The 55,541-nt window shown below is 69.8% G+C and carries 57 protein-coding genes and 1 tRNA gene (2 of these 58 running past the window's edge); 32 read left to right on the top strand and 26 right to left on the bottom strand.

All coding sequences use genetic code 11. The features are described from left to right. The 4 genes from ACWDU4_RS07890 to ACWDU4_RS07905 form a co-directional block, all read right to left on the bottom strand. On the bottom strand, positions 1 to 164 hold the beginning of the coding sequence (locus ACWDU4_RS07890) for a wax ester/triacylglycerol synthase family O-acyltransferase (protein ID WP_450113316.1). It extends 1,243 nt beyond the left edge of the window; the window shows 164 of its 1,407 coding nt (coding positions 1-164); it begins with the start codon at positions 162 to 164; its stop codon lies off the left edge, out of view. A gap of 24 nt (positions 165 to 188) precedes the next feature. Continuing rightward, entirely contained in the window at positions 189 to 563 is a 375-nt protein-coding gene (locus ACWDU4_RS07895) for a putative quinol monooxygenase (RefSeq protein WP_450113317.1), read from the bottom strand. Between the two features lie 189 nt (positions 564 to 752). After that, positions 753 to 1,937 (bottom strand): MFS transporter, encoded by a 1,185-nt coding sequence (locus tag ACWDU4_RS07900; protein WP_450113387.1) that lies wholly within the window; start codon positions 1,935 to 1,937, stop codon positions 753 to 755. Beyond that, a complete protein-coding gene (locus tag ACWDU4_RS07905) occupies positions 1,937 to 3,169 on the bottom strand; it encodes a cytochrome P450 (protein ID WP_450113318.1) in 1,233 nt (410 codons plus the stop codon). The genes ACWDU4_RS07900 and ACWDU4_RS07905 overlap by 1 nt, the downstream gene beginning before the upstream one ends. 757 nt (positions 3,170 to 3,926) lie before the next feature. On the opposite strand from ACWDU4_RS07905, the gene pgi reads away from it, so the two are divergent. Continuing rightward, complete coding sequence (gene pgi / locus ACWDU4_RS07910; protein WP_450113319.1) at positions 3,927 to 5,576, top strand: glucose-6-phosphate isomerase; 1,650 nt, start codon at positions 3,927 to 3,929, stop codon at positions 5,574 to 5,576. A gap of 6 nt (positions 5,577 to 5,582) precedes the next feature. On the opposite strand, the gene ACWDU4_RS07915 is transcribed toward pgi, so the two are convergent. Next, entirely contained in the window at positions 5,583 to 6,407 is an 825-nt protein-coding gene (locus tag ACWDU4_RS07915) for an FAD:protein FMN transferase (RefSeq protein WP_450113320.1), read from the bottom strand. 124 nt (positions 6,408 to 6,531) lie between these two features. Between ACWDU4_RS07915 and ACWDU4_RS07920 the strand changes: the two genes are divergently transcribed. The 5 genes from ACWDU4_RS07920 (at position 6,532) to ACWDU4_RS07940 (ending at position 11,407) form a co-directional block, all read left to right on the top strand. Beyond that, the gene (locus ACWDU4_RS07920; protein WP_450113321.1) at positions 6,532 to 7,830 is read left to right on the top strand and encodes a hypothetical protein; all 1,299 of its coding nucleotides are present in this window, start codon (positions 6,532 to 6,534) and stop codon (positions 7,828 to 7,830) included. 45 nt (positions 7,831 to 7,875) lie between these two features. Next, on the top strand, positions 7,876 to 8,121 hold the full coding sequence (locus ACWDU4_RS07925; protein ID WP_450113322.1) for a DUF2630 family protein: 246 nt from the start codon (positions 7,876 to 7,878) through the stop codon (positions 8,119 to 8,121). 89 nt (positions 8,122 to 8,210) lie between these two features. Further along, positions 8,211 to 9,662, top strand: a complete 1,452-nt coding sequence (locus tag ACWDU4_RS07930) for a dihydrolipoyl dehydrogenase family protein (protein WP_450113323.1) — start codon at positions 8,211 to 8,213, stop codon at positions 9,660 to 9,662. Continuing rightward, positions 9,655 to 11,142, top strand: a complete 1,488-nt coding sequence (locus tag ACWDU4_RS07935) for a carboxylesterase/lipase family protein (RefSeq protein ID WP_450113324.1) — start codon at positions 9,655 to 9,657, stop codon at positions 11,140 to 11,142. The genes ACWDU4_RS07930 and ACWDU4_RS07935 overlap by 8 nt, the downstream gene beginning before the upstream one ends. Before the next feature lie 136 nt (positions 11,143 to 11,278). Next, a complete protein-coding gene (locus ACWDU4_RS07940; protein ID WP_450113325.1) occupies positions 11,279 to 11,407 on the top strand; it encodes a hypothetical protein in 129 nt (42 codons plus the stop codon). 68 nt (positions 11,408 to 11,475) lie between these two features. Here ACWDU4_RS07940 and ACWDU4_RS07945 read toward each other — a convergent pair whose 3' ends face one another. Further along, positions 11,476 to 12,351, bottom strand: a complete 876-nt coding sequence (locus ACWDU4_RS07945) for an Fpg/Nei family DNA glycosylase (RefSeq protein ID WP_450113326.1) — start codon at positions 12,349 to 12,351, stop codon at positions 11,476 to 11,478. A gap of 76 nt (positions 12,352 to 12,427) precedes the next feature. Further along, the gene (cobF, locus tag ACWDU4_RS07950; RefSeq protein WP_450113327.1) at positions 12,428 to 13,168 is read right to left on the bottom strand and encodes a precorrin-6A synthase (deacetylating); all 741 of its coding nucleotides are present in this window, start codon (positions 13,166 to 13,168) and stop codon (positions 12,428 to 12,430) included. 97 nt (positions 13,169 to 13,265) lie between these two features. Between cobF and ACWDU4_RS07955 the strand changes: the two genes are divergently transcribed. The 7 genes from ACWDU4_RS07955 to ACWDU4_RS07985 all read left to right on the top strand — a co-directional run bounded on the left by ACWDU4_RS07955 (position 13,266) and on the right by ACWDU4_RS07985 (position 18,644). Next, a complete protein-coding gene (locus ACWDU4_RS07955) occupies positions 13,266 to 14,024 on the top strand; it encodes a thymidylate synthase (RefSeq protein ID WP_450113328.1) in 759 nt (252 codons plus the stop codon). After that, positions 14,024 to 14,506 (top strand): dihydrofolate reductase, encoded by a 483-nt coding sequence (locus ACWDU4_RS07960; RefSeq protein WP_450113329.1) that lies wholly within the window; start codon positions 14,024 to 14,026, stop codon positions 14,504 to 14,506. Before ACWDU4_RS07955 ends, ACWDU4_RS07960 begins: the two co-directional genes overlap by 1 nt. 95 nt (positions 14,507 to 14,601) lie before the next feature. Then, on the top strand, positions 14,602 to 14,931 hold the full coding sequence (locus tag ACWDU4_RS07965; protein WP_450113330.1) for a cupin domain-containing protein: 330 nt from the start codon (positions 14,602 to 14,604) through the stop codon (positions 14,929 to 14,931). 114 nt (positions 14,932 to 15,045) lie between these two features. Next, a complete protein-coding gene (locus ACWDU4_RS07970) occupies positions 15,046 to 15,939 on the top strand; it encodes an AurF N-oxygenase family protein (protein WP_450113331.1) in 894 nt (297 codons plus the stop codon). Beyond that, the gene (locus ACWDU4_RS07975; protein ID WP_450113332.1) at positions 15,936 to 16,313 is read left to right on the top strand and encodes a DUF4873 domain-containing protein; all 378 of its coding nucleotides are present in this window, start codon (positions 15,936 to 15,938) and stop codon (positions 16,311 to 16,313) included. The genes ACWDU4_RS07970 and ACWDU4_RS07975 overlap by 4 nt, the downstream gene beginning before the upstream one ends. Positions 16,314 to 16,324: 11 nt before the next feature. After that, entirely contained in the window at positions 16,325 to 16,963 is a 639-nt protein-coding gene (locus tag ACWDU4_RS07980) for an alpha/beta hydrolase family protein (RefSeq protein WP_450113333.1), read from the top strand. 106 nt (positions 16,964 to 17,069) lie between these two features. Beyond that, a complete protein-coding gene (locus ACWDU4_RS07985; RefSeq protein WP_450113334.1) occupies positions 17,070 to 18,644 on the top strand; it encodes a sensor histidine kinase in 1,575 nt (524 codons plus the stop codon). Positions 18,645 to 18,667: 23 nt separating this feature from the next. Here the strand turns inward: ACWDU4_RS07985 and ACWDU4_RS07990 are convergent, their stop codons facing one another. Next, positions 18,668 to 19,696, bottom strand: a complete 1,029-nt coding sequence (locus ACWDU4_RS07990) for a beta-ketoacyl-ACP synthase III (protein WP_450113335.1) — start codon at positions 19,694 to 19,696, stop codon at positions 18,668 to 18,670. 87 nt (positions 19,697 to 19,783) lie between these two features. Here ACWDU4_RS07990 and ACWDU4_RS07995 point away from each other — a divergent pair, with 87 nt between their 5' ends. Beyond that, on the top strand, positions 19,784 to 20,392 hold the full coding sequence (locus ACWDU4_RS07995; RefSeq protein WP_450113336.1) for a TetR/AcrR family transcriptional regulator: 609 nt from the start codon (positions 19,784 to 19,786) through the stop codon (positions 20,390 to 20,392). 13 nt (positions 20,393 to 20,405) lie between these two features. Here ACWDU4_RS07995 and ACWDU4_RS08000 read toward each other — a convergent pair whose 3' ends face one another. Then, complete coding sequence (locus ACWDU4_RS08000; RefSeq protein ID WP_450113337.1) at positions 20,406 to 21,056, bottom strand: response regulator; 651 nt, start codon at positions 21,054 to 21,056, stop codon at positions 20,406 to 20,408. A gap of 105 nt (positions 21,057 to 21,161) precedes the next feature. Between ACWDU4_RS08000 and ACWDU4_RS08005 the strand changes: the two genes are divergently transcribed. After that, positions 21,162 to 22,112: an acyl-ACP desaturase gene (locus ACWDU4_RS08005; RefSeq protein ID WP_450113338.1), complete on the top strand. Its 951-nt coding sequence runs from the start codon at positions 21,162 to 21,164 to the stop codon at positions 22,110 to 22,112. Then, a complete protein-coding gene (locus ACWDU4_RS08010) occupies positions 22,112 to 22,375 on the top strand; it encodes a hypothetical protein (protein ID WP_450113339.1) in 264 nt (87 codons plus the stop codon). Before ACWDU4_RS08005 ends, ACWDU4_RS08010 begins: the two co-directional genes overlap by 1 nt. Before the next feature lie 101 nt (positions 22,376 to 22,476). On the opposite strand, the gene ACWDU4_RS08015 is transcribed toward ACWDU4_RS08010, so the two are convergent. Then, the gene (locus ACWDU4_RS08015) at positions 22,477 to 23,382 is read right to left on the bottom strand and encodes a universal stress protein (protein WP_450113340.1); all 906 of its coding nucleotides are present in this window, start codon (positions 23,380 to 23,382) and stop codon (positions 22,477 to 22,479) included. 312 nt (positions 23,383 to 23,694) lie between these two features. Here ACWDU4_RS08015 and ACWDU4_RS08020 point away from each other — a divergent pair, with 312 nt between their 5' ends. The 5 genes from ACWDU4_RS08020 (at position 23,695) to ACWDU4_RS08040 (ending at position 27,021) form a co-directional block, all read left to right on the top strand. After that, positions 23,695 to 23,931: a LapA family protein gene (locus ACWDU4_RS08020; protein WP_450113341.1), complete on the top strand. Its 237-nt coding sequence runs from the start codon at positions 23,695 to 23,697 to the stop codon at positions 23,929 to 23,931. Between the two features lie 93 nt (positions 23,932 to 24,024). After that, complete coding sequence (locus tag ACWDU4_RS08025) at positions 24,025 to 25,176, top strand: sensor histidine kinase (protein ID WP_450113342.1); 1,152 nt, start codon at positions 24,025 to 24,027, stop codon at positions 25,174 to 25,176. Then, entirely contained in the window at positions 25,173 to 25,838 is a 666-nt protein-coding gene (locus ACWDU4_RS08030) for a response regulator (RefSeq protein WP_450113343.1), read from the top strand. Before ACWDU4_RS08025 ends, ACWDU4_RS08030 begins: the two co-directional genes overlap by 4 nt. A 131-nt stretch (positions 25,839 to 25,969) precedes the next feature. Further along, positions 25,970 to 26,233 carry an SHOCT domain-containing protein gene (locus ACWDU4_RS08035; RefSeq protein WP_450113344.1) on the top strand — a complete coding sequence of 88 codons (264 nt, stop codon included), beginning with the start codon at positions 25,970 to 25,972 and terminating at the stop codon, positions 26,231 to 26,233. Continuing rightward, complete coding sequence (locus ACWDU4_RS08040) at positions 26,230 to 27,021, top strand: LLM class flavin-dependent oxidoreductase (RefSeq protein ID WP_450113345.1); 792 nt, start codon at positions 26,230 to 26,232, stop codon at positions 27,019 to 27,021. Before ACWDU4_RS08035 ends, ACWDU4_RS08040 begins: the two co-directional genes overlap by 4 nt. A 47-nt stretch (positions 27,022 to 27,068) precedes the next feature. On the opposite strand, the gene ACWDU4_RS08045 is transcribed toward ACWDU4_RS08040, so the two are convergent. Further along, the gene (locus ACWDU4_RS08045) at positions 27,069 to 28,112 is read right to left on the bottom strand and encodes an LLM class F420-dependent oxidoreductase (RefSeq protein ID WP_450113346.1); all 1,044 of its coding nucleotides are present in this window, start codon (positions 28,110 to 28,112) and stop codon (positions 27,069 to 27,071) included. A 204-nt stretch (positions 28,113 to 28,316) separates the two neighbouring features. Between ACWDU4_RS08045 and ACWDU4_RS08050 the strand changes: the two genes are divergently transcribed. The 4 genes from ACWDU4_RS08050 to ACWDU4_RS08065 all read left to right on the top strand — a co-directional run bounded on the left by ACWDU4_RS08050 (position 28,317) and on the right by ACWDU4_RS08065 (position 34,952). Continuing rightward, positions 28,317 to 28,940, top strand: coding sequence for a TetR/AcrR family transcriptional regulator (locus ACWDU4_RS08050; RefSeq protein WP_450113347.1), 624 nt, complete (start codon positions 28,317 to 28,319; stop codon positions 28,938 to 28,940). A gap of 63 nt (positions 28,941 to 29,003) precedes the next feature. Further along, positions 29,004 to 31,352, top strand: coding sequence for an MMPL family transporter (locus tag ACWDU4_RS08055; protein ID WP_450113348.1), 2,349 nt, complete (start codon positions 29,004 to 29,006; stop codon positions 31,350 to 31,352). 104 nt (positions 31,353 to 31,456) lie between these two features. Next, complete coding sequence (locus tag ACWDU4_RS08060; protein WP_450113349.1) at positions 31,457 to 33,574, top strand: glycoside hydrolase family 3 C-terminal domain-containing protein; 2,118 nt, start codon at positions 31,457 to 31,459, stop codon at positions 33,572 to 33,574. Positions 33,575 to 33,608: 34 nt separating this feature from the next. Further along, the gene (locus tag ACWDU4_RS08065; RefSeq protein WP_450113350.1) at positions 33,609 to 34,952 is read left to right on the top strand and encodes a YhgE/Pip domain-containing protein; all 1,344 of its coding nucleotides are present in this window, start codon (positions 33,609 to 33,611) and stop codon (positions 34,950 to 34,952) included. Here ACWDU4_RS08065 and ACWDU4_RS08070 read toward each other — a convergent pair. Beyond that, entirely contained in the window at positions 34,898 to 35,710 is an 813-nt protein-coding gene (locus tag ACWDU4_RS08070) for an oxygenase MpaB family protein (RefSeq protein ID WP_450113351.1), read from the bottom strand. The two genes, ACWDU4_RS08065 and ACWDU4_RS08070, sit on opposite strands and share 55 nt — an antisense overlap. Further along, a complete protein-coding gene (locus ACWDU4_RS08075; protein WP_450113352.1) occupies positions 35,710 to 36,612 on the bottom strand; it encodes an oxygenase MpaB family protein in 903 nt (300 codons plus the stop codon). The genes ACWDU4_RS08070 and ACWDU4_RS08075 overlap by 1 nt, the downstream gene beginning before the upstream one ends. A gap of 249 nt (positions 36,613 to 36,861) precedes the next feature. On the opposite strand from ACWDU4_RS08075, the gene ACWDU4_RS08080 reads away from it, so the two are divergent. Then, positions 36,862 to 36,934 (top strand) — tRNA-Arg (locus ACWDU4_RS08080). A 39-nt stretch (positions 36,935 to 36,973) separates the two neighbouring features. Here the strand turns inward: ACWDU4_RS08080 and ACWDU4_RS08085 are convergent. Further along, entirely contained in the window at positions 36,974 to 37,843 is an 870-nt protein-coding gene (locus tag ACWDU4_RS08085) for a hypothetical protein (protein WP_450113353.1), read from the bottom strand. Positions 37,844 to 38,014: 171 nt separating this feature from the next. Here ACWDU4_RS08085 and ACWDU4_RS08090 point away from each other — a divergent pair, with 171 nt between their 5' ends. The 4 genes from ACWDU4_RS08090 to ACWDU4_RS08105 all read left to right on the top strand — a co-directional run bounded on the left by ACWDU4_RS08090 (position 38,015) and on the right by ACWDU4_RS08105 (position 40,995). Further along, positions 38,015 to 38,554: a hypothetical protein gene (locus tag ACWDU4_RS08090; RefSeq protein ID WP_450113354.1), complete on the top strand. Its 540-nt coding sequence runs from the start codon at positions 38,015 to 38,017 to the stop codon at positions 38,552 to 38,554. 163 nt (positions 38,555 to 38,717) lie between these two features. After that, the gene (locus ACWDU4_RS08095; protein WP_450113388.1) at positions 38,718 to 39,626 is read left to right on the top strand and encodes an ABC transporter substrate-binding protein; all 909 of its coding nucleotides are present in this window, start codon (positions 38,718 to 38,720) and stop codon (positions 39,624 to 39,626) included. Positions 39,627 to 39,707: 81 nt separating this feature from the next. Further along, on the top strand, positions 39,708 to 39,968 hold the full coding sequence (locus ACWDU4_RS08100) for a YgaP family membrane protein (protein WP_450113355.1): 261 nt from the start codon (positions 39,708 to 39,710) through the stop codon (positions 39,966 to 39,968). Between the two features lie 151 nt (positions 39,969 to 40,119). Continuing rightward, the gene (locus tag ACWDU4_RS08105) at positions 40,120 to 40,995 is read left to right on the top strand and encodes a universal stress protein (RefSeq protein WP_450113356.1); all 876 of its coding nucleotides are present in this window, start codon (positions 40,120 to 40,122) and stop codon (positions 40,993 to 40,995) included. A gap of 58 nt (positions 40,996 to 41,053) precedes the next feature. Here the strand turns inward: ACWDU4_RS08105 and ACWDU4_RS08110 are convergent, their stop codons facing one another. From ACWDU4_RS08110 to ACWDU4_RS08145, 8 genes are all read right to left on the bottom strand, one after another. Continuing rightward, complete coding sequence (locus tag ACWDU4_RS08110; RefSeq protein WP_450113357.1) at positions 41,054 to 41,485, bottom strand: type II toxin-antitoxin system Rv0910 family toxin; 432 nt, start codon at positions 41,483 to 41,485, stop codon at positions 41,054 to 41,056. 117 nt (positions 41,486 to 41,602) lie between these two features. Further along, complete coding sequence (locus tag ACWDU4_RS08115; protein WP_450113358.1) at positions 41,603 to 43,240, bottom strand: solute symporter family protein; 1,638 nt, start codon at positions 43,238 to 43,240, stop codon at positions 41,603 to 41,605. Positions 43,241 to 43,245: 5 nt separating this feature from the next. Further along, the gene (locus ACWDU4_RS08120) at positions 43,246 to 43,599 is read right to left on the bottom strand and encodes a DUF485 domain-containing protein (protein ID WP_450113359.1); all 354 of its coding nucleotides are present in this window, start codon (positions 43,597 to 43,599) and stop codon (positions 43,246 to 43,248) included. A 224-nt stretch (positions 43,600 to 43,823) separates the two neighbouring features. Further along, positions 43,824 to 45,569, bottom strand: a complete 1,746-nt coding sequence (locus ACWDU4_RS08125) for a sodium/solute symporter (protein WP_450113360.1) — start codon at positions 45,567 to 45,569, stop codon at positions 43,824 to 43,826. Between the two features lie 16 nt (positions 45,570 to 45,585). Next, a complete protein-coding gene (locus ACWDU4_RS08130) occupies positions 45,586 to 45,963 on the bottom strand; it encodes a hypothetical protein (RefSeq protein ID WP_450113361.1) in 378 nt (125 codons plus the stop codon). After that, positions 45,960 to 46,778 (bottom strand): LytR/AlgR family response regulator transcription factor, encoded by an 819-nt coding sequence (locus tag ACWDU4_RS08135; RefSeq protein WP_450113362.1) that lies wholly within the window; start codon positions 46,776 to 46,778, stop codon positions 45,960 to 45,962. Before ACWDU4_RS08135 ends, ACWDU4_RS08130 begins: the two co-directional genes overlap by 4 nt. A gap of 69 nt (positions 46,779 to 46,847) precedes the next feature. Continuing rightward, on the bottom strand, positions 46,848 to 48,041 hold the full coding sequence (locus tag ACWDU4_RS08140; protein WP_450113363.1) for a sensor histidine kinase: 1,194 nt from the start codon (positions 48,039 to 48,041) through the stop codon (positions 46,848 to 46,850). Then, complete coding sequence (locus tag ACWDU4_RS08145) at positions 48,041 to 48,439, bottom strand: MmcQ/YjbR family DNA-binding protein (RefSeq protein ID WP_450113364.1); 399 nt, start codon at positions 48,437 to 48,439, stop codon at positions 48,041 to 48,043. Before ACWDU4_RS08145 ends, ACWDU4_RS08140 begins: the two co-directional genes overlap by 1 nt. A 164-nt stretch (positions 48,440 to 48,603) precedes the next feature. Here ACWDU4_RS08145 and ACWDU4_RS08150 point away from each other — a divergent pair, with 164 nt between their 5' ends. Both ACWDU4_RS08150 and ACWDU4_RS08155 read left to right on the top strand, forming a co-directional pair. Next, positions 48,604 to 49,230, top strand: a complete 627-nt coding sequence (locus ACWDU4_RS08150; protein ID WP_450113365.1) for a hypothetical protein — start codon at positions 48,604 to 48,606, stop codon at positions 49,228 to 49,230. A 156-nt stretch (positions 49,231 to 49,386) separates the two neighbouring features. Continuing rightward, positions 49,387 to 51,810, top strand: coding sequence for an ATP-dependent Clp protease ATP-binding subunit (locus ACWDU4_RS08155; protein ID WP_450113366.1), 2,424 nt, complete (start codon positions 49,387 to 49,389; stop codon positions 51,808 to 51,810). Between the two features lie 62 nt (positions 51,811 to 51,872). Here the strand turns inward: ACWDU4_RS08155 and ACWDU4_RS08160 are convergent, their stop codons facing one another. From ACWDU4_RS08160 to ACWDU4_RS08175, 4 genes are all read right to left on the bottom strand, one after another. Continuing rightward, the gene (locus ACWDU4_RS08160; protein ID WP_450113367.1) at positions 51,873 to 52,265 is read right to left on the bottom strand and encodes a thiol-disulfide oxidoreductase DCC family protein; all 393 of its coding nucleotides are present in this window, start codon (positions 52,263 to 52,265) and stop codon (positions 51,873 to 51,875) included. Between the two features lie 21 nt (positions 52,266 to 52,286). Continuing rightward, the gene (locus tag ACWDU4_RS08165; protein WP_450113368.1) at positions 52,287 to 52,601 is read right to left on the bottom strand and encodes an antitoxin; all 315 of its coding nucleotides are present in this window, start codon (positions 52,599 to 52,601) and stop codon (positions 52,287 to 52,289) included. Positions 52,602 to 52,723: 122 nt separating this feature from the next. Beyond that, positions 52,724 to 55,198 (bottom strand): cation-translocating P-type ATPase, encoded by a 2,475-nt coding sequence (locus tag ACWDU4_RS08170; RefSeq protein WP_450113369.1) that lies wholly within the window; start codon positions 55,196 to 55,198, stop codon positions 52,724 to 52,726. A gap of 10 nt (positions 55,199 to 55,208) precedes the next feature. Beyond that, positions 55,209 to 55,541: the final stretch of an MBL fold metallo-hydrolase gene (locus ACWDU4_RS08175; RefSeq protein WP_450113370.1), read on the bottom strand. Its footprint extends 783 nt past the window's final position; only the last 333 of its 1,116 coding nucleotides appear in the window; its start codon lies off the right edge, out of view — the gene reads right to left on this strand; its stop codon occupies positions 55,209 to 55,211.

A 55,541-nucleotide genomic window follows, 5' to 3' on the forward strand; every position in this document is an offset into this window, starting at 1 on the left:
TGTCGCCGAACCTCGTCGAGCCGGACGCCGCCATCCTCGTCGAGCAGGCTCGTGCCGTCGAGGACGGCGAGCCCACCGATGTCGGTGGACCAGCCGTAGTCGTCCCAGAGCAGCAGGAACAGGTCCGAAGCAGTCACCCGTTCCAGGAGCCGCTTCTCGGCCATGACCTCACGTCCCTTCCCCGTGGCCTAGACGGCCGCCGCGGTTCCGAGGCCTTGGAGGAACGAGTAGACGGCGATTCCTCCGGCGTGTTTGCGTGCGAGGTCCCTGAGCTCCTGGGAGACCTCGCCGAAGGCTGTCATGCGGTGGTCGTACGCGTACTTCTCGAACAGGAGCGCCCGCGCGTCCATGATGTGTGTGTTGTGCTCGATCAGCGCTTCTCCGCTCGGGTACGTCTCGTGGACCTCGCACTCGGTTCCGTCCTCGCTGATGAACCAGTCGTAGCGAAGGGTCTGCGTGTCCTGCTCTCGGGTCAGCCGCATGATCTCGACCGCTTGAGCCTTGAACCCTTCCAGTTGACCCGGACGGATCTTCAGGTGTGCGTGCAGTTCCAGATGTCCCATGACTCCTCCCGTCGTCGACTCCGGGTGTTGTCGCCGTGACCCCCTCTTCTTCACATCCTCGTCGTCCGGACGTCCTCGCGGCAGGGTCGAAGGTCCCCCGCACAGGGCCGACCGGCCTGACTGCCGGGGTCCGATTCGTGGAGAGGTCGCCGCGGTTGCGCCGCCGACGCGCACATGAACGCCGCGGCGTCAGACCGTTGTCCGCACCGGCGCCGTCCGTGCAGGCGCCGAAACCAGCACGACGCCGACGGCCGTCACGGCCGCACTCACCGCGGCCGCGAGACCCGCGGTCACCGCCGAACCGAGTGGCGCCTGTAGCGCGCCGGCGATCATGTAACCGACCGGCATGCACACATTGGCGAGGGTCGCACCCAGTCCCGCGACTCGTCCGAGCATCGCTTCGGGCACCCGCGTCGCCACGAGGACATCCGCCCAGACGCTGCCCACCCGAATCGCGGCTCCGACGAACAATGCAACCACGGCCATGACGGAGAACGGTGGATACAGGCTCAACGCCACGAGGCCGACGCAGATCGCCCCCTGCGCCAGCAGCGCCGACTGCGCTGTGCGAGACGGAATCCGCTTTCCCAGCAGGCTCGTGGCGCCGATGCCACCGAGCGCGAACAGCGCCATGATGTATCCCTGGGCGCCCGCGAACCATCGCTCGCTCGACCCAGCGTTGACGATCAGGAGCCAGGCCGGGACCGGTAGTGCGGTTTGTGCCGCAGACACCAGGATCACCGTGCGCAGCCAACGACATTCGCCGACGTAACGGAGACCCGCACGCGTGTCCTGAACAATCCCTGTGGGCGGGTCCGTTCGCGACGGGCCCAGGGGGACCGCACCCGCGCACGTGGCACCCACGGCCACAGCCGCGACGAGCAGAATTGCCGACACCGCGGGTCCGGTGGCCGAGATCAGCAGTGCCGCTGCAGCGGGCGAAACCACTTGTACGGTCAGGCTCAACGAGTGCCAGATCGCCAGCCGGTCGGCCCGATCGTCGCGTGGCACCGAAAGATAAACCGCAGTCGTCGCGGCCGGCTGCGAGAGCCCACTACACACGCCCAAGGCAATCATGACGGGCAGAACGTGAAGTCCACCCGCAAGTGCAGGCAGCATGGCGATCAGCGCGCCACGACCAGCATAGGTCGACAGGATGATCGCCCGCTTGTCGAGCCGGTCCGCCAACGTGCCGGCGATGACCCCGGCTCCGAGAATTCCGATGCATCGAGCACCGAATGCCAGCGAAAGCAGCGCCGCGTCTCCGCCGGCCGAAACAACCAACCCCGCCGTAATCACCACGATGGCGGAATCTGCGACCGGACCGGCGAGGAGGAAGACGAACCCCAGCCTGGACCGGAGTTTTCCGCGCATCACGTTCCTACCGGGACGTAGAACCTCATCGAAAAGCCTTCGGGGGTTAGAGTTCTGCGCTCGTTCACCTTCAGTTCGGCACCCGACAGCTGAATTCGCATCGTGGAGTTTCGGACGATCTCACCCAGGACGGTTGACAGCTCGCGTTCCGCGAACTTCGCGCCCACACACCATCGCGGCCCACCGCCGAACGGTATGAACTCGCCGCGCTGTGGCGCCGCATCGATCCACCGCTCGGGCCTGAAGTCGCCACCGGTCGGCGCGAAGGTGGGCGATACCCGGTGGGTGACCCAACTGGATACCATCACCACGCTGCCCTTCTTCATCTCCCAGTCCCCGAATCGGATGTCCTCGGCCGCGTCACGGCCCAGCATCCACGACGGCGGCCACAGGCGGAGCGTCTCGGACACGACGTGTCCGAGTGCGTCGGCACCACCCTCACCTCGGAGCTGCTCTTGCACGGCGCCGCGTCCACCGAGCTCGACCATCCCCCACAGGATCGCCGCCGCCGGAACGCCGTGCGCGGCCAAGAGTGTCGAAATAACCATCTGCACAACGTCTTTGGATGGAAGAGATGCGCGTCGCAGGTCGTCACACAATCCGTCCGAGCCCGGCGCCCGCACCAGCTTCGCCACGACCGATTCGAGATTGCGCAGGGCCCTGCGGACCCGCAGATCGGAAGGCCGCCAGCGCAACCATCGGGGCAGGACGAAGGGGCTCGCCGTGATCGGGAAGAGAGCATCGAGAAGTTCTTGTGCGAGAGGGGGTATCTCGTCGAAGTTCCGCGTTCCGAAGCAGTACCGACTGATGGACGCGGACGTGAGCACCTGCAAGGTGTCGATCAGTTCGCGATCGTCGACCGTCCTCCCCAGCCAACCCCGGAGAATCGCGTGTGTGTCGTGCACAAGTTCGACCTGGTGGTCCTCGAGACGATCACGCGAAGCCAATGCCGCGGACGCCGCCTTGCGTGACGTCATCCACCGCTGCACCGATTCGGATCCGAGGTCGCCCGACACCTTGTTCCGGAGGAAATTCTGCGTCGACAAGAACTTGCGATTCGACCCGACGAGTACGTCGTGTACCTCGCGGTGACCCGAGACCAGGAAGGTTCCCGGCCAGAGTTCGACTATCGGCCCGAGTTCTGCGGCGTCGAGCAGAAAGGTCAGCCGCCCGCGATCGTACGTTTCCGCCAGTGCTGCTCGCGACGCCCCGAGGACTGGTGGCCTTGCCATGTGAAACTCCTAACGAGAGTGCGGGCGGCGTAACAAAGTCCACCGCCCGCACGTGTGAAATTCTCAGGACCATTCGTACATGCCCGGCGCTTTTCGCGGCACGAAGCCGACGAGCGCTGCGACGGTGAACTTGATGCGACGCATTTCCTCCACCTCCTTTCTGTGCTCGATGTGACATGAACAAGACTGCGCCGTCGTCGCGGGGTCCAGAAGCCGACCAAGGTGTGGAATCCGCTCACCCCCTGAGGTTTTCTCACCGGGTCGGCGCGTGAACGTGCAGCAGGACCAATCACCGTGTCACGCAGGATCACCGACAGCTGGTTGGCGGCGTGACCGACGGCGGTGCGCCAGGCCGCGCACACCGCGGTGCGCCGGAACTGGCGGGGTCGACGCCGGACTGCGGGCGCGCGGCACCGCGCAGTCCGTACGCGACCACGAGCCCGACCAATGCCGGGATCTGTCGTCACAGATCGCCGTCGGCGCGGAAGACTGCCGAGGCATCCTCGAAGCACGCGATTGCGTGGCGAAGAGCGCCGGCGTACAGCCCCGCAGTCCCGGATCATGCCGGATTCCTTCACCGCCGCCGTCTCGACGGGGATTCGACTCCGCGCCCGACCTGCGGGCCTCCTCACGGCCGGGTGCGGCGAACCGACCGTGCGTACCAGGACCGCCGGAGCCGGGCCTGGTTCGATTCAGCCGCTCTCGATTGCCGACAGCACCCCAGCGCTCCCGATCCGCGGGCATTAGTGTCGAGTGCATGAGCCTCGACATCACCGCGACCTCGGCCTGGCAGAAGCTGCGCGCGCACCACGAGCTGGTCGCCGACCGGCACCTGCGCGAGCTCTTCGCCGAGGACCCGGAGCGGGGCCGCGAGCTCACCCTCACCGCCGGTGACCTGTACATCGACTACAGCAAGCACCGGGTGGAGCGGGAGACGCTGCAGCTGCTGGTCGAGGTGGCGCGCGCGGCCGGCGTCGAGGAGCGCAGGGACGCGATGTTGCGCGGTGAGCACGTGAACACCTCCGAGGACCGGGCGGCGCTGCACACGGCGTTGCGGCTGCCCCAGGACGCCGAACTGACCGTCGACGGGCAGGACGTGGTCGCGGACGTGCACAACGTGCTGAGCCGGATGGGCGACTTCACGGACCGGCTCCGGTCGGGTGAGTGGCGGGGCGCCACCGGCGAGCGCATCACCACCGTCGTCAACATCGGCATCGGCGGTTCCGACCTGGGCCCGGTGATGGCGTTCCGGGCGCTGCGGCACTACGTCGACGCCGGGGTCACCGCCCGGTTCGTCTCCAACATCGACCCCGCCGACCTGGTCGGCAAGCTCGCCGGCCTGGACCCGGCGACCACCCTGTTCATCGTGGCGTCGAAGACGTTCTCCACCCTGGAGACGCTCACCAACGCGACCGCGGCGCGGCGCTGGCTGGTCGACGCGCTCGGCGAGGACGCGGTGCCGAAGCACTTCGTCGCCGTGTCCACCCACGCCGAGCGGGTCGCCGAGTTCGGCATCGACCCCGTCAACATGTTCGAGTTCTGGGACTGGGTCGGCGGACGGTACTCGGTGGACTCGGCGATCGGGCTGTCGCTGATGTGCGTGATCGGCCGGGAGGCGTTCGGCGAGTTCCTGGCCGGCTTCCACACCCTCGACCGGCACTTCGCCGAGCAGCCGCTGGAATCCAACGCGCCGGTCCTGCTCGGCATGATCGGCCTGTGGTACTCGACCTTCTTCGATTCGGATTCGCGTGCGGTGCTGCCCTATTCGAACGATCTGGGCCGGTTCGCCGCCTACCTGCAGCAGCTGACGATGGAGTCGAACGGCAAGTCGGTGCGCGCGGACGGGTCGCCGGTGTCGACGCCGACCGGGGAGATCTTCTGGGGCGAGCCCGGCACCAACGGCCAGCACGCCTTCTACCAGCTGCTGCACCAGGGCACCCGGCTGTCGCCGGCGGACTTCATCGGGTTCGCCGAGCCCACCGACGATCTCGCGACGATCGACGGCGAGGGTTCGATGCACGACGTGCTGATGAGCAACCTGTTCGCGCAGACGAAGGTCCTCGCCTTCGGCAAGACAGCGGAGGAGATCGCGGCCGAGGGCACCGATCCGGAACTGGTGCCGCACAAGGTGATGCCGGGCAACCGCCCGTCGACGACCATCCTCGCGCCGAAGATCACCCCGTCCGTGCTCGGTCAGCTGATCGCGCTGTACGAGCACCAGGTGTTCGTCGAGGGCGTGGTGTTCGGGATCGACTCGTTCGATCAGTGGGGCGTCGAACTGGGCAAGGTCCAGGCCCTCGAACTGGAGCCGGTCCTGACCGACCCGGAAGCACCGGCGCAGCAAGGTGATTCGTCGACCGACACGCTGGTGCGCTGGTACCGCAACCGCCGCGGCCGGCAGGCCTGAGACGGCTCAGGCGACGTGATCGTGCGGGAGTAGGTGCACCCACGCGTCGGTCGTCCGCACACTGCCGTGCCGATAGGTGACCCGCCCGGCGAGGTCGTTCTCGCCGAGCCACCGCAACGCCGCCACGCCTCTCCGCACCGCGGCGACGGCAGCCGCGTACGCCCACAGACCGTCGTCGGTGATCACCGTGACGCAGTCGAGACCGGTGTCCGGGACGTCGGGGTGCGGCGCCGGCGCCCTCGCGGACGCCATCGCACTACCCGACCGCACCTCGACATGCAGTCCGTGACCTGGCACGACGGTCCCGGTCTCGACCTGCCACCCCCCGATCGGGCAGTGCCCCCAGGTCGCGACGACGTCGTCGACTCGCACCAGCACGCCGCACTCGAGGGTGTCCGCCGCGCGCCGGGCCACCCGGTGCGCGGCCCCGGCCTTGGCGGTGCTGGTGACGTCGAGGAACACCCCGAACGGCGCGAACACGGTGTCGCCGTCCATCCGCACGTCGTGGAAGCCGACTTCCGGCAACGACGGCACTGTCCGGTCCGGGTCCATTGCCTCGATCGACACCGGCGTAACGGCGCCGTCGGTCATCCGGGCCGCCCACAGCGCCGCACGAATCAGGCCACCCAGTTCGTCACTGACCCGCACCGGAGTGCCCTGAGCCTGGTTGACGGCGTGAATCTCCGCATCCCCGCATCCCAGGTCGCAGACGGCCCTGACCTGCGACAGGACCGCCTCCACGATGGATGCGGCCTCGGACAGGGCGGCCCACTCGGTGACGCGCACCTCGATCTCGCTCCCCCAGGTGTTCCAGACTGTGCTCGGGGCCATGATCCTGCGCTCCACGACGAACTCGGCTATGAAAACCCTTGGTCAGCAGGGTGTTGAACTCTCAGTATGCGCCCTGTTTCTGTGGACGGACCGAGGGTTTTTGCGGTGCGGTACCGTCGCCGGCATGTCCCCGCCGACGCCGCCGAAGGTCCGCGCGCAACGCCTGTCGGTCGTCGACGAGATGTTCCTGCGCGCCCACCACGGTCTCGGGACCCCGGTGGTGATGCAGGGGCTGTGGCGCGGCGGCGACGTCGACCCCACCGACCTGCTCGGCGTGCACCGGGAGTTGGCCCGGGGACCTTTGTCGCGCATCGTGATTCGCGCCGCCGTCCCTGGCGCCCGGCCGCGATGGCGGTCCGGGGCGAGGGTGTGGCCGGTCGACTGGGCGCCCGAACCGATCCCCCGGGACGAGGTGGTGCGATGGGCGGACGCAGCGGCCGGTCTCCCGGTGGACCCCGAGGCCGGCGCCGGGTGGCGCCTGGCCGCGGCTCGTCTCGCCGGCGGTGGGACGGTGGTGTCGCTGGTGTGTTCGCACGTGCTCGCCGACGCCCGCGGTCTCGCGGCGGTGCTGGCAGCGGCGATGTCCGGGACCGCGGCACCGATGCCGGCCGACCCGGCCCGGCCCCTGCTCGACGATCTCTCCGACGCCGCCCGGATGGTCACCACCGTCGGCGCCCGCACGCTCCGCGCCGTCGCCGGACTGGCGCTGCACCCGTCGCGGCGCGCCGAGTTGCGCTCCGCGCCGGTCCGTGAATTTCGCCCCGACGAGGGTGGAGTGCACGCACGGGTGCCGGAGGCGCTGATCATGGACATCGACGCCGGCGACTGGGACGAGGAGGCGGCCCGCGCCGACGGCACGCCGAACTCGCTGCTGGTCACGCTGGCGGTCGGGATCGCGGCGACCGGGGAAGCGCCGCTGCAGGTCAGCGTGCCGGTGGACCGGCGGCGCGGCGCGGGCCCGGCGGACAATGCCGTCGACATGACCGAGGTCGCGGTGCGCCGCGGCGACTCCCCCGCCCTGGTGCGGTCGCTGCTGCGGCAGGCGTATGCCCAGCCCCCGATGTCGAGTCCCGCCGGGTTCCCACCCGAACTGCTCCAGCTCGTTCCCGAGCGCGTCGCGTACCGGCTAGCCCCGGACCCCGGCGAACGCGACGTGCTGTGCTCGAACATCGGGACGATCCCCACCGCGCTCGGCTCGGTGGGCGGGCAGCGTGCCGACGCGATCGCGACCCGGGCGGTGCACCCGGGCATCACGGCGCGGCAGCTGGCGACGTCCCGCACCCGGTTGTCGGCGTACCTGTGCCGGTTCGGCGACAGATACACCCTCGCCCTGGTCTCGAAGGACCCCGGCCTGCGGGAACGCGCCGAAACCGCGCTGGCCGCCCACGGCCTCCGCGCGCAGCATTGGGACGCACCGGCATAGGGTGGAACCGACAGCGGACGTCCCACCGACCGAGTGGAGTCACCGATGAGTGAACACGAGATCCTGACCCGCATCCGCGAACTCGTCGACACCGAACACGAGTTGCGCGCCAAGATCGAGACCGGCCAACTCGACCCCGACACCGAACAGGCCCGGCTCGCCGCCGTGGAGCAGACCCTCGACCAGTGCTGGGACCTGCTGCGGCAGCGCCGGGCCCGCGCCGACGCCGGCCTGCCACCGGACGAGGTACCGGTCAGCCCGGCCGGCCAGGTCGAGGGCTACCTGCAGTAGGACGGCAGCCCGCCTCTGTGGTGTCACCCAGCGGCTCGCCGCCGTGATGTAACTCAGCGGCTCGCCGCCGGCCGTTCTACGGTGTTGGCATGTCCCCGACACCGGAGAACGAGTTCGACGTCGTCGTGATCGGTGGTGGCCCGGCAGGTGAGATCGCGGCCCAGTACGCCGTCGCCGGTTCCGAACGCACCGCGGTGATCGTCGAACACGAGTTGCTCGGCGGCGAATGCTCCTACTGGGCGTGCATGCCGAGCAAGGCGCTGCTGCGGCCCGGCAACGTCCTCGGTGCGGGGCGGGCGATGCCCGGCGTCCGGGAGCCACTCGGCGCGAGCGCACTCGACGTCCCCGCGGTGTTTCGCCGCCGCGACGCGTTCACCTCCCACCACGACGACTCGGGTCAGGTGCGATGGGCGTCCGGCGTCGGTGTCGACGTGATCCGCGGGTCCGGAAGGCTCGCGGGCGAGCGCACCGTCGAGGTCACCGGACCGGACGGCCCCCGCACGGTGCGGGCCCGCGTCGCCGTCGTCCTGGCCACCGGGTCCACCGCGACGGTGCCCGCCACCCCGGGACTGCGCGAGGCGTTGCCGTGGACGTCGCGGGACGCGACCAACCTGGTGGAGGTTCCGGAGCGGATCGCCATCGTCGGCGGCGGGGTCGTCGCGTGCGAGGCCGCGACCTGGCTGCTCGACCTCGGCGCCCGGGAGGTGACGCTGCTGGTCCGCGGACCGGCGCTGCTCGCGTCGGCGGAACCGTTCGCCGGCGAGGCCGTCGCGACGGCGCTGCGGGCCAGGGGCGCGGCGGTGCGTACCGGCACCTCCGTGACCGCAGTCCACCGCGACGCTCCCCGCGAGACCGGCATCGGCCGGATCCGCGGCGGCCCGGTGACACTGACCCTCGACGACGGCTCCGGCCTCGTCGTCGACGAGATCCTCGTCGCGGCCGGACGCCGACCCGCCACGGCGTCACTCGGCCTGGACACGGTCGGGCTCGACGCGGTCCACACCGACGACCACCTCACCGTCGCGGGTGTGCCGGGCGACTGGTTGTACGCGGTCGGCGACGCCAGCGGCCGCACCCCGTTGACCCACATGGGCAAGTACCACGGCCGGGTCTGCGGTGACGTCATCGCCGCACGCACCGAATCCCGCCCGCTCGACGGTGCCCGCTACCTGGCGAGCGCCGACGGATCCGCGGTCCCGCAGGTGGTGTTCACCGCACCGGAGGTCGCGTCCGTCGGTCGCACCGAACATGCCGCCCGCACAGCGGGATTCGATGTCGAGACGGTGGAGGTCGACATCGCCGTCGCCGGTTCCTCGCTCTCCCGCGACGATTTCACCGGGCACGCGAAGCTGGTGATCGACCGCACCGGCGACACCCTGCTCGGGGCGACGTTCGTGGGCACCGAGGTCGCCGAACTGCTGCACGCGGCGACCGTCGCGGTGGTCGGCGCCGTGCCGCTGAGCGCGATGTGGCACGCGGTCCCCGCATACCCGACCGTCTCCGAGGTGTGGCTGCGCCTGCTCGAGGCGCACCGTGCCTGACCCGCTGGTGATCGCCACCGCCGACGGCCCGGTGCAGGGACGCGAACACCACGGCCTGCGGTCCTGGCGGGGCATCCCGTACGCGGCGCCGCCCGTCGGCGAATTCCGGCTGCGCGCACCACAACCGGTGACGCCGTGGACCGCGGTGCGCGACACACTCGAGTTCGGCAGCGCGCCACCGCAGTCCGGGCGCGTCGGCCGATCCGGCCGGATGGGCGAGGACTGCCTGACCCTCAACGTCCTGGCCCCCGCGTCCCGCAGCATGCAGCCGCGTCCGGTGATGGTGTTCATCCACGGCGGCGCGTACAGCGGCGGCGCGACGTCGACGCCGCTGTACCGGGGCGACGCACTCGTCCGCCGCGGCGACGTCGTCTACGTGTCGATCGGCTACCGGCTCGGTGCCCTCGGCTACCTCGACTTCACCGAATACTCCACAGCCGAAAGAACATTCGACTCGAACCTGGGACTGCGCGACCAGGTCGCGGCACTGCAGTGGGTGCGCCGCAACATCGCCGCATTCGGCGGCGACCCGGACAACGTCACGGTGTTCGGGGAGTCGTCGGGCGCCAACGCCGTCACCACCCTGATGTGCACGCCGTCCGCGGCGGGCCTGTTCCAGCGGGCGATCGCCGAGAGTCCCCCCGCCGCGTCCGCCTACGGACCGGACCGCGCCCGGGTGTGGGCCGCCGAGTTCCTCGGACTCCTCGGCGGCACCGACGACCCCGTCCGCGCCCTCACCGAGGCGACCCCCGACGCGTTGGTCCGGGCCGGGGACTCCCTGGCCGCGCGCGGCGCCGACGAGGCACCAGGCACCCGCGCCTTCGCCCCGGTCGTCGACGGGGAACTGCTGCCCCGACATCCGCTCGACGCGTTCGCCGCGGGCCTCGCCCATCCCGTCCCGCTCATCGTCGGCACCAATGCCCGCGAGGGGACGATGTTTCCGCGGTTCCTCGACATCATCCCGACCGACCCCGTGCGGATCGAGAAGATGTTCGCCGAGACCGAACCCCGGGTGAAGGCCCGCATCCTCGCGGCCTACCCCCGCTATCCCGACCGCCACGCCGCGGTCCAACTCGGCGGCGACGTCACCTTCTGGGAGCCGGCGATCCTCGTCGCGCAGGCACACACCACGACGGCGCCCACCTACGCCTACCGCTACGACTACGCGCCGAACCTGCTGAACTGGACCGGTTTCGGCGCCACTCACGCCACGGAACTGCTCGCCGTGTTCGGCGCCGTCGACCATCCGCTCGGCAAGGCCGCCACCGCGGTCGGCGGCCGAGACGGCCTGCGCGCGGTCACCAACGTCCTGCAGTCGCACTGGTTGCACTTCGCCCGCCACGGCCATCCCCGGGAAACCTGGCCCCGCTACAGCATCGAACGTCGGGAGACCCTGATCGTGGACGCCGACACCCACGTCGAGAACGATCCCGACGGCGACAAACGCCGCGCGTGGATCGGGTATCGGCACCGTCGGTGAAGAATCGCCGTCAAGACGGGGGCCGGGCCCGTAAATATCGCGTTGTGCTCATTGCGGCGCCTCGCCGCGGCAACGAAAGCTGTCCGAGGGATTCACGTCCCACGACATTTCCGTGCAACAACATAGGAGAGCACTGATGGGTTCCGCCGAGATCATTCCGTTCCTCGACTTCGCCGCCGATTTCACCGGCGCGGCAAGCGATCTGCTCGGCGCGGTGAGCTTCTTCACCGGTTCCGCCGGGGCGGCCGAGGAGCTGCTCGGGTAGAACCCGGCGTCGCGGCACACGAGTCGAGTGGGGTCACCCCGTGCGCGGGGACCCCACTCGACTCGTCGCTACTTGAGCAGCTTCGACATCCGCCGGTCGGCGAGGACCTTGCCCCCGGTCTGGCAGGTGGGGCAGTACTGGAAGGAGCGGTCCGCGAAGGAGACCTCCCGCACCGTGTCCCCGCACACCGGACAGGGCAGCCCGGCGCGGGCGTGCACCTGCATCCCGGACCGCTTCTCGCCCTTGAGGCGGGCTGCATCCTGACCGACGGAGCGGGTCACCGCGTCGGTGAGCACCGACCGCATCACCGCGTGCAGCGTCGAAACCTGTTCGTCGGTCAGCTTGTTCGCGGTCGCGAACGGCGACAGCTTCGCCTCGTGCAGTATCTCGTCGGAGTAGGCATTGCCGATGCCGGCGAGCACGGACTGGTCGGTGAGCACGGTCTTGATCCGCGCCGCGGACTTCGAGAGCAGCTCGCCGAACGCGGGCGCGGTGACATCGAGGGCGTCGGGTCCGAGCTTCGCGATGCCGGGCACCTCGGCGGGAGTGCGCACCAGCCACACCGCGAGCCGTTTCTGCGTGCCCGCCTCGGTGAGGTCGATGGCGGGGGTGGTGCCGTCCGGCGCAAACAGGTGCAGCCGCAGCGCGAGCGGACCCTTGCCGGGTTTCGGTGGTGTCGCGCTCGGGTTGTCCTGCCAGCGCAGCCAGCCCGCCCGGGACAGGTGGGTGATCAGCCAGAGCCCGTCCTCGGCGCCGCACCGCAGCCCGAGATGCTTGCCGAACCGGGCGGCACCGCTGATGTCGCGGCCCTGCAGATCCGAGATCGGCGGGTCGAACGTCTTGAGCACGCTCAACGCCGCGACGTCCACCCGTCCGATCACCGCGCCGACCGCGTGGTCGCGCAGGAACTGGGCCAGGGCCTCCACCTCGGGCAGTTCGGGCATGCCCACCACACTAGGCGCCTCCGGCGCTCGTGCGCGGTTTACGGGTCCAGAGGCCCGCAAACCGCGCACGAGCGCGTCAGCGCCTGCGGACCAGGTAGGTGTCCATGATCCAGCCCTTGCGCTCGCGCAGTTCGGCGCGCGTCCGGACGATCTCGTCCGAGACAGAGCGCAGGTCCCCGGCGATCAGCGTCTCGTCGGCGGTCCCGAGGTAGGCGCCCCACCAGATGTCCCAGTCCCCGTCGAGGGTGGTGAAGCTGTTCTCGGCGTCGAGCATCACCACCGCGTCCCGGACGCTGTCCGGCAGGCCCTCACGCAGCCGGCGGCCGGTGGTGGTCAGAACCGGCTCGCCGATCCTGTTGAGCACGATCCGGTGCTGCGCCGCCAGCGACGACACGCTCGTCACGCCCGGGATCACCGAGTACTCGAAGTCCACGACTCCGCGGCGCAGCACGCGCTCGACGATCCGCAGGGTGCTGTCGTACAGCGACGGATCACCCCAGACCAGGATCGCGCCGACGCCGTCGACCGCGGCGAACGCGTCCTCGAACACCTGCGCGCGGCGGTCGTGCCAGTCGTCGACGACGCCCTCGTAGTTGCTCGGGGTCCGGTCCCGGGGTGGGTCGACGATGTCGACGATCCGGTAGTCGCCGCGCATGTGCTCGTCGAGGAGACCGGTCCGCAGGTCGACCAGGTCCTGCTTCTGCTCGCCCTTGCCGATGACGAAGAACACCTCGGCCCGGTTCATCGCCTTGATCGCCTGCACAGTCACCTGGTCGGGGTCACCGGCGCCGACGCCGATCACGAGGAGTTCACGCATGTTCGGCGACGCTACCTGCCGGTGCCCGGCGCTGAGATGCCCGCCCACTAGACTGGCTGCCGTGCACACGCCCTACGAAGATCTATTGCGCCTGGTCATGAATACCGGGACCCCGAAGGCGGACCGCACGGGCACCGGCACGCGCAGCGTGTTCGGGCACCAGATGCGCTTCGACCTGCGCGAGGGCTTCCCGCTGATCACCACCAAGAAGGTGCATCTGAAGTCCGTCGTGTACGAGCTGCTGTGGTTCCTGCGCGGCGACTCCAACGTCACGTGGCTGCGCGAGCACGGCGTCACGATCTGGGACGAGTGGGCGGACGCCGACGGCGAGCTGGGGCCGGTGTACGGCGTGCAGTGGCGGTCGTGGCCGACACCGGGCGGCGAGCACATCGACCAGATCACCAAGGTCATCGAGACCCTGCGCTCCAACCCCGACTCGCGGCGGATGATCGTCTCGGCGTGGAACGTCGCCGACCTGGACGAGATGGCGTTGCAGCCGTGCCATGCGTTCTTCCAGTTCTACGTCGCCGACGGCCGGCTCAGCTGCCAGCTGTACCAGCGCAGCGCCGACCTGTTCCTCGGCGTCCCGTTCAACATCGCCAGCTACGCGCTGCTCACCCACATGGTCGCGCAGCAGGCCGGGCTCGAGGTGGGCGAGTTCGTCTGGACCGGGGGCGACTGCCACATCTACGACAACCACGTCGAGCAGGTCACCGAGCAGCTGTCGCGGGAGCCGTACCCGTACCCGACGCTGACCCTGCACAAGCGGGACTCGATCTTCGACTACACCTTCGAGGACGTCGAGATCACCGGCTACCGGCACCACCCCGGAATCAAGGCGCCGGTGGCCGTCTAGTGATCGGTGTGATCTGGGCACAGGCCCACCGCGGCGTCATCGGCCGCGACAACACGATCCCGTGGCGCATCCCGGAGGACATGGCGCACTTCGTGGACGTCACCACCGGGCACCCGGTCGTCATGGGCCGCCGCACGTGGGATTCGCTGCCGCCACGGTTCCGGCCGCTGACCGACCGCCGCAACATCGTCGTCACCCGCGACCGGAACTGGTCGGCGGACGGCGTCGAGGTCGCGCACTCCGTCGACGACGCCCTCGCCCTGGCCGGCGACACCGAGACCTGGGTGATCGGGGGTGGCGAGATCTACGCGGCCGCCCTGGACCGGGCCGACCGGATCGAGGTCACCGAGGTGGACCTCGACGTCGACGGCGACGCGTACGCACCCTCCCTTGGCGGCGAGTGGGTCGCCGAGAGCACCGGCGACTGGCAGACGTCGAGCCGCGACGGTGTCCGGTTCCGATTCGTGACCTACGCCCGCTGACCCGTTCGGCGAGTGCGGCGCCATACGCCGCTCGGTGGTCCATACTGCATGGGCACGACGACCCCATTCGGTCTTTCCCAGCGAGAGGCAGCCACATGGACAAGAAGTCGCTGACCGCCGTTGCACGGCAACAACTCAAGCTCGCGACCGCGGCCACCAGCGGACGCAGTTCGCAGACGATCTACGGCGGCCACCAGCGCAGCCTGCGGCAGACGGTCGTCGCCCTGACCGCCGGACAGGAACTGGCCGAGCACGACTCCCCGGGCGAGGCGACGCTGCTGGTGCTCAGCGGCACCCTGACGCTGATCGCCGGCGACGACTCGTGGAAGGGTTCGACGGGCGACCTGCTGGTCATCCCCGCCGCCCGGCACCGCGTGGAGGCCGTCGAGGACGTCGCGTTCCTGCTGACCGTCGCCAAGAAATAGGGACCACGACAAAAAGTGTGAATTTTGGTCACACACACCTCTTGACCCGGCGAGCGGGCGGGCCTACCTTTCCAGGTGTCACGGAAGTCTCCGATGCACACGGAGGGTCACCGCATGCCAAGTACCACTCCCACGGACCGTGAGGTCGTGGCCGCCCGACTGCTCGCCGGGTCGATCAAACGCTCCTACAACCCGGTCGTCGATCTCGACTGGGACGCCCCGCTGGCCGAGGACCTGTACTTCCTGCCGCCGACTGTGCTGTCGCTGTACGGCACGCCGATGTGGGAGTCGATGAGCGAGGACCAGCGCATCGAGCTGTCCCGGCAGGAGGCCGCGAACATTCTCAGTGTCGGCGCCTGGTTCGAGAACATCCTGCTGCAGGCACTGCTGCGCGACCTGCTGCACCGCGACCCGACGTCGCTGCACACCCGGTACACGCTCACCGAGATGGGCGACGAGTGCCGGCACATGACGATGTTCGGCCGCGCCATTGCAGCCATGGGCGCCAAGCCGTTCCAGCTGCGACCGCACCAGGCCGTGGTGGCGAATCTGCTCCCGAAGACGTTCCGCGGCACCATGCTGTGGGTGGCCGCGCTGATCGGCGAGGAGATCTTCGACGCCACCCAGCGCCGGGTCATGGACGACCCACAGCTGCAGCCGATGGTGTCGAGGCTGATGCGGATCCACGTCACCGAGGAGGCCCGGCACATCACGTTCGCTCGTGAGGGCGTGCGGCGGCGGGTGACAGGCACCCACCCGATCGAGAAGCGGTGGGTGGGCACGATGCAGGGAGTCGGCGGCCCGCTGCTGCAGCGCCTGTTCACCAATCCCGCGATGTACCAGCGGGCGGGCCTGGACCCCAAGGAGGCGCGGCGACAGGCGTTGGCGAATCCGCACTTCCGCGCGAACCAGCGCCGCGGCTTCGCGAGCCTGGCCGCATTCCTCGAGGAAACCGGACTGATGCGGGCGCCCTCGCGCGCGATGTGGCGACGGGCAGGGTTCCTGTGATCCGGGGGCGCCGGAAGCGGGCCCCGTCCCAGTCCCCCGCGGCGCTCGCCCCCGAGATGCTCGAGCCCGACACCGCCTACGACGGCCCGGCCGTGCTCGCCACCGGCACCGCCGCCCTCGACGTCGTCGTCCACCTCAATGGGCACTTCGAACCGCTCGACGGGCACTTCCACTGGTACGGACGGGTCGACGGCCCGGATCTGGCCGGTCTCTCCGGACGCGACCGGGCGCGGTTGACGCTGACGATCGACGCCGGGGAGCCGCGCCCGGCCGTCCTCGGGGAGCAGGATCCGTGGGGGCACCTGCGGATAAGCGGCACCGGCGCGCCGCCGTACCCGCTCGACGAGGTCGAACTGGACGTGCCGATCCCGTAGTTTCGTGTCTCATGAGCGAGTTGTTCGAGCGCGACGATGTGGTCGGGGACCTGCATCGACCCGACGGCGATCCGGTCGCGGCGCTGCTACTGGCGCACGGCGCCGGCGGCGACCGCAACGCGAAACTGTTGCAGCGCGCGGCATCCGAGTTCGCCGATGCAGGGCTGCTGGTGCTGCGCTACGACCTACCCTTCCGTCAGCGCCGGCCGAAGGGCCCGCCCAGTCCGTCGACCGCGGACAAGGACCGCGACGGCATCGCCGCCGCCGCGGCCGCGATCCGTGAATCGTTCTCGGGCCCACTGATTCTCGGTGGACATTCGTACGGTGGTCGGCAGTCGTCGATGCTCGCGGCGGAACGTCCCGACGTCTGCGACGGCCTGCTGCTCTTCTCATACCCCCTGCACCCGCCGGGCAAGCCGGAGAAGGCTCGCACCGCACACCTTCCGGACCTGCGCTGCCCGTGCGTGTTCGTGCACGGCACCCGCGACCCGTTCGGCACCCCCGACGAGATGCGCGCCGCCATGGACCTGATCACCGCACCGCACACCCTCGTCCTGGTCGAGGGCAAGGGCCACGACCTCGCGCCCGACAAGAGCCAGGCCGTGCCCTCGGCCGTCGACGCCGCCGCCACCGCCTTCGGCCTGCGCTGACGGACCACCGCCCAGCGGGCGCCGTGGCGGCCGGGGCCGCACGCCCGGGGCGAGCGGCGGGAGTGCCCACGACCGAACGCGCGCCCGCCCCCAGTAGGCTCGGGGCATGGTCGACGATCCCGCAGGCAGCCTGAACGGCCTGCTCGACACCGTGCACCGGCGACTCGGCGAGGACGTCAGCTCCCCCGGCACCCTGCGCGATCTGCTCGAGGCGGTACTGGTGGTCGGCGCCGGCCTCGACCTGGACACCACGCTGCAGCGGATCGTGCGCGCGGCAACCGAACTGCTCGGCGCCCGCTACGGCGCGCTCGGTGTCCGCGCCCCCGGCGGCGGGTTGTCGGAATTCGTGTACGAGGGCATCGACCCCGGAACTCGCGCGACGATGGGACATCTGCCCGAGGGGCGCGGCCTGCTCGGCCTGCTGATCAACGAACCCCGCCCGGTGCGGATCCGGGAACTCGCCACCCACGCCGCGTCGGTCGGGTTTCCGCCCAACCATCCGCCGATGCACAGCTTCCTGGGCATGCCGATCATCGTGCGAGGGGAGGCGTTCGGCAGCATCTACCTCACCGAGAAGCGCGGCGCACCGGAGTTCAGCGACGAGGACCAGACGATCCTGACGGTGCTCGCCGAGTCCGCGGCCCTCGCGATCGACAACGCGCGCCTGTTCGAGCAGTCCCGCACCCGGGAACGCTGGCTGAGCGCGATGTCGTCGATCACCTCGCGGCTGCTGATCGGCGGGTCGGTGCCCGAGACCCTTGACCTGCTGGTCCGGCAGGCACGGGTGCTGGGCACGGCCGACGCGGTCACGCTCGTCGACACGGTGGACGACGCGAGCACCGTCCTCGCGACCACCGATTCGCGGCTGACGGTCGGGCAGGACGTCGACTTCGCGGACTTGAGCGCGGGCACGACCCGGTCGGCGACGCTGCCGGTGGCCGGTCCGCAGCACGTCCAGGGCGCCCTGGTGGTCAGCGGCGAAACCGGTGGGCCCGAATGGGATCCGGACGAGCTACAGCGACTCGCGTCGATGGCGGACCTGGCGGCGGTGGCCCTCGAATTCGCGCACCAGCAGCGCCAGCAGCGCCTGCTGGACGTCCTCGCCGACCGCGACCGGATCGCACGGGACCTGCACGACAACGTCATCCAGCGCCTGTTCGCCACCGGCATGAGCCTGCAGTCGGTGTCCGCTGCGACGGAGGGCCGCACCGCCGAGGTGCTCGCCCGGGCGGTGGAGCAGCTCGATCAGACGGTGCGCGAGATCCGCACCACCATCTTCGACCTGCAGTCCGCCGACGCGGCGCCGGCCGCCGGTCTGCGGCGCCGGCTACTCGACGTGATCGGCGAGCTCACCGCCGACGTCACCCCGTCCGTACAGTTCTCCGGCCCGATCGACACCCTGGTTCCGACGTCGGTCGCCCCCCACGCGGAAGCGGTTCTGCGGGAAGGACTCTCGAACGCGCGTCGGCACGCGAACGCCACGACCCTCACGGTGACGGTGTCCGCGGCCGAGGACTTCACGATCGTCGTCGACGACGACGGCATCGGGATGACCGGCACCGAACCCCACAGCGGGCTGGCGAACCTGGACCGGCGTGCGGCCGCCTGCGGCGGCCGCTGCGAGGTCCGCTCGGAGCCCGGCGCGGGAACCAGGCTCACCTGGCGGGTCCCGCTCCACTGACGCGGAGCGGGCGGCCCGACGGCTCAGGCGATCGCGGGAAGCCGGACCACCTGCCCTGCGTAGGCCAGTCCGGCACCGAAACCGAGCAGCAACGCGGTGTCACCGGGCTGCGAGGCCCCGGAGCGGAGCAGCTGCTCCATCGCCATCGGGATCGACGCCGCGCTGGTGTTGCCGGTCTCCACGATGTCCCGGGCGACCGCGACGGTGTCGGGCAGGGCCAGCGTCCGGATCAGCGCGTCGGTGATCCGGCTGTTGGCCTGGTGCGGCACGAACGCGTCCAGGTCGTCGGCCGCGACCCCGGCCTTCTCCAGCGCGTCGCGGCACGCCTTCTCCAGGAAGGTGACCGCCCAGCGGAACACGGCCTGACCGTTCATCCGGATGTACGGGCGCTCCGCCTCGGCGCCGCGCTCGAGAACGTCGGCGAAGAACTCCTTGAAGTCCTTGTCCTGCTTGATCGCCGTGGTCTGGGTACCGTCCGAACCCCACGCGACCGGCCCGATCCCCTCGGCGTCGGAGGGACCCACCACGACCGCGCCCGCGCCGTCGGCGAAGATGAACGCGCATGTCCGGTCCGTCGGATCGAGCAGGTCGGACAGCCTTTCCACGCCGATCACCAACACGTGGCGGGCCTGCCCGGCACGAACGAGGCTCGCGGCGTTGCCGAGCGCGTAGCAGAAGCCCGCGCACCCGGCGGAGATGTCGTAGGCCGCGGTGTCCTGCATTCCGAGTTCGCTGGCCACGATCGCGCCCGCCGACGGGCCAAGCACCATCTGCGATGAGGTCGCCAGCACGACGGCGTCGATCTGCTCGGCCACCAGACCCGAGGCCGCGAGCGCGTCACGGGCGGCCGCGACGCTCATCGAGACGATGGTCTCGTCGGGCTCGGCCCAGCCGCGGGCCGTGATGCCGGACCGGGTCCGGATCCATTCGTCGGAGGAGTCGATGAGGTCGACGATCTCGGCGTTGGGAACGACGCGCCGGGGTCGGTACACACCGAGGCCGAGAAGGGCCGCGTGGGTGACGGGACTGGCGGTGGCGATCTTCGCGGGCATGACATCCTCTCCATGTGAACCGATCGGTTCATCTCCAGGTCTAACATGAACCGATCGGTCCACACAAGCGTTTCGGAAGGAGCTCACATGACGACGGCGCGACCGCGCGCTCGCCTGCTCGCGACCACCATCACGATGGTGCAGGAACTCGGCGTGAATGCGGCCGGATTGACGGAATTGCTCAAACGCAGCAACGCGTCGCGCAACTCGCTCTACCAGCACTTCCCCGAAGGCAAGGGCCAGCTCGTGGAGACCGCCACCCGGATCGTGTCCCGCCTGGTGCAGTCACACCTGACCGTGATGGCGGACAAGTTCGCGACCGCACCGTCGATGGACCGGTGGCTGGACGAGCTGTTCGCGTTCTGGCTCGAACCGCTCGAGTCGAGCGACTACCGGCTCGGTTCGTTCATGATGGCGGCGGCACTGGACGAACCGGATCCGGCGGTCCGGTCCGCGGCAGGCCAGGCGTTCACCGAGTGGACCTCCCGCCTCGCCGGCGGCATGGTCGCGGCGGGCCTCGACGAGGCGACCGCGCGGTCGACGGCGGGACTGCTGCTGTCGGCGATCGAGGGCGCCATCGTGCAGAGCCGCGCGCTCAAGTCGACCCGCCCCTTCGACGACGCCCGCACCCAGCTCGACTTCCTGCTCGGTCGACTCCTCGCCGAGCGGGCGGTGGCGGGCGGGCTGACGTCCTGACCCCCGGCCCGGGTCACCGTCCCCGCTCGGGTCGACCGCGCAGCTCGGTGGCCAGGACCGCGGCCTGGGTGCGACGCTGCATCCCCAGCTTCGACAGCAACCGCGACACGTAGTTCTTCACCGTCTTCTCGGCGAGATGCATGCGGGCGCCGATCTCCCGGTTCGTCAGACCCTCACCGATGAGATCGAGCACCACCTTCTCCTGGTCGGTCAGTTCGTCGACGAGCCCACTCTTGTTGCGCTGGGCCCGAATCCGCGCCAGGACGGCGGACGTGGCCCGGTCGTCGAGCAGCGACCCGCCGGCTCCGACGGTCCGGACCGCGGCGATCAGGTCGGTGCCGAGGATCTGCTTGAGCAGGTAGCCGGACGCTCCGGCGAGCACCGCGTCGAAGAGGGCTTCGTCGTCGGAGTACGAGGTGAGCATCAGGCACCGCAGCTCCGGGTTCGCCGACCTCAGTTCCCGGCAGAGCTCCACCCCGGAGCCGTCCGGCAACCGCACGTCGAGGACCGCGACGTCGACCCCCGACGCCGGAAACGTCGCCAGCGCTTCCGCGACGGAGGAGGCCTCCCCGACCACCGTGAAGTCGGGGGCGCCGCCGAGGAGGTCCACCAGGCCCCGCCGGACGATCTCGTGGTCGTCGACCAGGAAAAGCCGTGTCTGCATTCCTCAATCCCAGCACATCGGGACTTTCGGCACTATCGGCCAGGGGTCTCGATCCGCCAGGCTCATCGCTGGACTTCCGGCACTGCGAATGGGGACGAGGACACCGTGGCACGAGAACTGACCCAACTCGAGTTGCTGCACGAACTCGAGCCCGTCGCCGAGGAGAACGTGCACCGGCACCTGTCGATGGCGAAGGACTGGCACCCGCACGACTACGTGCCGTGGGACGACGGCCGCAATTTCGCGGCACTCGGCGGCGTCGACTGGGACCCCGAGCAGTCGCAGCTGACGGACGTCGCGAAGGCCGCGATGATCACGAACCTGCTCACCGAGGACAACCTGCCGTCGTACCACCGGGTCATCGCGGAGAACTTCTCCCGGGACGGAGCCTGGGGTACGTGGGTGGGCCGCTGGACCGCGGAGGAGAACAAGCACTCGGTGGTGATGCGGGACTACCTGGTGGTCACTCGCGGGGTGGATCCGGTGGCGTTGGAGGACGCGCGGATGGCCCACATGACGCACGGGTTCAACCCGAACCTGCAGGAGGGCATCCTCGACGCGGTCACCTACGTGACGTTCCAGGAGCTGGCGACCCGGGTGTCGCACCGCAACACCGGCAAGGCGTGTGGTGACCCGATCGCCGACCGGATGCTGGCCCGGGTCGCAGCCGACGAGAACCTGCACATGATGTTCTACCGCAACATCACCGGTGCGGCGCTGGACGTCGCTCCGACACAGGCGATGCGCGCAATCCTCAAGATCCTCACCAATTTCCAGATGCCGGGCGCGACGATGCCGCAGTTCCGCCGTAACGCGGTGCTCATCGCCAAGGGCGGCATCTACGATCTGCGCCAACACCTGGACGACGTGGTGATGCCGGTGCTGCGCACGTGGAAGGTGTTCGACCGCACCGATTTCACCGGGGAGGCGGAGACGCTCCGCGAGGAGCTGGCGGTGTTCCTCGAGAGTCTGCACGCCGACGCAGCCAGGTTCGAGGAGTCCCGCGACCGGGCACTGGCCCGTGCGGCGGCCCGTGGACAGAAGGTGGGTGTGTGATGACGGATCTGACGACCGAACGACCATCGACCGACACCCAGGCGCTGTTCGAGACGGCGCTGGAAATGGCGTCCGCGGCCAAGCGCGGCAACGTCACCCGATGGGCGGAGGCCAAGTCCGCCCGGCACGACCCGGATGCGCTCGCGTTCCTGAACTCGGTGCTGCTCGGCGTGCTGATCGAAAATGACGCCGTCCGGCGTGGTGTGCACCCCACCGATGTGTGGGCGCGGCTGCGGGCGGGCGGGCTCGACGAGTTCGGCTGAACCGACAACGGCCCTGAACCGACATCCGGGCAGACTCGTCCGCACGAAACGAAGGGTCGGTCCCCTCCCGGGGACCGACCCTTCGTTTCGGGTTCGGTGAACTATCCGGCCAACTGTGCCGGGCGCACGATCAGCACCGGGCAGTCGGCGGTGCTCATCAGTGCCGCGCTGGTGGAGCCGAGGAGCATGCCCTTGAACCCGCCGCGGCCGTGGCTTCCCACCACGAGAAGCTGTGCCTGCTCGGAGAATTCGCTGAGCACCCGCACCGGACGGTCGCGGCGGACCACCCGCTGCACGGGCACGTCCGGATACTGTTCGATCCACCCGGCGAGCCGCTCGGACAGCACCGCCTCCTCGGCGGCCTGGATGGAAGTCCAGTGCGGGTCGTCCTCGGTCGCACCGAGCGACGGCTGTACGGACACGTCACTCCACACGTTCACCGCGATGAGCTGCGCGCCCAGCGCCGACGCCTCCTGGAATGCCGCGGCGAGGGCGTCCTCACTGATCTCCGAACCGTCGACACCGACGACGACCGGGCCCTCGGTCGGCGGCCGGCCTTCGAGCGTGCGACCACGGACCACCGCGACCGGCGCGGTCGAGTGCGAGGTGACGGCACGGGCCACCGAACCGAGGAGTGCGCCGCTGAACTCTCCGAGCCCACGGCTGCCGAGCACGATCATCGACGCCTGCGGCGCGTACTGCAGCAGGATCTCCGCGATCCGCCCCTCGTGCAGCTTGGTGTCGATGTCCAGGTCGCCGACCTCCTCGGCGACCTCCCGGGCGAGCACCGCGGCGCTGTCGAGGTGAGCGCGGCCGGCGTTCTTCAGGTCGTCGCCGTAGCCGCGCACCAGGTAGGGCTCGGTGTAGTAGTAAGCGGGCACGTGCACGACGGAGACCAGCAGCAGGGGAAGCTTGCGGGCCGCGGCGGTACGGGCGGCCCACACAACGGCCGTCGACGCCGACTCCGATCCGTCCACTCCCACCACGACTGGATTGCTTGCGCTCATGCTGCTTCCTCACTGGAGATCCGTCACCGACAGTCGGGGCATCGTGTGCCCCGCACCTATTGTCCGGGTTTTGCACCGGGTTCGCGTGGGTCGAAGGTCCCCGTGTCGCGTCTCGGTCGCGCTCGCGGCGGTGAATTGCGTCTCGGGACGAGCCCCAGACCGGGTCGCGGGGGGCCGGTGCGACCGTGCGACACAGTCCCGTTTGACGCCGGATCGGCCGCCTCCGCGGCTACCATGAGGTATGTGACCTGCGGATTCACCCGTCGGGTCGGCAGCCCGGCACCGGTGGGCGCAGCCAGGCAGGAGTGTGCGATGTCCGATCAGAGAAGCGCGAAGACCTCGCTGATGTCGCGGATGACCCCGGGCAGATGGTTGGCGCTGGCCCTGGTGGTGCTGGCGGTGATCTTCATCTTCCAGAACACCGCGACGACCACGATCCAGTTGGCCTGGTTCAGCTTCGAGGCGGCGCTGTGGGTCTTCCTGCTGGCCGTGTTCGTGATCGGGTGGATCGCCGGCTGGCTGGTCGGCCGGCGGAAGTCCGGCAGCTGACCGGCCCGATTGTCCACATCGGCCGTCCGGCGGACCCGCGACTACGTACGTGGGACGACGCCGTCCGGTCGATCCGCGGCTAGGTTCGAGTCCATGGCAGCCCGTCCGGTCGACGTCGCGGTCGCACTCGTCGTCGGTGCCGTCGCAGCCGCAGGCACGGTGGGTTCGGCGCGCCATCAGAACGCGGCCCACCCACTCGACGTCTACGCGTTCGTCCTGATCGCGGCCGCGTCGGCCGCGTTGGTGTGGCGCAGGGTCGCACCGTTGACGGTGCTGGCGGTGACGCTGGCGGCCGCGCTGGTGTTCCTGCTGCGCGGATACCCGATGGGCCCGATCTTCCTGCCGATCGTCATCGCGTTTCTCACCGCGGCGCCCCGGTACCCGCGCTGGCCGCTGTACGCGGCACCGGCGGTCGGCTACGTGGTGTACGTGTGGGGTGTGCCGTGGGTGACCGGCCGCGAGTACCCGACGCCGGCCGCGGCGATCGGCATCGGGGCGTGGCTGCTGACCCTGCTGGCGATCGCCGAGGTCATCCGGCAACGGCGCGAGGCGATCCGGGCCCGGCGCCAGCGGGCCCGCGAACTGGCCCGGGCCGCCGAGGAGGAGCGACTGAGGCGGGCCAGCGAGGAACGGCTGGACATCGCCCGCGAACTGCACGACGTGCTGGCACACAGTCTGTCGATGATCAACGTGCAGTCCGGGGTCGCGCTCGAGCTGCTCGACAGCCGACCCGAACAGGCCGGGATGGCGCTGGCGTCGATCAAGGAGGCCAGCCGCGACGCCCTCGTCCAGGTCCACGCAATGCTGCAGTCCCTGCGCCGGGGCCCCGAGGCGCCGCCGGTGGCGCCTGCGCCGTCGATCACCGATCTCGACGGTCTCGTCGCGCGGGCACGCGATGCCGGAATCGATGTCACCACAGACATTTCCGGGACCATCCGCCCCGTACCGACGGGGGTGGACCTCGCGGCGGCCCGGATCGTGCAGGAGTCGCTGACCAACGTGGCCCGGCACTCCGGGCAGTCGACCGCCCGGGTGACCCTGCGGTACCTGCCTGGGCTGCTGGAGGTCCAGGTCGACGACGACGGCCACACCGCCGCGGCGAACCCTCCCGGCAACGGCATCACCGGGATGACCGAACGCAGCCGCGCCCTCGGCGGCACGCTGTCTGCGGGGACGCGACCGGACGGCGGATTCCGGGTGCGCGCCACGCTTCCCCTGCCCGCCGACGGGGCCGGCGCGTCATGACGGTCCGGGTGCTCGTCGCCGACGACCAGGCGCTGGTTCGTGCCGGCTTCGTGGCGCTGCTCGACGCACAGAGCGGGATCGAGGTGGTCGGCGAGGCCGAGGACGGCGCGCAGGCGGTGCGACTGGCCGAGGAGCTGAGGCCGGACGTGGTGCTGATGGACATCCGGATGCCGGTGCTCGACGGCCTCGAGGCCACCCGCCGGATCGCGGACCGCCCGGAGCTGGCCGGGGTCCGGGTCGTGGTGCTGACCACCTTCGAGCTCGACGAGTACGTCTTCGAGGCGATCCGCGCCGGTGCCGCCGGGTTCCTGGTCAAACACACCGAACCCGCCGACCTGGTCCGGGCGGTGCGGGTGGTGGCCGACGGGGAGGCGCTGCTCTCCCCCACCGTCACCCGGCGGTTGCTCGCCGAGTTCGCCGCCCGCGCCAAGGCCGCCCCGGACGGCACGTTGCTGGCCAAGCTGACCGACCGGGAACGCGAGGTGATGACGCTGGTTGCGGAGGGCCTGAGCAACGCCGAGATCGCCGAGCGGCTGGTGCTGAGCCCGGCCACCGCGCGCACGCACGTCGGCCGGATCCTGCTCAAGCTCGGCGCCCGAGACCGCACCCAGCTCGTGGTCCTGGCCTACGAGTCCGGTCTGGTCCGGCCCGGCTGGCGCTGAGATGCATTCGCCGTCGCCGGTACCCGCGAATTACGACGGCAACTGCACACCGGCCGTACGCATCCGGACGTACCGACGATTCCGCACACGGACCGACGCGTCGGCACCCGAACCGGCGCAGGATCGACGTCATGAACACCGTGAACGCACAGACAACCCTGTTACTGGCCGACCACTGGGACGGCCCCTGGGGACCGGGATGGGGCGTCGGCCCGTGGTTCATCCTGATCCCGATCACCTTCTGGCTGATCGTCATTGCCGCGTTCGTACTCCTCGGGCGGCGGCGCCGCGGCCGCCACGGCGAATCCACGCTGCGCGACGTCTACGCCCGCGGCGAGATCACCGAGGCGGAGTACCGGGCCCGCCTCGCCGTACTGCGGGAGACCCGACGATGAGGTTCGTGGTGGTCGACACCCCTCGCGTCGGCGGCGCCGCCTGGACGGACCGCGTGAAACTGTTCGAGGACATGGGATTTCACGCCGTTCTGGTGCCGGACACCCTGTGGACACCGTCCCCGTTCCCGGTCCTCGCCGCCGCGGCGGCCGTGACCTCACGCCTGCGGTTGCGCACCTGGGTGGCGGCGGCTCCGCTCCGCACCTCGGCCGCACTGGTTCGGGAAGTCGCTGCTCTGCAATCACTCTCGGACGCGCGGTTCGAACTCGGCATCGGCGCGGGCCGACCGGACGCCGAGGAGGAGGCACGGCGGCTGGCAATGCCCTGGGGCGATGCCACCGAACGGATCGCGCAGGTCGAGGAGTCCGTCGCGGCGGTGCGCGCGGGAGTCGATCCGGCCCCCGAGGTGGTGGCGTCGGCGGCCGGGCCGCGGATGCTGGCGGCGGCCGGGCGGGTGGCGGACCGGGTGGCGCTCGCGCTGGGACCCGCCACCACGGTGCCCGAACTGACGGACGCCGTCACCCGGGCCCGCGAGTCCTGTGGTCCGGCAATGCCGTTCACCTTGTCCCTCGTCGGGGTCGGCGACCGGATGCCGTCCTGGATCGGCCGCGACGGCCTCACCGCGGATCGGATCCGGGCGACCGGCGGGATCGGACTGCTGGACGCCGACCCGCACCGCGCGGCGCAGGCCCTGTCCGAGCACGAGCGCCGCTTCGGCGTCGACGAGGTGACGGTGCCGGGCGAGCTGGCCGACGTGTTCACCCCGATCCTGACCCGACTGTCCCGCTGACCGACGCCGAGTGCGCACCCGAGTGCACACTCGGCGAACTGTCGGGGCTACGCGTCGATGATCGCGCGCAGCTTCTCGATCTGCGCGACCCGACCGGCGGTGTCGGGGGCCATCGCGTTGACGGTCAGGGTCGTGGCACCCGCCTCCTTGAACGCCGCCACCCGCTCGCGGACGTAGCCCTCGGGGCCGATCAGCGAGATCGAGCGAACCAGCTCGTCCGGGACAGCGGCCGCAGCCTCCTGCTTCTTGCCGTCCAGGTAGAGGTCCTGGATGGTTTTCGCCTCGGCCTCGTAGCCGTAGCGGCAGGCGAGGTCGTTGTAGAAGTTCTTGCCGCGGGCGCCCATGCCGCCGATGTAGAGCGCCAGGTGCGGCTTGATCCAGTCGATCATGTGGTCGACGTCGTCGCCGATCGCGAGCGCGGGGCCGGCGAAGATCTCCAGCTCGCCGAGCGACGCGTCACGCTTGGCCTTGCCCTTGGCCACCGACTCACCCCACACGTCCATGGCACGCTCCGGGTGGAAGAAGATCGGCTGCCAGCCCTCCGCGATCTCCGCCGTCAACGCCACGTTCTTCGGACCGATCGCGGCGATGACGATCGGGATGCGTTCGCGCACAGGATGGTTGATCAGCTTGAGCGGCTTGCCGAGCCCCGTGCCCTTCTCCGGGGGCAGCGGGATCTGGTAGTACTTGCCGTCGTACTGCACCTTCTCGCGGCGCCACACCTGGCGGCAGATGTCGACGAGTTCACGGGTCCGGCCCAGCGGCGCGTCGTACGGCACCCCGTGGAAGCCCTCGATGACCTGCGGGCCCGACGCCCCCAGCCCCAGCACGAACCGCCCGTTCGAGACGAAGTCCAGGCCGGCGGCGGTCATCGCCATCAGCGACGGGGTGCGGGTGTAGATCTGGAAGATGCCCGATGCGAGCTTGAGCGTCGTCGTCTTGGCGGCGAGGTAGCCCAGCTGACTGACGGCGTCGAACGAGTACGCCTCCGCCATGAAGGCGATGTCGAGTCCGGCGCGTTCGAGGTCCGCGACCTCGGCGACCGTTTCGGCGAACCCGCCGCTGTAGGTGATCTGCGTTCCGATGCGCACCGGGACACTCCAATCGGCTGTGAGGGACTGCTCGGGAGGGACATTACGCAGGGTCGCCGCGAAACCGTAGGACCGAGGCGAGCGGGATCGATGACCGCCGGCCGGTGAGGGCGGTCACAGCACACGGCTCCATGTGGGCAACCGCACAAAATTGCATAGGTGTGCAAGTTTGCAGGGTTGTGCAACTTCCGTACCTTGAATGGGGTGAGCACCCAACCCGGCCTGCGCGACCAGAAGAAGGCCGCCACCCGCCTCGCACTCAGCGAGGCGGCGATCCGGCTGGCCAAGCCCGCCGGCCTCGACGCCGTCACCGCCGAGGCCATCGCCTCCGAGGCCGGGGTCTCCACCCGGACCTTCCACAACTACTTCGCGTCGAAGGAAGAAGCGGTCCTGTACCGATTCGAAACCGACGTCACCCATTGGGCGCAGCGGCTGCGCGAACGGCCCGCCGACGAGCCGATCTGGGATTCGCTCGAGGCGGTCGTCCTGTCGATCGTGCTCGATCCGATCCGCGACCTCGGCGAGATGGCCGCCGAAATGATGCTGATCGAGGAGAGCCCAGCCCTGCTGGCCTGCCACCTGGAACTGCACGGCCGGGTCAGCCGGATCCTCGGCGAGGCGATCGCGGAACGGACCGGCACGAACGTCGCGACCGACCTGTACCCGAATCTCCTGCAGATGGCGATCGGGGCGTCCTGCAAGTGCGCGATCGAGCTGTGGTTGCAGGGCGACACCGGCCACGACACCCCCGAACCCCTCGTGCGCGAGGCGTTCGCGATGCTGCGCGCCGGCATACCCCAACCGACCGTCGAACCACCTGTCCCCTAGCGCGCCCACCGACGACACCGCCCACCCGAGACACCCGTCCCCACGCAACCCGAAGGGTCCTTCATGGCCACCTACCTGTACCGGATCGGCAAATTCGCCTACCGGCGCAAGGGCACCGTCCTGGCGATCTGGCTCGCTCTGCTCGTCCTGATGGGCGTCGGCGCCGGAACGCTGTCGGGTCCGACCAACGATTCGTTCTCGATCCCCGGGACCCCGGCGCAGAAGGCGCAGGACCTGATGGCCGAGCGGTTCCCGTCCTCGGGCAAGGATCCGTTCAACTCCATCTCCGCCCGGTTCGTCTTCGCCGCTCCCGAGGGCCAGACCCTCGACAGCGAGGAGAGCCAGGCCGCGATGGATGCGACCCTGGCCAAGGTCCGCGCCATCGACCTCGTCGATCCGGCCGCGAAGGTCGACCCGGCCACGGCCTCCCCCGAGGCCGCCCAGGGCGCGCTGGTCAATCCGGTCGTCGCCGACGCAGGCCTGACGGAGATGACGAAGGCGCAGGCCGAGCAGACCGGCAAGCCGCTCGACCAGGCGGCCGCAGACGCGCAGGCCCTGTCTCCGCTGAGCCCCGACCGGACCGTCGGTTACGTGGAGGTGCCGTTCAGCGGTGATTTCAAGGACGTCACCACGGAACTGACCGACCAGATCGACGTGGCCGCGCAGGCCGCCCGGGACGCCGGTCTGACCGTCAAGGTCAGTGGCACCGCCGCCGCCACCCAGGAGGCACCCGGCGGATCCGCCGAGCTGATCGGCCTGGCCGTGGCCGCGGTCGTCCTGATGCTGACCTTCGGCTCGCTGGTCGCTGCGGGGCTGCCGCTGATCGCCGCGATCATCGGCGTCGGTATCGGCAGCCTCGGCATCACGATCGCCACCGGATTCACCGAACTGGGTTCGATGACCCCGACGCTGGCGGTGATGATCGGCCTCGCCGTCGCGATCGACTACTCGCTGTTCATCGTCTCGCGCTTCAAGCACGAGGTCAGCGTCACCGGTAACCGGGAGGAGGCCGCCGGCCGGGCGGTCGGCACCGCAGGCTCGGCGGTCGTGTTCGCAGGACTGACGGTGATCATCGCGCTCGTCGCGCTGCGCGTGGTCGGCATCAAGTTCCTCAGCGACATGGGCATGGCCGCGGCGTTCGCGGTGTTCGTCGCGGTGCTCGTCGCGCTGACCTTCCTGCCCGCCTTCCTCGGCCTGCTGGGCCGTAGGGCGTTCGCCGGCAGGATCCCGTTCGTCAAGGCCCCGGACGCCGAGGCCGAGGACGCGGCCCCCGGCCCGGCCACCCGCTACGCCGGCTGGGTCGCGCGCAAGCCCCTGATCCCGCTGATCGCCGGCATCGCCGTTCTCGGTGCGCTGGCGCTGCCCGCAACCGGGCTGAAGCTGGCCCTGCCGTCCGAGAGCACCGGCGATCCCGCCACCAGTTCGCGGCAGGCCTACGACCTGGTCTCCGACGCCTTCGGTCCGGGCCGCAACTCCCCGCTCGTGGTCGTCGTCGACGCCAAGGACGCCACCGTCCCGGCGGCGGAGGCGTTCGGCGAGGTGGTCAAGACCATCTCCGCGCAGGACGACGTCGTCAACGCGCAGATCGTCGCGATGAACCCGGCCGGGGACACCGCGCAGATCCTGGTCACCCCCGGCAGCGCGCCGACCGACCAGAAGACCGTCGACCTGATGCAGTCCATCCGCGACGGCGAGGGCGCGCTGCACGAGCAGATCGGCGTCAACTACGGCGTCACCGGGCAGACCGCGCTCGAGACCGACGTCTCGGACCGGCTGCAGGGCGCACTGGTCCCGTATCTGATCATCGTGGTCGGGCTCGCGTTCATCCTGCTGATGCTGGTGTTCCGGTCGATCCTGGTGCCGCTGACCGCGGCCCTCGGCTTCCTGCTCAGCGTCGCCGCCACGTTCGGTGCCACCGTCGCGATCTTCCAGGAGGGCTGGGGCGGCCTGATCGCCAACCCGCAGCCGCTGGTCAGCTTCATGCCGATCTTCCTGATCGGTGTTGTGTTCGGTCTCGCGATGGACTACCAGGTCTTCCTGGTCACCCGGATGCGGGAGGAGTACGTGCACGGCGCCTCCGCGAAGAAGGCGATGACCATCGGCTTCAGCCACGGCGCCCGCGTGGTGGCCGCCGCCGCACTGATCATGATCTCGGTGTTCGGCGCGTTCATCCTCGAGGACAACGCGTTCATCAAGTCGATCGGCTTCGCGCTCGCCTCGGCGGTCTTCTTCGACGCCTTCATCGTCCGCATGGTGATCATCCCCGCGGTGATGGCCCTGCTCGGCGACAAGGCGTGGTGGCTGCCGAAGTGGCTGGACAAGATCCTGCCGAACGTCGACATCGAGGGCGAGAAGCTGCGCCGCGAACTGCCGGCGGAGCAGGACACCGCGGAGGTTCCGGCCACCGCGTAGACCGCGGCACTCGAGGCACCCCCGGCCCTGTCGGATCACCCGACACGACCGGGGGTGTCGTCGTGTCCGGCCCCGGTTCCCCACCTAGGCTGAAGTCCTGATCAGTGCGGGCGGAGGCCCGCGTCCGGCGGCAGACTAGGAATTCCATGGCACACCAGAAGCATTCGGGCGTCATCTCCGGCCTGAACCGTATCCAGAAGGCCGCCCTGACCACGGGCGCCGACTTCTGGCACACCGCCTCCGTGCCCGATGCCGCGATCCCGTCGATCATGCTGACCGACGGCCCGCACGGTCTGCGCAAGCAGTCCGAGGGCGGTGACGCGCTTGGACTGGGCGACAGCGTCCCCGCCACCTGCTTCCCGCCCGCCGTCGGGCTCGGTTCGAGCTGGAACGTCGACCTGATCCGCACCGTCGGCACCGCGCTGGGTGACGAGGCCCGCGCCGAGGGGGTCTCCGTATTGCTCGGCCCCGGCGTGAACATCCGCCGGTCGCCGCTGTGCGGACGCAATTTCGAGTACTACTCGGAGGATCCGTTCCTCGCCGGTGTCCTCGGCGCGGCATGGGTGCAGGGCGTGCAGTCCCGCGGGGTCGCCGCGTCGCTGAAACATTTCGCCGCCAACAACCAGGAAACCGACCGGATGCGCATCGACGTCCAGGCGGACGAGCGCACCCTCCGCGAGATCTACCTGCCCGCCTTCGAGCGGATCGTCACCACCGCAAGGCCGTGGACCGTGATGTGCTCGTACAACAAGGTCCGCGGCGTGCAGGTCAGCGAGAACCGTTGGCTCCTCACCGAAGTGCTGCGCGACGAGTGGGGATTCGACGGCCTGGTCGTCTCGGACTGGGGCGCGGTCAACGACCGGGTGCGGGCGCTGGCCGCGGGCCTGGACCTGACGATGCCCGCCGCGGCCGGCGACGAGAGGGTGGTCGCGGCGGTCGAGTCGGGCGAACTCGACGAGTCGGCGCTCGACGACTCGGTCGGCCGACTGCTCACCCTGATCGAGCGCACCACGGCCCCCACCGGCGCCGCGCGCGCCTACGATGCCGACGCCCACCACGAGCTCGCCGCGGTCGCGGCCACCGAGTCGGCGGTCCTGCTCAAGAACGAGGGGCTGCTCCCCCTCGACATCGCCGCCCTCGACTCGGTCGCGGTGATCGGCGAGTTCGCCCGCACCCCGCGGTTCCAGGGATCGGGCAGTTCCCAGGTCGTGCCGACCCGCGTCGACTCGGCGCTCGACGCCATCGCCGCCCTCGGCGGGGATGGTGCCTCGGTGCGCTTCGCGCCCGGCTTCCGATTCGACGGCACCGCCGACGCCGACCTGGTCGCCGAGGCCGTGGCCCTCGCCGAGTCCGCGGAGACGGTGCTGCTGTTCCTCGGGCTGCCGACCGAGGTGGAGTCGGAGGGCTTCGACCGCACCGACATCGACATCCCCGCGAACCAGCTGGCCCTGCTCGACGCCGTCGCGGCGGTCAATCCCCGTGTCGCCGTGGTGCTCTCGAACGGTGCGGTCGTCGCGACGGCGGGCTGGCAGGACCGCGCACAGGCGATCCTCGAGGGCTGGCTGCTCGGGCAGGCCGGCGGCCCGGCGCTCGCGGACCTGCTGTTCGGCCTGGCGAACCCGTCGGGGCGGCTGACCGAGACGATCCCGCTGGACCTGGCGGACACCCCCAGCCGGATGAACTTCCCCGGTTCGGACGGTGTCGTCGTCTACGGCGAACGGATCCACGTCGGCTACCGCTGGTTCGACACCCTCGACATGCCGGTGGCGTACCCGTTCGGATTCGGGTTGTCCTACACCACCTTCGAGTACTCCGACCTCACCCTCACCCTCGATTCCCGGGCGTTCGCGTTCTGGTCGTCGCGCGAACACCGCTGGGTGGTCGAGGCCGGCGACTTCGAGATCCGGGTCGGCGCCTCCTCCCGCGACATCCGGCTGACCGCGACCCACGCCTCCCCCGGCGACGGCATTCCGCCGACCCTGACCGGGATGTCGACGCTCGGCGACTGGTTCGCGCATCCGGTCGGCGGACCCCTGTTGATGGAGGCGTTCGCGGCGGCCGGTGGCGACGACGCCCTCGGGATGGGCGAGGTCAGCCCCCTCGTGCTCCAGATGGTGATGGGCGCGCCGCTGGCCAAGCTGTCCTCGTTCAGCCCCGCGATGAGTGCCGACCTGGTCGACGAACTGGTCGACGAGGTCCGGGCGCGGACCCCACGTTCGTAGACAGCGACAAGAGCGAGAGTGTGAGCGAGTGGCCGTGACCTCCCCCAAGCACGAAGCACCGGAGCCGATCCTTCCGGGGCAGCGGACCGGAAAACTGCGTAGTCCGCTGTTCTGGGCGGCCCCGATCGTGGTCGTGGCACTGCTCATGTCGCTGCTGGCCACGCTGTACCTGGGCAGCATCCTCGATCCGAAGGGAAACCTGCGCGGCTTCCCGATCGCGGTGGTCAACCAGGACGAGGGGGACGTCACCCCGGGTTCGGACACGCGGCAGAACATCGGCGACCAGATCGTGGACGGACTCGTCGCCGGGGTTCCTTCCGACAAGGTGGATCTGAAGCAGGTGGGGATCGGGACCGCGCAGTCGATGCTCGACTCCGCGGAGGTGTACGGCGCGATCGTCATCCCGTCCGATTTCACCAAGCGGCTGATGATCCTGGCCCAGTCCAGCGTTGTCCCCGGCGACGTGGAGAAACCCGTCATCACCGTCTACACCAACCCGCGGGCGGGGACGTTCGGGACCGCGCTCGTCGGTGCGATCGCCGGCCCGGCGTTGACCACGGTGAACGAGAAGGTCGGCACCCAACTGTCCGACCAGGTCGCGGCCGCGGTCGGCGACACGCCGGTCGCCGGTGCGGCCCGGTTGACGCTGGCGCACCCGATCGAGGTGCTGACGGTGCAGCACAAGCCACTGCCGGACGGCACCGGAAACGGGCTGTCCGCCTTCTATTACGCACTGCTGGTCATCCTCGCCGGGTTCACCGGCGCGATGATCGTGAACACCCTCGTCGACGGCATGCTCGGCTTCGCTCCCACCGAGTTCGGCCCCCGTTACGTCCACAACCCGAGGGTGGAGATCTCCCGCCTGCAGACGCTCGCCGTCAAATGGGGGGTCATGGTCGTCGTCGGTCCGCTCGTGTCGGGTCTGTACCTGTGGATCTCGCACCTGCTGTCGATGCCGCTGCCGAATGCGTTGGGGCTGTGGATGTACGGCAGCTTCGCAATCATCGCCGTGGGTGTCACCGCGATGTCGGTCCTCGCCGTCTTCGGCAGTGTGGGCATGATCCTCAACCTGATCCTGTTCATCGTGCTCGGGCTGCCGTCTGCCGGCGGCACCATCCCCATCGAGGCGACGCCGCCGTTCTTCGGTTGGCTGGCGAGTTTCGAGCCGATGCATCAGGTGTTCCTCGGGGTGCGGGCGCTGCTGTACTTCGGTGAGGGCGGTTCACGGGAGATGACGCACGCGGTCGCGATGACGACGATCGGCCTGGTGATCGGACTGGTACTCGGCGCGGTCGTGACGACGCTCTACGACCGCAAGGGATTTCATCGAGGGGTCGCCACCCCCGCACCGGTCGCCGAACCCGATCCTGCCGCCTGATTCGCGCGGGCGAACGCCCGGTTGGCGACGGCGATGTGGCGACGATCGGGCAGCGCGGCGGCAACGAGCCTGCGCCGCAGCGCATACCGGGTGAGCGCACCGGACCCCGAGGACTGCACCCCGTACAGTTCCCGTGCCCGCGGATGCATCATCTGCCGTACCGCGGCGGACGGCACGCGTTTGACCACCCAGTGATCCGGCCGCAGCACCTGGTCGCGGTAGTACTCACCGTCCGGGCCGAGTGCCAGTTCCCGGGCACATGCGTCGGCGAACCACTTCTCGAAGCCGCCCCACGTCTCCGGCATCGCCCGCGCCGAGATCCCGTACCGGCGGTACCACGAGCAGCACTCGCGGTACAGCTGCTCCCGCTCGTCGCCGTGCAGCGGCCGGATGAAGGTGTCCACCATCGTCATCAGGGTGTCGACGTAGGTGGCGTGCTGGAAGAAGAAGACGTCCGGGTTCAGCGCGTGGTAGCGGACTCCGCTCTCCAGGCGCCCCTTGACCTGCTCGTGCCCGAACCGGATCACCGAGGACAGGTCCCGGTCCTCGTAGGCGATCGCGATCAGTTGCGGGACGGTGTGACGGGCGTGCATCCACACGTGCCGCGGGGTGCGCGAGTGCTCACGGATGCCGCGCGCGATCACCGGGTGCAGCATCTGCAGCGACACCGCGCGGGGCAGGGTGAGCAGGAATCGGCGGTCTCCGAGGTAGTCCCAGAGCAGGCTCCCCGGACCCAGTTCGTCGTCGACGCGCGCCATCAGATCAGGTTCGAGCCCTTGCCGATTCGCCGGCGCAGGTCTCGCATCAACAGGTAGCTGCCCCCGTTGCGGATGAAGCCGGGCAGGAACCGGTTGACGAACGAGACGAAGATGAACAGGTGCTCGAACCGTCGGCGGTCGTCCTCGGTCCACTCCAGGTCGAGCTGCTCGCGGAACAGCGGCGACAGGAACCCGATCGTCAGGAACCTGAGCAGGTTCCGGAAGGTCGCCCGCAGCGGCCACGCGATCATCCGCAGGCCCACGAGGTCCTCGAAGAACTCCTTCGTCCGCTCGTCGAAGACCACCCGCTCGCAGGCGGTGTTCCAGTACACGTCGAAGTCGGCGCGGGTGGCCGGCCACATGTCCTCGGTCACCTGCAGGGTCGTGCCGAGTGTGGAGGACCGCTGGTAGAAGTGCTCGAGGTCCTCGGCGGACAGCTTCCCGTGCAGCAGTTGGTGCGAGTCCTCGAAGCCGATGTACAGGCACGCCGCGACCCACAACTGGAGTTCCCGGTTGAAGGCGTTGTACCTGACCGGGCTGGTCTCGTCGGACCGCACCTGCCGGTGCGCGCCGTTGACCGCCTCCCGGTACGCCTCCCGCTCGGCGTCGGTGCCGAGGATCGCGACCGCCAGGTACTGGGTGGTGGTGCGGGCCCGCTTCCACGGATGATGCATCAGCGCGCCGGACGGCACCTTGCTCTCCATCACCCCGTAGGCGACCTCCGGCCAGCCGATCTGCATGGCCACGTTCGCGGCGGCGCCGGCGAACGACCAGAAGTCCAGCGCATCGGTGAGGTCCGGGTTCTTCCGGGTCCACCGCTTGCGGGTGCTGGTGATCGTGATGCGGGTCCGCGCGGTGGTCAGCCGCGGCCGCTCGTCGAGATTGACATAGCTGCGAGGCATACGCCCCTCCTTCGATGGATCCCCCATGGGCGAAACGGTCGGCACACCAACAGTTCTCGAACCCGATCGTGACCGCCCCTCCACGGTCACGATCGGCACCTATGCGAATTGCGGTTAACATACCACTCGCCTGAGCGGCGTCAAGACCGTTCACCCGGAGCACCCGCCACGGGCGATGGCGTCCCACCCCACCCGTCCCCGCTACACTGCCTACTGCAGCGGGGACGGGCAGCGATGCCCGCACCCCACGCCCTCGTAGCTCAGGGGATAGAGCACGGCTCTCCTAAAGCCGGTGTCGCAGGTTCGAATCCTGCCGAGGGCACAACATCTTCCCAGGTCAACCGGATGTTCGGCCGGTCGATCACAACTTCTCCGGCGCCTGACCGCGCTCGTACAGGTCCGTCCGGTCCACGACGTTCCACAGTTCGACGGTCTGCACGATCCAGAACGTCGCGAACTCCGCGATGAGCAGGACCTCCGCGACGAGGACCAGATGCCCGAAGTCCGGGAACGCCAGATGCACGACGAGGACCGCCACGAGGGTGGCGAACATCCAGCCGGCGATCGCCTGGTACGCGCGGACGTAGGTCCCGGCGTTCGGCGTGTACGAGGCCGAGACGGCGCTGGCCACGGCCACACCGACGATCCCCGCGAACATGAGCGATGCCGCGATCGTGTGGCCGTGTGCCGCGAAGAAGTCCGGAAAGAACAGGAAGCAGGACACCCCGGCCGCCAGCAGCACCCACCCGAAGTTGCGGACCCACCGGGCCACCGGTTTGAGCGACCGGTCGGCGCCCGTCCGCCACGCGATCACCAATGTCACCACCTGGGCGATCACCGCAGCGATCAGGATCGCCCAGACACTGTTGCGCATCGCGTCCGACAGGCCACCCTCGAACGCGATCTCCCGCCAGCCACACGAACCCGGCTCCGGCGGTGCAGTGGGCACCACCGCGACGACGAACGCGAGAAATCCGGACAGGTTCAGCGCGACGTCCTCTGTGTCCGAACTGCCCTTGTAGACGATCAGACAGACGCCGAGCGCACAGAGGACCGCGACGAGGACGTTGTGCGCCGTGCTGTAGTAGTACGCACTGATCGAGTCCCGCCAGCAACCGGACTTCGCCGTCGCGACGAGCACCGAGGCGGCGAGCGTGACGACCAGCACGACCATGGCCAGCCTGAGGTACCGATAGGTGGAGAGAACTGCGCTGCCGCGACCGTCGCCCATCCGCCGACCTCCTGCACGCCCATACGCAGTATCGCTCGCCGCACGGCGCGCCCGCGAGGGTTCCTGACGCCGCCGAGCCGACCCAGGCAATCGACCCACGTAACGCTCATCAGAGTAAACCGACATACCGGTTGGTAGGTTGCAGCCAATCACGGTAGGGGGAATTCATCGATGATCGACATCTCGGTCAAGCGCGTATTCGCGGGGGGCCTGGTCGCGGTCGCGGTCGGCGTTGGGGTGGTGGCGCCGGCGGGTGCCACATCCACGGATTCGTTGGAGTCGATCACCGCATCGGCTTCCAGCCTCGTCAACCCTCCGAGCATGACCCTTCAATCCCTGATCGCCGCCCGGAATGCGGGTTTCCCGATCTACGAGGCGGCCGAAAGGGTCCAATACCAATCCCCGAAGAGGGCGTTCTGGATGATCGAATATCGGCGAGTGTCCAGCGACTACGACCTGAGTTCGCCGACCACGAAGTTCGTGACGTTCGGCGAAGCCGGGCCGGATACCTTCTGGGTGTCCCCTGACTCGATCCCCAGCGTGATCGACATCAATCGGACCTGGCGACACCAAGAGAACGTCGGCTTCCCGATGGTGGAATTCGAGCCCACCGATCAGCGCTTCACCAACAGCCCACCGGTACAACTGCTCGGCGGCGGACCGAGCATCGGAATCGCACTCATCACGTCCGGACCCACGCTGTCCTCGTGACCTGGATTCAATGCCTGCCACCCACCGAAGCCAGGTGCGCCCACGGGCCGCACGGACACCCCGCCGCATGGCGAACCGCCGACTCCGCAGACACCCGTTACCCGGCGTTGCATCATCTGTTGCCGCCGGTCGTCCACGCAGGCACTATGTCCGGGTGCCCCGAATCGGACATCGACCCGCCGCCCTGTTTCCGCTCGCACTGGCCGCGGTCCTCGCAGTGTCCGGCTGCTCGTCGTCGGACGCAGGCACCGCGGCCGCACCCACGTCGACCCCGGTTCCGAACGCGTACACGAAGCTGCCGTCGACCGCGGCGATCGGCGACTGCGGCCCCGATACCGGGGCGACGAGGGCCCCGGGGACCCTCACCGTCGCCACAGACTCCCCCGCATACGCACCGTGGTTCGTCGACGACGACCCGGCCAACGGCAAGGGATTCGAAGGTGCGGTCGCGCGCGCGGTGTCGGAGCGCCTCGGCTACGACCCCGCGCAGGTGACGTTCGTCCGGGTGCCGTGGGCGGAGGCGATCGCGCCCGGGCCGAAGTCCTTCGACTTCGACATCAACCAGGTGACGATCGTCGGCGACCGCCGGGACGCCGTCGACTTCTCGTCCCCGTATTACGCGGTGACGCAGGCGATCGTCGCGATGGCGGGCACCCCCGCCGCCTCGGCCCGCAATCTCAACGACCTCACCGGGTTTCAGCTCGGGGCCCAGGCCGGCTCGACGAGCCTCGCCGCCATCGAGGGAACCATCCGGCCGGGCGACGAGCCGCTCGCGTTCGCCACCACCGACGAGGCGAAGGCCGCACTCGCCGACGGCCGGATCGACGCGCTGGTGGTGGACATTCCGACGGGCTTCCAGATCACCGAGTCGGATCTGCCGGAAAGTGTTCTGGTCGGCCAGTTCCCGCGGCCGAACACCGTGACCGAGTTCTTCGGGCTGGTGCTCGAGAAGAACAGCCCGTTGACCCCGTGCGTCTCCGCAGCGGTCGATTCGCTCTACGCCGACGGCACTCTCGACGAACTCGCGCAGGCGTGGCTGGTCGACTCCGTCTCCACCCCGATCCTGGAATAGCCGCCACCCGATCGGCTCCTGCGGGAGCGTGACCGATCCGACACGGCCGAATTTATACCCCCAGGGGTATACTGGGCCGTGATGTCGAACCCGACCCCGGAGAGTGTCATGCCCCTGCCCCGCCACGACGGCTGGACCGTCGCACGTGTCGTCCCGCTGCTCGCCGGCGTGCTGGTGCTGCTGAGCGCTGCCCTCGCCGCGGTCCTGTCCCCCTGGTGGCTGGTACTCACCGGGTTCGTCGGCGCCAACCTGGTGTTCTACGCCGCGATGGGCTGGTGTCCGGCGAGCCTGGTGATGCAGCGACTCGGCGTGCCCGTCACCTGCGCGGCAACCCGCTCCTGATCGCCCGGTCCACGGGGCGATCGGCCACCGTGATCGAGGACACCGACGAGGCGGGACGTTCGCCCCTAGCCGCCGCGGCCCATCTCGACGAGCATGGGATCTGCGGGGCACCGACGGACCGACCGCCGACCCGCTCCGCGGAGGAGGCGACATGATCATCAATCCCCCGATCGTGGTGGGCGTCGACGGATCGGAGACCTCGAACGCGGCGGCCCTGTGGGGGGCCCACGCCGCGGCGCGACACAAGGCACCGCTACGAGTGGTGTCCGCACTCCCGACGCCGGTCGTGTACGGCGGGGTCCTGGTCACGTCCCAGGAATACTTCGACGACCTCGCCGCCGAAACGCAGCGGATCCTCGCCGCGGCAACGGAGCTCGCCAAGAAGGCCGCACCCGGCGTCGAGGTCGAGACGGCGGTGCTCCGCGGCTCTCCGATTCCCTCCCTGCTGGACCTGTCGGAGTCCGCCCGCATGATCGTGCTCGGCTGCCGAGGGCTCGGCGCCGTCCGGGGCGCACTGCTCGGCTCGGTGACCTCGGCACTGGCCACGCACGCGCGCTGCCCGCTCGTGGTCGTCCCCGGCGCGGAGACCGTGCCCGACGCAGGCCCGGTCGTCGTCGGTGTCGACGGGTCCGCGAACAGCGTGCCCGCCATCGAGGCCGCGTTCACCGAGGCCTCGCTGCGCGGTACGTCCCTCGTGGCGGTGCACGCCTGGAGCGACGTCGACTTCGACACCCTGCCCGCCGCGGTCGAGGACCTGCCGTGGGAGGGCCTGGCCGAGAACGAGGAGGCGGCGCTGGCCGAGAGCCTCGCCGGCTGGCAGGAACGCTTCCCCGACGTCGCCGTGCAGCGTGTCGTGGTCCGGGACCGCGCGGTCGAACAGCTGCTCGACCAGTCGAAGTCGGCTCAGCTCACGGTCGTCGGCAGCCACGGACGCGGTGGTTTCCGCGGCATGCTGCTCGGCTCGACGAGCCGGACCCTGCTGCACCGCGCCGAACGACCGCTGATGATCGTGCGGGAACGCCGCTGACGCCCAGGCACCTGTGTTCCTGACGGCCGGCCGTCAGGAACACAGGATGGCCGGCCGGTCACCCGTAGAGGGCGACGAACGTCTTCAGTGATGATTCGATGTCTCCCTTGAGGGCACGGGCCACTCCGGAGCCGATCGGACCGAACAATGGAGCGCCGCCGAGGTCGATGTTCAATCCGACCTCGGCGCCGTTGTGCTTCGGCGCCACCGACAGCACGAGCCCGATCTTCACGCCGCCCTTGCCGTCCCCCTTGAGGACGAGCTTCTGCGGGGGCGCGTAGTCGGTGATGGTCCAGCGGACGCGGTTGCGCAGTCCCTTGACCGAGACCACCGACTCGGCCGTGATGCCGGTGGCCAGCTCCACCGGGAGCTCGCAGCGCCAGCCGTCGTGGATCGACAGCCACTTCTCGAATTCCGCCAGATCGCTTGCCTTTTCCCACGCGGCGTCGGGAGCGAGCGGCACATCGACCGAGACCTTCAGCTTTGCCATGGGCGAATCGTAGCGGCCCGCTCGTTCCAGGTGACCCCGTCATGCGAACGTCCCGCACCTCGGGCGAGGGCTCCGAGGTGCGGGACGGATCTGGTGGGGCCGAGCCCCGGGGTGCAGCTAGTGCGCGACCGCCTTCTCCACACCGACACCGGTGAGGGATCGGACCTCCATCTCGGCCTGCTTGGCCGGGTCCTCGAGCTTGCGCCGGCCGACGTAGGTGCCGACGATGCCGAGCACGAAGGCCAGCGGGATGGAGACGATGCCCGGGTTGGCCAACGGGAACCAGGAGAAGTCGCTGTTCGGGAACATCGAGCTCTTGGCGCCGGAGACGGCCGGGGAGAAGACGATCAGCACCAGGCAGCTGACCAGGCCGCCGTAGATGCTCCACAGGGCGCCGGTGGTGTTGAAGTTCTTCCAGAACAGCGAGTACAGCAGCGTCGGCAGGTTCGCGGACGCCGCGACGGCGAAGGCGAGTGCCACCAGGAACGCGATGTTCTGCCCCATCGCGAGGATGCCGAGCACGATGGACGCCAGGCCGATCACGACGACGGTGATCCGCGAGACCTTGACCTGCTGCTCCTCGGAGGCGTTGCCGCGCTTGATGACGCTGGCGTAGATGTCGTGGGCGAACGACGCCGACGCGGTGATCGCCAGACCGGCGACGACGGCGAGGATGGTGGCGAACGCGACCGCGGAGATGATCGACAGGAACAGCGTGCCGCCGAGTTCGAACGCGAGCAGCGGGGCGGCGGCGTTCTCCTTGCCGGGGGCGGCGAGGATCTTGTCCGGGCCGACCATCCGGGCCGCACCGTAGCCGAGGACCAGGGTGAACAGGTAGAAGGCGCCGATCAGGCCGATCGCCCAGGTCACCGAGCGGCGGGCCTCCTTCGCGGTGGGCACCGTGTAGAAGCGCATCAGCACGTGCGGCAGGCCGGCGGTGCCGAGCACCAGGGCGATGCCGAGCGAGACGAAGTCCAGTCGCGACATCGAGCTGATGCCGTACTTGGCGCCCGGCGCGAGCACGTCGCGGCCGGCGACGGCCTCGTTGGTCGAGTTCGTGACCATGTCCTGTGCGTCGGCGAGCAGCTGCGAGAAGTTGCCGCGGACGGCGAGCAGGACCAGCACGAACATGATGCCTGCACCGGCGATCAGCAGGACGGCCTTGACCATCTGCACGTAGGTGGTGCCCTTCATGCCGCCGACCAGCACGTACACGATCATCAGGACGCCGACCACCGCGACCACGATGGCCTGACCGGCCTTGTCGTGGATGTCGAGCAGCAGTGCGACGAGGCCACCGGCGCCGGCCATCTGCGCGAGCAGGTAGAACAGCGAGACCACCAGCGTGGACAGCGCGGCGGCCATCCGGACCGGCCGCTGCTTGAGCCGGAAGCTGAGCACGTCGGCCATCGTGAACCGGCCGGTGTTGCGCAGCATCTCGGCGACCAGCAGCAGCGCCACCAGCCAGGCGACCAGGAAGCCGATCGAGTACAGGAAGCCGTCGTAGCCGTAGACGGCGATGGCACCGGCGATGCCGAGGAACGACGCCGCGGACAGGTAGTCACCGGCGATCGCGAAACCGTTCTGCGGGCCGGAGAACTGGCCGCCACCGGTGTAGAAGTCGGAGGCCTTCTTCGTGGTGCGGCTCGCGCGGATCACGATGCCCATCGTGATCACCACGAACGCCACGAAGATGGCGATGTTGAGGGCCGGGTTGCCCACCTGGGAGCCGCCGGCGGCGAGGATGGTCGTCATCGGTCCTATCCCTCCAGCTCGTCACGGATGGCGGCGGCACGCGGGTCCAGCTCGCGGTTCGCGAACTTCACGTACAGCGCGGTGATGACGAACGTCGTCACGAACTGACCCAGACCGAGGACGATGCCCAGGTTGACGTTGCCGATCACCTTGGTCGCCATGAAGTCCGAGGCGTAGGTCGCCAGCAGCACGTAGACGGCGTACCAGGTCAGGAAGAACGCCGTCATCGGGAAGACGAAGCGGCGCAGCCTGCGTCGCAGGTCCTGAAATTCAGGACTCGCCTGCATCTCGATGAAGGCCTGCGCGTCCGGGGTGCGCCGGGACGGCGTCGCCTCCGAACTCAGGTCTGCTGTGGTCACGTCGGACTCCTCGGTCTGTGGGGCCGGCTGTGAGGACCGGCAGGCCACAGACGTTATTGAGACCCAGGTCACAAAAGAAGACCGTGACGGCAGTCACACGCCCAGCTGCCGGATCGCGCGCCGGACGGTCGGTTCGGCGCGACGAACGGCGCAGGCGCCTCCGGCGCCCGTGAGCACTTGTGGCCCGCACCGGGACCACAAACACTCACAGGCAGCGGAGCTGCCTACAGGTCGCGCTCGCGGTCGCGGCCGACGCCGAGCCGTTCCGGGGCGTGCATGCGGGTGAAGGTGCGCCCGACATCGGCGGGCACGCTGCCGCGGGTCGCGCGGCTGACCGCCACCATCGTCACGAACGCCAGCGGCACCGTCACCGCGGCCGGGTACCCGACCAGCACCTGCAGCCAGCCACTCCACGGACCCGCGCCGACACCGCCGAACGCGGTCACCAGCGCCGCCGATCCGGACGCCACTCCACCGACGATCAGCCCGGCCGCGGCGCCCGTGGCGGTCAGGCCGCGCCACCAGATGCCGAGCACCAGCAGCGGGCACAGGGTCGACGCGGCGACCGCGAAGACCATCCCGACGGTCCGCGACAGGTCGATCGAGGACACCCCGATCGCCATCGCGAGCGGCACCACACCCGCGACGACGGCAGCCACCCGGAAGTCGCGGATCCGGCCGCGCAGCACGTCGGTGCTGAGCACGCCCGCGACGCTGACCAGCAGACCGGACGACGTGGCCAGGAACGCGGCGATCGCGCCGGCCGCGACGAGCGCCGCCAGCAGCTGTCCCCCGACCCCGGACACCACCGACGCGGGCAGCAGCAGCACCGCCGCATCGGAGGTCCCGGTGATGAGCAGCTGCGGCACCCACAGCCGGGCGAACACCCCGAGCAGGGTCGGGAACAGGTAGAAGCCGCCGACCAGGCCGATCACGACCAGCGCGGTCCGCCGCCCCGCCCGGCCGTCGGGATTGGTGTAGAAGCGCACCAGCACGTGCGGCAATCCCATGGTGCCCAGGAAGATTCCGACGATCAGCGAGTACACCTGGAAGAGCGGGTGGGCGCCGCCGAGGCCCCAGCCCGGCTCGAGCCACTGCTGTCCGGTGGGCGGCGCCCCCGCGACGACGGGCACCGCGGCGCCCTCGTCGAGCACCAGTGCGGTGCCCGCCCCGAGCGTGTGCTCCCCGACCGCCAGCGCGACCGGACCGTCCACCTGCTGCCCGTCGAGGGTGCCGGACATCGTGGCGGGCAACGGTTCCGACACCTGCACGACCACGTCGGTGGTGATGTCGACGGTGGTGCGCTCGGCGACCGTCGGCGGCGCGGGTGTGCCGAGGGCACCGCCGGCACCGGCGAGATGGCCCGCGAGGACGAGCGCGGGCACCGCGACGGCGGTCAGTTTGAGCCAGTACTGGAACGCCTGCACGAAGGTGATCGACCGCATGCCGCCGCCGACGACGTTCGCGATGACGATCAACGCCACCACCACCGCGCCCACCCAGGTGGGCCATCCGAGCAGGATCCCGAGCGCCAGGCCCGCGCCCTGGAACTGCGGAACCATGTAGAGGATGCAGATCACCGCGACCACGACCATCGCCAGCAGGCGCAATCGCTTACTGCCGAGCCGGAATTCGGCGAAGTCCGGCACGGTGTACGCGCCCGAGCGGCGCAGCGGGGCCGCCACGAACAACAGCAGCCCGAGGTAACCGGCGGTGAATCCGACCGGGTACCACAGCGCGTCCGCGCCGTACTTGGCGATCAGTCCCGCGACCCCGAGAAACGAGGCGGCGGACAGGTACTCACCGGAGATCGCGGCGGCGTTCCACCGCGGCCCGACGCTGCGGGAGGCGACGAGGAAATCGGAGGTGGTGCGCGCCAGGCGAACGCCGTAGAAGCCGATCGCGACGGTCGCCACGGCCGCGATCGCGAGCGCGACGACGGTCACCAGTGGAATCGGCTGCCCCGACACGCGTCACCTCCGCCGCTTAGTCGTCGGCCAGGTCGACGAATTCCTGTTCGGTGCGCTCGGCGAGGCGGATGTAGAGCCGTCCCGCCCCGTACAGCACCGGATAGGCCGCCACCCCGAGCACCAGCCAGGGCAGCCGCACCCCCGCGACGGTGACGTCCCCGAGAGACGGGAAGGCCGCGAGCAGCAGGGGGATCGCAGCGGCCACCAGCACCACCGCGGCCGCGAACCGCAACGCCAGGCCGAGCTGCGCGCGCACCAGCGCCCGGATCATGGCCTCGCCCACCTCGGTCTGTTCCTGGACCTCGACGCGAGTGCGGACCGTCCGGGCTCCCTGCCGGTGCGCGAGCACCACTCGCTCACGCGCCCGGGGTCGACCGTCCGGGGGTCCGCTCATCGGCTCGTCCAGCTCTGCCGCGGCACCCGGACCAGACGGTCCTTGAGTTCGCGGGTGTGCCTGCGACTGACGGGCAGCTCCACCACCGGGGCGTCCTCACCGACCCGCAGGCACACCACCGTTCCGGTTCCCACGCTGCGGATGCCGGTGACCAGCGGCAGCGCGACGAGGTACGAGCGGTGCACGCGCAGGAACCCGGCGGGCTGCCAACGGGATTCGAGCGACGAGATCGGAATCCGGACCAGGTGCGAGCCGGTGGCGGTGTGCAGGCGCGCGTAGTCTCCGTCCGCTTCCACCCACGCCACGTCGGATCGGTGCACGAGTGTGGTGACGCCGCCGAGCTCGACGGGGATCACCTCGTCCGCCTGGGTCGCGTCCGGTTCCGAGGGCGCCGGCTCGGAGGTTCGGCGGGTGGCACGGATCCGGCGCACCGACTCGGTCAGTCGCTCCTCCCGCAGCGGCTTGAGCAGGTAGTCGACGGCACCGAGGTCGAAGGCGTCGACCGCGCGGTCGTCGTGGGCGGTCACGAACACCACCGCGGGCGGGGTCGCGAACGCCGCGAGCACCCCGGCGAGTTCGAGACCGTCCAGTCCGGGCATGTTGATGTCGAGGAACACCGCGTCGATCGGCGCTGCCGCACCGAGCCGGTCCTTGATCACCCGCAGGGCGGTGGTCGCGTCACCGGCGGTGAGGATCTCGCCGACGTCGTCCTGGGCGCGCAGCAGATACGCCAGTTCGTCGAGCGCGGGGCGCTCGTCGTCCACGGCCAGCACGGTCAGCGGGGTTTCGGAAACCCCTTCGGGAGTCTGTGTCACAACAGGTCAATGGTGCCACGCCGGACCGGGTCGAACGGCTCACACCCACCCAGGTGGAGCCGGGAACCCTCAGACCCGGATCCCGGGTCGGAACTTCGGCACCCGCATGCTCACCCGTGTGCCTGCGCCGGGCGCGGTCTCCACCACCAGGCCGTAGTCGTTGCCGAATGCGGCCCGCAGCCGGTCGTCGACGTTCGCGAGTCCGACGTGCGCGGATTCCTTCGCGGCCGGACCTCCGGTGCCGGAGGCGACGGCGTCGAGCGAGCCGGACCGCAGCAGCTCCGGGTCCATGCCGACCCCGTCGTCCTCGACGCTGATCACGCAGTCGGTGCCCTCGTCGGCGGCGACGATGGTGACGGTGCCGTGGGTCTGCCCGGCGAGGCCGTGGCGTACGGCGTTCTCGACCAGCGGCTGCAGTGCGAGGAACGGGAGCACCACGCCGAGCACCTCCGGTGCCACCTGCAGGCGCACCTCGAGCGCGCTCCCGAACCTGGCCCGTTCCAGGGTCAGGTAGCGGTCGATGTTGCGCAGTTCGTCCGAGAGCAGGGTGTACTCGCCGGCGGAGCGGAACGAGTAGCGCGTGAAGTCGGCGAACTCGAGGATCAGTTCGCGGGCCCGATCCGGGTCGGTCCGCACGAACGACGCGACGGTGTTGAGGGCGTTGTAGATGAAGTGCGGGCTGATCTGGGCGCGCAGGGCGCGGACCTCGGCGCGGTCGAGGCGGGCGCGGGACGCGTCGAGCTCGGCGAGTTCGATCTGGCTGCACGCGTACCGCGCGACCTCGCTGATGGCCCCGAGCATCCCGGGCCCGGGTTCGACTCCGGTGAGCACCCCCATCACGCCGACCACCCCGACGTCGTCGACCACCAGCGGCTGCACGATCAACGCGCGGATCCCCGGGCCCGGGTGCGCGATGAGTTCCCGCCGACCCGTCTCGGCGGCGGCGCGGGCGGCAACCGCGAACGTGTCGGTGAGATGGTCGTTGGGTCCGTTCCACGCGAGGACGGTGCCGTCGCCGTCGGCGAGGGCCAACGAATCGGCGGCGGTGAGCCGGCGCAGGTGCGGCGCCGCCTCGGCGGCGGAGGTGGCGTCCAGGCCGCGCCGCAGTGGCCGCGCCGCGAGTGACGCCGTGTGCAGGGTCGCGTGCACGGCCCGCTCCTCCGGGGTGGTCAGAGTACGGCGGGTGCGCAGGCGCAGCATCGCCGCAGCGAGGGCGACGACCGCCACCGCGACCAGCAACGCAACGAGGGCGGTCCCGGACATCAGCGCTCGCCCGCAGGCGTGTCGAGCCGGGCGAGCAGCGTCTTCGGGGCCACGGTTCGGTACGCGTCCTCGACGATGTCCTCGATGTCCCGCCAATCCTCTTGCCCGGGAATGCCGTTCGCGCCGACGTCGAGATACACCCCGATCCAGCCACGGCCGCCGACATAGGGCGGTACGAAGAAGCGCCCCGGGTCGCGGGCCACCCAATCCTGTTGCGCGCCGGACGGTGCGGCCGCCCAGAACGCGACCCGGTCGTCGTGGTGCCGGTCGGCGTAGGTGGCGAACTGCGGCGCCCGCCGCACGAACCACGCGGGCTCGCCGTGACTGATCCGTTCGGTGGCCTCGGGTAGGCACAGACACAGCTCGCGAAGCCGGTCGAGCGGGCTGGGGACGGTCATGCGCTCACGCTACGGCAGCGCCTCCCGGAGCCCGCAGATTCGTTGTACACGCGAACAAAACCCAAGGTTACGAAATGTCCGTTTAGCGCCCGCCAACCGTCCCACCCGGTTACCGTCTGGCCAACTGGTAACCGATCTGAAAGGTAATCGTTATGAACCGAACCATGAAACGCCTGCCTGTCCTGGTCGCCGCGGCGGGCTCCACACTCCTCCTGACCGGTGGTCTCGCCGGCGCGGCCGAACCCGACCTCGGCCAGACCGAGGGCCCTGTCCGCTTCGTCGCCGTCGACAAGGGCGACTGCAACGTCGAGTTCGCCATCGACAACAACACCAACATCACCAGCTACACGATCGACTTCCGCATCGACGACGAGGATCTGACCGGCCCCGACTACGGGCAGACGCCGGCCGGGCCCACCGGCCGCACCTCCGGCCTGCACGCCGAGGCCGCGTCCCCGTCGTACCCCGAGTACCCGAACACCCCCGAGACCCCAATGGTCAAGGACCGGGAGACGGTCTCGGTCAGCTACCTCCGGAACCTGAAGACGGACCTGAAGGAGACCGATCCGCCGCTGCCCAACGCGGACGCGGACACCCACAAGCTCGACTACCGCATGGTCCTGGGCCCGCCCGGGAACCTCGGAGACGGCGGCCCGGAGTGGATCGGCGACCGGCAGTGGCACAGCGTCACCGTCACCGGATGCAACCCCACGACCGAACCGCCCGCCGGCGGGTCGCTGGACTTCGAGTCTCTCGACCTCGGCTCACTGGGCTCGATCTTCGGTTCCTGATCCCCTGACGTCCGGCACCTCTCGGGCCCGCTCCGGAATCGGAGCGGGCCCGACCGCTGTCGCGCACATCTCAGCGCGATGTCGCCTCCCGGGAATTGATTGCGATGTCGACACGTTAGTTGAGTCAGAATCACTCAACTTTCAGGAGGCTCGTCAATGCCTGCATTCTTCGGCCCCCAGGGCCCCGGCCGCATCGACATCAGCCGACTCATGAGCCGGTCCACCCAGGAGCTCGTGAACGCGGCCGCCCGCTTCGCCGCGGGCCGCGGTGACGCCGAACTCGACGCCCTGCACGTCATCCACGTGATGGCCGGGCAGGACCCGATCCGGACCCTGATGCAGCGCTCCGGCGCCGAGCCGTCGGCCGTGGCCGAGGCCGCCGAGGCACTCCTGCCGCAGGGCCGCGACGGATTCACCGCATCGCCCTCGCTGAGCCCGGCCCTGAAGACCGCGCTGCTCGAGGCGCACCAGCTCGCGCGCGCCCTCGGTTCGACCTACATCGACCCCGAGCACCTGTTCCTCGCGCTCGCCTCCGACCGTGACCACAAGGTCGGCCGGGTGCTCGCCGAGCTGGGCATCACTCTCGAGTCCCTGCAGCGCGCCGTCCAGGCCGGCCCCGAGGCCGCAGCCGAGAACCCCACCGACACCCCGACGCTCGACCAGTACGGCGTCGACCTCACCGCGCGCGCCCGCGCCGGGGAGATCGACCCGGTGATCGGTCGTGCACTGGAGATCGAGCAGACCGTCGAGATCCTGTCCCGGCGCACCAAGAACAACCCGGTGCTGATCGGCGAGGCGGGTGTCGGCAAGACCGCGATCGTGGAGGGTCTGGCGCAGCGGATCGTGGACGGAGACGTCCCCGACCGCCTGCTCGGCAAGCGCATCGTCCAGGTGGAGATGTCGTCGATGGTCTCCGGCACCCGCTACCGCGGCGACTTCGAAGAGCGGCTGACGAAGCTGGTCGACGAGATCACCGCCCACAAGGGCGAACTGATCGTGTTCATCGACGAGATCCACACCATCGCCGGGGCAGGCGCGGGTGCGGACGGCGCGATGGACGCAGGCAACATCCTCAAGCCGAAGCTCGCACGTGGGGATCTACACGTCGTCGGCGCCACCACCCTCGACGAGTACCGCAAGCACATCGAGAAGGACCCCGCCCTCGAGCGCCGGTTCCAGCCGGTGATCGTGGACGAGCCGAGCACGGCGGACGCGATCACGATCCTGTCCGGGTTGAAGGACCGGTACGAGGAGCATCACGGCGTCCGGTACACCGACGACGCGATCGTCGCCGCCGTCGAACTCTCGCACCGGTACATCGGCGACCGTTTCCTGCCGGACAAGGCGATCGACCTGATCGACCAGGCCGGCGCCCGGCTGTCGCTGCGCTCACCGAAGGTCGACACCGACGCCATGAAGTCCCATCTCGCACAGCTGGAGAAGGACAAGGAGCAGGCCGTCGCCGACGAGGCGTACGAGAAGGCATCGCAGCTGCGGGACCGGATCGCGCAGGTGCAGAGCCGGATCGACGGCACGGCGACCGCGGCGTCCGCCGACACCCCCGAGGTGACGGCCGAGTCGATCGCGGAGGTCGTGGCGCGTGCGACGGGCATCCCGGCGAGCCGGATGACGCAGGAGGAGAAGGACCGGCTGCGGTCGCTCGAGGACGAGCTGCATCAGCGGGTCGTCGGCCAGGACGACGCCGTGCACGCGGTCGCGCGGGCGGTGCGCCGCTCCCGGGCCGGCATGGGCGACCCGAATCGTCCGGTGGGCAGCTTCCTGTTCCTCGGCCCGACCGGCGTCGGCAAGACCGAACTCGCGAAGGCACTGGCGGCGTCGCTGTTCGGTGACGAGGACAAGATGATCCGTTTCGACATGAGCGAGTTCGGCGAGCGGCACACCGTCTCCCGTCTGGTCGGCGCCCCTCCCGGGTACGTCGGCTACGACGAGGCGGGCCAGCTCACCGAACAGGTGCGGCGCAACCCGTACTCGGTGATCCTGCTCGACGAGATCGAGAAGGCGCACCCGGACCTGTTCAACACCCTGTTGCAGGTGCTCGACGACGGCCGGCTCACCGACGGTCACGGCCGCACGGTCGACTTCACCAACACCGTGGTGATCATGACCAGCAACCTCGGTTCCGACCTGATCTCGAGCAAGGGCGGCGCACTCGGCTTCATCACCGGCGATCAGGCCGCGGCCGAGAAGCCGCTGCGGGACCGGGTGATGGCCCGGCTGCGTGAATCGATGCGGCCGGAGTTCCTGAACCGGATCGACGAGATCGTGGTGTTCCGCAAGCTCGACGCCGACCAGCTGCACCGGATCACCGACCTCATGCTCGACGACAGCCGGAAGCGGCTGGCGGACAAGGGCATCGGGATCACGTTCAGCGACGCGGCCGTCGACTGGATCGCCGAGCACGGGCACCAGCCCGAGTTCGGGGCCCGGCCGCTGCGCCGGTCGATCCAGCGGGTCGTCGACGACCGGGTCGCGGACCTGCTGATCGACGACGTGATCGCCGAGGGCGCCGAGGTCCGGGTCGAGGTCGCCGACGGCGAGCTGGAGCTGCAGGTGGCGTAGGGAGTCCGATGAGTCGGGGGCACGGGCATTGCCCGTGCCCCCGTTCATGTCGTCGATCGGCGTCAGCCGAGCGCGCAGCTCCCGCCCCGCCCGGGCAGCCGGTGGCGGTTCCGCGCGACGAGCCGGTACAGCACGTCCTGTAGCTGGCGGATGACTGGAATCGCATACACGTGCAAGGGAAGTCGGCTGCCGAGGATCCCGGACAGGGCGGCGTTGACGGCGCCGGCTCCGTGATGCCGCTCACCGCGCCAGTCCAGCGCCCAGGCCTGCTCGAGGGCTTGATCGAGGCTGACCCCGAAGTGGTCGACCGCGCCCGGCGCCTGCAGCGGTGTCGCGGTGACCCGACCGCGGCGGTCCAGCCGGCCGAGCCACCCGACGCACCACACACAGAAGCCGCAATCCCGATCGAACATCAGCTCCACGCGGCGGTCCGCGGTGGGTGTGCGGTCGGACATTGCGGCTCCTGTGCGGAATGGCTACTTGCCGTCGACAGCGTCCTTGACCTTGTCAGCGGCGTCCTCGGCGGCGTCCTTGACATCCGCGGCAGCGTCCTGCACCGCGTCCTTGGCGTCCGCGGCGGCGTCCTTGACCTCGTCGACCGGGTCGCTGTCCGGGATGATCTTCTTGGCGGCGTCCTGCACCTTGTCGACGTGCTCGGCGAACTTGCCGCCCGTCTTCTCGTCGATGAAGTCGCCGGCCTTCTCGACCGCGTCCTCGATCTTGTCGGCGTTGTCGGCGACGAGCTGCTTACCCTTGTCGACGAGATCCTTGACCTTGTCCTCGAAGCCCATGCCGTCTCCTCTCAGTGCGCAGAGCACACACCCAGCTGCCGGGGGTCACTCCCCCGCGTTCCCCCATTTTCACAGGTGTGCCATTTGTTTGCCATAACATCGATCCTCCCGGCGTGGCGCAGTCAGTCCGCCGACCGGCTTGGGGTCTCCGGCAGTGAGAACAGCCGCCGATGTTCCCCGTGCAGACGTCCCGAGACCCACCAGCCGATTTCGACCAGAACGATGCCCACCGCACCGCACACGAACGCGGTGGTGGTCGCCGCGACGTTCGACGGGTCGAGCTTGAAGAACTCGCGGGCGAAGGGAATCGAGAACAAGATCACATACCCGGCGGCGGATCCGGCGATGAGCACGATCTTCCACCACACGTACGGGCGGGCCACGATCGCCAGCACCCAGAGCGCGATCATGATCAACGTGATCAGCGCCGTCGTGCCCGCCTGCACCTGCTGCGTCTCGGTCTGCTCGGGGCCGGCGTAGACGAGGGCGTAGGACACGAACGTGGCGATGCCGATGACCAGCCCCGACGGGATCGCGAACCGCATCACCCGGGGGACGAAGCCGGTGCGCGCCCGCTCGTTGTTCGGCGCGAGGGACAGGATGAACGCCGGGATGCCGATCGTGAACCAGGCCGCGATGGTCACGTGCCGCGGCAGGAACGGGTAGGGCATCGGATCGAAGGCGAACAGCTGTGCGGCGATCCCGGACAGGCCGACGAGCAGCGCCAGCAACACCGAGTACACCGTCTTGGTCAGGAACAGCTGCGAGACCCGTTCGATGTTGCCGATCACCCGGCGGCCCTCGCCGACGACATGGGGCAACGTGGCGAAGCTGTTGTCCAGCAACACGATCTGCGCGACGGCTCGGGTGGCGGGGCTGCCCGATCCCATCGAGACGCCGATGTCGGCGTCCTTGAGCGCGAGCACGTCGTTGACGCCGTCGCCGGTCATCGCGACGGTGTGCCCGCGCGACTGCAGGGCCCCGACCATCGCCCGCTTCTGGTCCGGGCGCACCCGGCCGAACGTGGTCGAGGAGTCGAGCACGTCGGCGAGCGCCTCACGGTCCTCCGGCAGCTCGCGGGCGTCGACGGCCCGGTCCCCGCCGGGCAGCCCGAGGGACCCGGCGACCGCGCCGACGGAGACCGCGTTGTCGCCGGAGATGACCTTGACCTCGACCTTCTGCTCGGCGAAGTACGCGAGCGTGTCGGCCGCGTCGGGCCGGACCCGCTGCTCGAGCACCACCAGCGCCCGCGGCGTGACCCGGCCGGGCGCCGCCGCGTCGTCCACCGGCAGGTCGCTCTCGCCGAGCAGCAGCACACGCAGCCCGGTGGCCCCGATCGACTCCGCGGTGCGGGCCGCCTCCGACTCGGGGTCGAGCAGCACATCGGGCGCGCCCAGTACCCAGTTCCCGTTGTCGCCGTAAGAGTTTCCGCTCCACTTCTTCGCCGACGAGAACGGCGCGACCGCGGTCTGGGTCCAGCCCGGGTCGTGGTCGAACGCCTCGGCGATCGCCTGCACGCTCGCGTTCGGCCGCGGGTCGTCGGCCGCCTGCGCGGCCAGCGCGTTCTCCAACCGGGCCTGCGCGCCGCCCGGTTCGTCGGCGGTGAGCAGCCGCAGTTCGGACAGCCGCATGCCGTTCTCGGTGAGGGTGCCGGTCTTGTCCGCGCACACCACGTCCACCCGGGCCAGGCCCTCGATGGCAGGCAGTTCCTGCACCAGGCACTGCCTGCGGCCGAGCCGGATGACACCGACCGCGAACGCCAGCGACGTCATCAGCACCAGGCCCTCGGGCACCATCGGGACCAACGCGGCGACCATGCCGCTCAGGGCCTCTCCCAGGTTCTGCTCGCTGACGAACAGCTGGTTGTAGATGATCAGCGCACCCGCCGGGATCATCATGTACGTGATGACCTTGAGGATCTTGTCGACGCCGCTGCGCAGCTCCGAGTGGACCAGGGTGAACTTGCTGGCCTCCTCCGCGAGCTTGGCGGCGTAGGCATCCCGGCCCACCTTGGTCGCCCGGTAGGCGCCGCTGCCGGACGCCACGAAGCTGCCCGAGAGCACCTGATCGCCGGGCCGCTTGTGCACCGGGTCGGCCTCGCCGGTCAGCAACGACTCGTCGATTTCGAGCAGCTCCCCCTCGACGACCGTGCCGTCGACCACCACCTGGTCGCCGGCGCCGAGTTCGATGATGTCGTCAAGGACGACGTCGCTCGGCGCGACCGCCGAGGCGGTGCCGTCGCGGCGGACGACCGGCCGCGACTGGCTGACGATCGCCAGTTTGTCGAGGGTGCGCTTCGCGCGGGTCTCCTGGATGATGCCGATCGCGCTGTTCGCGATGATCAGCAATCCGAACATGCCGTCGATGATCGATCCGGTCGCCAGCACGATCACCAGCAGGACACCGAGGATGGCGTTGATCCGGGTGAACACGTTGGCCCGGACGATCTCCCGGACCGAGCGGCTGGCCCGACCGGGCACATCGTTGGTCCTGCCGTCCGCGCGGCGCTGCGCCACCTCGGCGGCGGTCAGTCCGGTCCGAACGTCCACCTCGGTGGGCGGGAGGGTCCCGACAGCGCGGGTCTCGTCGTTGGCCATGCCAGTCAGGTTATGCCAGCCTGAGCCACCAGTGACGTTGGGTGCTCGGGCGGAGCACGTCGATTCGCTGGCCGGGCATCGGCACCCGCACGGTGGTGCCGAGCGGCTCGGCCGCGGCGAGCAGCCGGGTGATCGGCTCCGCCCACGGGTGGAACGCCAGGTTGAACGTCGCCCAGTGCACCGGCACCAGTACTCCGGCCGCTGCGTCCCCGAGGCCGAGGTCGGCGTGCATGCGCACCGCCTCCTCCGGGTTCATGTGCACGTCCGGCCAGTGCTCGTCGTACGCCCCGACCGGCAGAAGCGTCAGATCGAACGGGCCGTGCCGGTCCCCGATCTCCGCGAA

The sequence above is a fragment of the Rhodococcus sp. NPDC003348 genome (assembly GCF_053589375.1).

Excerpts from the sequence above, each read along its gene's own strand:
- ACWDU4_RS08010 (WP_450113339.1), top strand. The coding sequence starts at position 22,112 with ATGACGGATCTGACGACCGAACGACCATCGACCGACACCCAGGCGCTG.
- ACWDU4_RS08075 (WP_450113352.1), bottom strand. The coding sequence starts at position 36,612 with ATGCCTCGCAGCTATGTCAATCTCGACGAGCGGCCGCGGCTGACCACC.
- ACWDU4_RS07905 (WP_450113318.1), bottom strand. The coding sequence starts at position 3,169 with ATGGCAAGGCCACCAGTCCTCGGGGCGTCGCGAGCAGCACTGGCGGAA.
- ACWDU4_RS07945 (WP_450113326.1), bottom strand. The coding sequence starts at position 12,351 with ATGCCCGAACTGCCCGAGGTGGAGGCCCTGGCCCAGTTCCTGCGCGAC.
- ACWDU4_RS08165 (WP_450113368.1), bottom strand. The coding sequence starts at position 52,601 with ATGGGCTTCGAGGACAAGGTCAAGGATCTCGTCGACAAGGGTAAGCAG.
- ACWDU4_RS07900 (WP_450113387.1), bottom strand. The coding sequence starts at position 1,937 with ATGCGCGGAAAACTCCGGTCCAGGCTGGGGTTCGTCTTCCTCCTCGCC.
- ACWDU4_RS08110 (WP_450113357.1), bottom strand. The coding sequence starts at position 41,485 with ATGGCAAAGCTGAAGGTCTCGGTCGATGTGCCGCTCGCTCCCGACGCC.
- ACWDU4_RS08145 (WP_450113364.1), bottom strand. The coding sequence starts at position 48,439 with ATGACCGTCCCCAGCCCGCTCGACCGGCTTCGCGAGCTGTGTCTGTGC.
- ACWDU4_RS08170 (WP_450113369.1), bottom strand. The coding sequence starts at position 55,198 with ATGGCCAACGACGAGACCCGCGCTGTCGGGACCCTCCCGCCCACCGAG.
- ACWDU4_RS08040 (WP_450113345.1), top strand. The coding sequence starts at position 26,230 with ATGAGGTTCGTGGTGGTCGACACCCCTCGCGTCGGCGGCGCCGCCTGG.
- ACWDU4_RS07980 (WP_450113333.1), top strand. The coding sequence starts at position 16,325 with ATGAGCGAGTTGTTCGAGCGCGACGATGTGGTCGGGGACCTGCATCGA.
- ACWDU4_RS08130 (WP_450113361.1), bottom strand. The coding sequence starts at position 45,963 with ATGAGCGGACCCCCGGACGGTCGACCCCGGGCGCGTGAGCGAGTGGTG.
- ACWDU4_RS08055 (WP_450113348.1), top strand. The coding sequence starts at position 29,004 with ATGGCCACCTACCTGTACCGGATCGGCAAATTCGCCTACCGGCGCAAG.
- ACWDU4_RS08070 (WP_450113351.1), bottom strand. The coding sequence starts at position 35,710 with ATGGCGCGCGTCGACGACGAACTGGGTCCGGGGAGCCTGCTCTGGGAC.
- ACWDU4_RS08090 (WP_450113354.1), top strand. The coding sequence starts at position 38,015 with ATGATCGACATCTCGGTCAAGCGCGTATTCGCGGGGGGCCTGGTCGCG.
- ACWDU4_RS08025 (WP_450113342.1), top strand. The coding sequence starts at position 24,025 with ATGGCAGCCCGTCCGGTCGACGTCGCGGTCGCACTCGTCGTCGGTGCC.
- ACWDU4_RS07965 (WP_450113330.1), top strand. The coding sequence starts at position 14,602 with ATGGACAAGAAGTCGCTGACCGCCGTTGCACGGCAACAACTCAAGCTC.
- pgi (WP_450113319.1), top strand. The coding sequence starts at position 3,927 with ATGAGCCTCGACATCACCGCGACCTCGGCCTGGCAGAAGCTGCGCGCG.
- ACWDU4_RS07970 (WP_450113331.1), top strand. The coding sequence starts at position 15,046 with ATGCCAAGTACCACTCCCACGGACCGTGAGGTCGTGGCCGCCCGACTG.
- ACWDU4_RS07895 (WP_450113317.1), bottom strand. The coding sequence starts at position 563 with ATGGGACATCTGGAACTGCACGCACACCTGAAGATCCGTCCGGGTCAA.
- ACWDU4_RS08100 (WP_450113355.1), top strand. The coding sequence starts at position 39,708 with ATGTCGAACCCGACCCCGGAGAGTGTCATGCCCCTGCCCCGCCACGAC.
- ACWDU4_RS07955 (WP_450113328.1), top strand. The coding sequence starts at position 13,266 with ATGAATACCGGGACCCCGAAGGCGGACCGCACGGGCACCGGCACGCGC.
- ACWDU4_RS08035 (WP_450113344.1), top strand. The coding sequence starts at position 25,970 with ATGAACACCGTGAACGCACAGACAACCCTGTTACTGGCCGACCACTGG.
- ACWDU4_RS08030 (WP_450113343.1), top strand. The coding sequence starts at position 25,173 with ATGACGGTCCGGGTGCTCGTCGCCGACGACCAGGCGCTGGTTCGTGCC.
- ACWDU4_RS08105 (WP_450113356.1), top strand. The coding sequence starts at position 40,120 with ATGATCATCAATCCCCCGATCGTGGTGGGCGTCGACGGATCGGAGACC.
- ACWDU4_RS08150 (WP_450113365.1), top strand. The coding sequence starts at position 48,604 with ATGAAACGCCTGCCTGTCCTGGTCGCCGCGGCGGGCTCCACACTCCTC.
- ACWDU4_RS08115 (WP_450113358.1), bottom strand. The coding sequence starts at position 43,240 with ATGACGACCATCCTCGCCGCCGGCGGCTCCCAGGTGGGCAACCCGGCC.
- ACWDU4_RS07925 (WP_450113322.1), top strand. The coding sequence starts at position 7,876 with ATGAGTGAACACGAGATCCTGACCCGCATCCGCGAACTCGTCGACACC.
- ACWDU4_RS08160 (WP_450113367.1), bottom strand. The coding sequence starts at position 52,265 with ATGTCCGACCGCACACCCACCGCGGACCGCCGCGTGGAGCTGATGTTC.
- ACWDU4_RS08140 (WP_450113363.1), bottom strand. The coding sequence starts at position 48,041 with ATGTCCGGGACCGCCCTCGTTGCGTTGCTGGTCGCGGTGGCGGTCGTC.
- ACWDU4_RS08020 (WP_450113341.1), top strand. The coding sequence starts at position 23,695 with ATGTCCGATCAGAGAAGCGCGAAGACCTCGCTGATGTCGCGGATGACC.
- ACWDU4_RS08085 (WP_450113353.1), bottom strand. The coding sequence starts at position 37,843 with ATGGGCGACGGTCGCGGCAGCGCAGTTCTCTCCACCTATCGGTACCTC.
- ACWDU4_RS07995 (WP_450113336.1), top strand. The coding sequence starts at position 19,784 with ATGACGACGGCGCGACCGCGCGCTCGCCTGCTCGCGACCACCATCACG.
- ACWDU4_RS08000 (WP_450113337.1), bottom strand. The coding sequence starts at position 21,056 with ATGCAGACACGGCTTTTCCTGGTCGACGACCACGAGATCGTCCGGCGG.
- ACWDU4_RS07930 (WP_450113323.1), top strand. The coding sequence starts at position 8,211 with ATGTCCCCGACACCGGAGAACGAGTTCGACGTCGTCGTGATCGGTGGT.
- ACWDU4_RS07920 (WP_450113321.1), top strand. The coding sequence starts at position 6,532 with ATGTCCCCGCCGACGCCGCCGAAGGTCCGCGCGCAACGCCTGTCGGTC.
- ACWDU4_RS08015 (WP_450113340.1), bottom strand. The coding sequence starts at position 23,382 with ATGAGCGCAAGCAATCCAGTCGTGGTGGGAGTGGACGGATCGGAGTCG.
- ACWDU4_RS07985 (WP_450113334.1), top strand. The coding sequence starts at position 17,070 with ATGGTCGACGATCCCGCAGGCAGCCTGAACGGCCTGCTCGACACCGTG.
- ACWDU4_RS07990 (WP_450113335.1), bottom strand. The coding sequence starts at position 19,696 with ATGCCCGCGAAGATCGCCACCGCCAGTCCCGTCACCCACGCGGCCCTT.
- cobF (WP_450113327.1), bottom strand. The coding sequence starts at position 13,168 with ATGCGTGAACTCCTCGTGATCGGCGTCGGCGCCGGTGACCCCGACCAG.
- ACWDU4_RS07940 (WP_450113325.1), top strand. The coding sequence starts at position 11,279 with ATGGGTTCCGCCGAGATCATTCCGTTCCTCGACTTCGCCGCCGATTTC.
- ACWDU4_RS07915 (WP_450113320.1), bottom strand. The coding sequence starts at position 6,407 with ATGGCCCCGAGCACAGTCTGGAACACCTGGGGGAGCGAGATCGAGGTG.
- ACWDU4_RS08155 (WP_450113366.1), top strand. The coding sequence starts at position 49,387 with ATGCCTGCATTCTTCGGCCCCCAGGGCCCCGGCCGCATCGACATCAGC.